The organism is Amycolatopsis sp. NPDC059027 (genome assembly GCF_042739735.1).
Classification (GTDB): Bacteria; Actinomycetota; Actinomycetes; order Mycobacteriales; family Pseudonocardiaceae; genus Amycolatopsis.
Map to the genome: position 1 here is coordinate 7,684 of NZ_JBHYIK010000009.1, position 57,671 is coordinate 65,354.

Annotated in this window: 47 protein-coding genes (1 of these 47 running past the window's edge); 21 read left to right on the forward strand and 26 right to left on the reverse strand. The window is 69.8% G+C overall.

Annotated elements, in window-relative coordinates:
• Window positions 1–575: 575 nt before the first annotated feature.
• From ACFWY9_RS08380 to ACFWY9_RS08395, 4 genes are read right to left on the reverse strand one after another with little or no spacing between them, the layout of a single operon-like run.
• The gene (locus ACFWY9_RS08380; RefSeq protein ID WP_378338508.1) at window positions 576–809 is read right to left on the reverse strand and encodes a hypothetical protein; all 234 of its coding nucleotides are present in this window, start codon (window positions 807–809) and stop codon (window positions 576–578) included.
• 12 nt (window positions 810–821) lie between these two features.
• The gene (locus ACFWY9_RS08385; RefSeq protein WP_378338509.1) at window positions 822–989 is read right to left on the reverse strand and encodes a hypothetical protein; all 168 of its coding nucleotides are present in this window, start codon (window positions 987–989) and stop codon (window positions 822–824) included.
• A 23-nt stretch (window positions 990–1,012) separates the two neighbouring features.
• Window positions 1,013–1,363, reverse strand: a complete 351-nt coding sequence (locus ACFWY9_RS08390) for a hypothetical protein (protein ID WP_378338510.1) — start codon at window positions 1,361–1,363, stop codon at window positions 1,013–1,015.
• A gap of 43 nt (window positions 1,364–1,406) precedes the next feature.
• Window positions 1,407–1,847, reverse strand: a complete 441-nt coding sequence (locus ACFWY9_RS08395) for an Imm1 family immunity protein (protein ID WP_378338511.1) — start codon at window positions 1,845–1,847, stop codon at window positions 1,407–1,409.
• Window positions 1,848–2,126: 279 nt separating this feature from the next.
• Between ACFWY9_RS08395 and ACFWY9_RS08400 the strand changes: the two genes are divergently transcribed.
• From ACFWY9_RS08400 to ACFWY9_RS08420, 5 genes are all read left to right on the forward strand, one after another.
• Window positions 2,127–3,629, forward strand: a complete 1,503-nt coding sequence (locus ACFWY9_RS08400) for an XRE family transcriptional regulator (RefSeq protein WP_378338512.1) — start codon at window positions 2,127–2,129, stop codon at window positions 3,627–3,629.
• A gap of 399 nt (window positions 3,630–4,028) precedes the next feature.
• Window positions 4,029–4,358 (forward strand): WhiB family transcriptional regulator, encoded by a 330-nt coding sequence (locus ACFWY9_RS08405; protein ID WP_378338513.1) that lies wholly within the window; start codon window positions 4,029–4,031, stop codon window positions 4,356–4,358.
• On the forward strand, window positions 4,358–4,687 hold the full coding sequence (locus ACFWY9_RS08410) for a hypothetical protein (protein ID WP_378338578.1): 330 nt from the start codon (window positions 4,358–4,360) through the stop codon (window positions 4,685–4,687). The genes ACFWY9_RS08405 and ACFWY9_RS08410 overlap by 1 nt, the downstream gene beginning before the upstream one ends.
• A complete protein-coding gene (locus tag ACFWY9_RS08415; RefSeq protein WP_378338514.1) occupies window positions 4,684–5,508 on the forward strand; it encodes a hypothetical protein in 825 nt (274 codons plus the stop codon). Before ACFWY9_RS08410 ends, ACFWY9_RS08415 begins: the two co-directional genes overlap by 4 nt.
• Entirely contained in the window at window positions 5,498–7,930 is a 2,433-nt protein-coding gene (locus tag ACFWY9_RS08420) for a hypothetical protein (protein ID WP_378338515.1), read from the forward strand. The genes ACFWY9_RS08415 and ACFWY9_RS08420 overlap by 11 nt, the downstream gene beginning before the upstream one ends.
• Window positions 7,931–8,441: 511 nt before the next feature.
• On the opposite strand, the gene ACFWY9_RS08425 is transcribed toward ACFWY9_RS08420, so the two are convergent.
• Entirely contained in the window at window positions 8,442–9,923 is a 1,482-nt protein-coding gene (locus ACFWY9_RS08425; RefSeq protein ID WP_378338516.1) for a recombinase family protein, read from the reverse strand.
• 92 nt (window positions 9,924–10,015) lie between these two features.
• On the opposite strand from ACFWY9_RS08425, the gene ACFWY9_RS08430 reads away from it, so the two are divergent.
• From ACFWY9_RS08430 to ACFWY9_RS08440, 3 genes are read left to right on the forward strand one after another with little or no spacing between them, the layout of a single operon-like run.
• The gene (locus tag ACFWY9_RS08430; RefSeq protein WP_378338579.1) at window positions 10,016–10,147 is read left to right on the forward strand and encodes a VOC family protein; all 132 of its coding nucleotides are present in this window, start codon (window positions 10,016–10,018) and stop codon (window positions 10,145–10,147) included.
• A 52-nt stretch (window positions 10,148–10,199) separates the two neighbouring features.
• Window positions 10,200–12,008, forward strand: a complete 1,809-nt coding sequence (locus ACFWY9_RS08435) for a thiamine pyrophosphate-requiring protein (RefSeq protein ID WP_378338517.1) — start codon at window positions 10,200–10,202, stop codon at window positions 12,006–12,008.
• On the forward strand, window positions 12,008–12,208 hold the full coding sequence (locus ACFWY9_RS08440) for a hypothetical protein (protein ID WP_378325570.1): 201 nt from the start codon (window positions 12,008–12,010) through the stop codon (window positions 12,206–12,208). The genes ACFWY9_RS08435 and ACFWY9_RS08440 overlap by 1 nt, the downstream gene beginning before the upstream one ends.
• A 25-nt stretch (window positions 12,209–12,233) precedes the next feature.
• On the opposite strand, the gene ACFWY9_RS08445 is transcribed toward ACFWY9_RS08440, so the two are convergent.
• Window positions 12,234–13,595 (reverse strand): cytochrome P450, encoded by a 1,362-nt coding sequence (locus ACFWY9_RS08445; protein WP_378325569.1) that lies wholly within the window; start codon window positions 13,593–13,595, stop codon window positions 12,234–12,236.
• A 120-nt stretch (window positions 13,596–13,715) separates the two neighbouring features.
• Between ACFWY9_RS08445 and ACFWY9_RS08450 the strand changes: the two genes are divergently transcribed.
• The 6 genes from ACFWY9_RS08450 to ACFWY9_RS08475 all read left to right on the forward strand — a co-directional run bounded on the left by ACFWY9_RS08450 (window position 13,716) and on the right by ACFWY9_RS08475 (window position 19,750).
• Window positions 13,716–13,889 (forward strand): hypothetical protein, encoded by a 174-nt coding sequence (locus tag ACFWY9_RS08450; RefSeq protein WP_378338518.1) that lies wholly within the window; start codon window positions 13,716–13,718, stop codon window positions 13,887–13,889.
• On the forward strand, window positions 13,883–16,195 hold the full coding sequence (locus ACFWY9_RS08455) for a phosphoketolase family protein (RefSeq protein ID WP_378338580.1): 2,313 nt from the start codon (window positions 13,883–13,885) through the stop codon (window positions 16,193–16,195). Before ACFWY9_RS08450 ends, ACFWY9_RS08455 begins: the two co-directional genes overlap by 7 nt.
• Window positions 16,192–17,325 (forward strand): acetate/propionate family kinase, encoded by a 1,134-nt coding sequence (locus tag ACFWY9_RS08460; protein ID WP_378338519.1) that lies wholly within the window; start codon window positions 16,192–16,194, stop codon window positions 17,323–17,325. Before ACFWY9_RS08455 ends, ACFWY9_RS08460 begins: the two co-directional genes overlap by 4 nt.
• Window positions 17,322–17,762 carry a hypothetical protein gene (locus ACFWY9_RS08465; RefSeq protein ID WP_378338520.1) on the forward strand — a complete coding sequence of 147 codons (441 nt, stop codon included), beginning with the start codon at window positions 17,322–17,324 and terminating at the stop codon, window positions 17,760–17,762. The genes ACFWY9_RS08460 and ACFWY9_RS08465 overlap by 4 nt, the downstream gene beginning before the upstream one ends.
• Window positions 17,763–17,777: 15 nt before the next feature.
• On the forward strand, window positions 17,778–18,734 hold the full coding sequence (locus ACFWY9_RS08470) for a universal stress protein (RefSeq protein WP_378338521.1): 957 nt from the start codon (window positions 17,778–17,780) through the stop codon (window positions 18,732–18,734).
• A gap of 191 nt (window positions 18,735–18,925) precedes the next feature.
• On the forward strand, window positions 18,926–19,750 hold the full coding sequence (locus ACFWY9_RS08475; protein WP_378338522.1) for a VOC family protein: 825 nt from the start codon (window positions 18,926–18,928) through the stop codon (window positions 19,748–19,750).
• Window positions 19,751–19,874: 124 nt separating this feature from the next.
• Here the strand turns inward: ACFWY9_RS08475 and ACFWY9_RS08480 are convergent, their stop codons facing one another.
• From ACFWY9_RS08480 to ACFWY9_RS08535, 12 genes are all read right to left on the reverse strand, one after another.
• On the reverse strand, window positions 19,875–20,945 hold the full coding sequence (locus ACFWY9_RS08480) for a 3-deoxy-7-phosphoheptulonate synthase (protein ID WP_378338523.1): 1,071 nt from the start codon (window positions 20,943–20,945) through the stop codon (window positions 19,875–19,877).
• Between the two features lies 1 nt (window position 20,946).
• Window positions 20,947–22,416: an MDR family MFS transporter gene (locus ACFWY9_RS08485; protein WP_378338524.1), complete on the reverse strand. Its 1,470-nt coding sequence runs from the start codon at window positions 22,414–22,416 to the stop codon at window positions 20,947–20,949.
• On the reverse strand, window positions 22,383–32,825 hold the full coding sequence (locus ACFWY9_RS08490; RefSeq protein WP_378338525.1) for an amino acid adenylation domain-containing protein: 10,443 nt from the start codon (window positions 32,823–32,825) through the stop codon (window positions 22,383–22,385). Before ACFWY9_RS08490 ends, ACFWY9_RS08485 begins: the two co-directional genes overlap by 34 nt.
• Window positions 32,826–32,851: 26 nt before the next feature.
• Entirely contained in the window at window positions 32,852–33,652 is an 801-nt protein-coding gene (locus ACFWY9_RS08495; RefSeq protein WP_378338526.1) for an ABC transporter ATP-binding protein, read from the reverse strand.
• On the reverse strand, window positions 33,649–34,581 hold the full coding sequence (locus tag ACFWY9_RS08500) for a FecCD family ABC transporter permease (RefSeq protein ID WP_378325583.1): 933 nt from the start codon (window positions 34,579–34,581) through the stop codon (window positions 33,649–33,651). Before ACFWY9_RS08500 ends, ACFWY9_RS08495 begins: the two co-directional genes overlap by 4 nt.
• A 113-nt stretch (window positions 34,582–34,694) precedes the next feature.
• The gene (locus ACFWY9_RS08505; RefSeq protein WP_378338527.1) at window positions 34,695–35,711 is read right to left on the reverse strand and encodes a FecCD family ABC transporter permease; all 1,017 of its coding nucleotides are present in this window, start codon (window positions 35,709–35,711) and stop codon (window positions 34,695–34,697) included.
• A complete protein-coding gene (locus ACFWY9_RS08510; RefSeq protein WP_378338528.1) occupies window positions 35,708–36,700 on the reverse strand; it encodes an ABC transporter substrate-binding protein in 993 nt (330 codons plus the stop codon). Before ACFWY9_RS08510 ends, ACFWY9_RS08505 begins: the two co-directional genes overlap by 4 nt.
• Before the next feature lie 55 nt (window positions 36,701–36,755).
• Window positions 36,756–37,622 (reverse strand): siderophore-interacting protein, encoded by an 867-nt coding sequence (locus ACFWY9_RS08515; RefSeq protein ID WP_378338529.1) that lies wholly within the window; start codon window positions 37,620–37,622, stop codon window positions 36,756–36,758.
• The gene (locus ACFWY9_RS08520) at window positions 37,619–37,864 is read right to left on the reverse strand and encodes a phosphopantetheine-binding protein (protein WP_378338530.1); all 246 of its coding nucleotides are present in this window, start codon (window positions 37,862–37,864) and stop codon (window positions 37,619–37,621) included. The genes ACFWY9_RS08515 and ACFWY9_RS08520 overlap by 4 nt, the downstream gene beginning before the upstream one ends.
• Window positions 37,861–38,535: an isochorismatase family protein gene (locus ACFWY9_RS08525; protein WP_378338531.1), complete on the reverse strand. Its 675-nt coding sequence runs from the start codon at window positions 38,533–38,535 to the stop codon at window positions 37,861–37,863. The genes ACFWY9_RS08520 and ACFWY9_RS08525 overlap by 4 nt, the downstream gene beginning before the upstream one ends.
• Window positions 38,535–40,175: a (2,3-dihydroxybenzoyl)adenylate synthase gene (locus tag ACFWY9_RS08530; RefSeq protein ID WP_378338532.1), complete on the reverse strand. Its 1,641-nt coding sequence runs from the start codon at window positions 40,173–40,175 to the stop codon at window positions 38,535–38,537. Before ACFWY9_RS08530 ends, ACFWY9_RS08525 begins: the two co-directional genes overlap by 1 nt.
• Complete coding sequence (locus ACFWY9_RS08535) at window positions 40,172–41,377, reverse strand: isochorismate synthase (RefSeq protein WP_378338533.1); 1,206 nt, start codon at window positions 41,375–41,377, stop codon at window positions 40,172–40,174. The genes ACFWY9_RS08530 and ACFWY9_RS08535 overlap by 4 nt, the downstream gene beginning before the upstream one ends.
• A 350-nt stretch (window positions 41,378–41,727) precedes the next feature.
• On the opposite strand from ACFWY9_RS08535, the gene ACFWY9_RS08540 reads away from it, so the two are divergent.
• Window positions 41,728–42,519: a 2,3-dihydro-2,3-dihydroxybenzoate dehydrogenase gene (locus tag ACFWY9_RS08540; RefSeq protein WP_378338534.1), complete on the forward strand. Its 792-nt coding sequence runs from the start codon at window positions 41,728–41,730 to the stop codon at window positions 42,517–42,519.
• A gap of 13 nt (window positions 42,520–42,532) precedes the next feature.
• Here the strand turns inward: ACFWY9_RS08540 and ACFWY9_RS08545 are convergent, their stop codons facing one another.
• A complete protein-coding gene (locus ACFWY9_RS08545; RefSeq protein ID WP_378338535.1) occupies window positions 42,533–44,143 on the reverse strand; it encodes a flavin monoamine oxidase family protein in 1,611 nt (536 codons plus the stop codon).
• 158 nt (window positions 44,144–44,301) lie between these two features.
• Here ACFWY9_RS08545 and ACFWY9_RS08550 point away from each other — a divergent pair, with 158 nt between their 5' ends.
• Window positions 44,302–44,733, forward strand: a complete 432-nt coding sequence (locus ACFWY9_RS08550) for a hypothetical protein (protein WP_378325546.1) — start codon at window positions 44,302–44,304, stop codon at window positions 44,731–44,733.
• On the opposite strand, the gene ACFWY9_RS08555 is transcribed toward ACFWY9_RS08550, so the two are convergent.
• On the reverse strand, window positions 44,730–45,692 hold the full coding sequence (locus ACFWY9_RS08555; RefSeq protein ID WP_378338536.1) for an MBL fold metallo-hydrolase: 963 nt from the start codon (window positions 45,690–45,692) through the stop codon (window positions 44,730–44,732). The two genes, ACFWY9_RS08550 and ACFWY9_RS08555, sit on opposite strands and share 4 nt — an antisense overlap.
• A 16-nt stretch (window positions 45,693–45,708) precedes the next feature.
• Window positions 45,709–46,929 (reverse strand): MFS transporter, encoded by a 1,221-nt coding sequence (locus tag ACFWY9_RS08560; protein ID WP_378325582.1) that lies wholly within the window; start codon window positions 46,927–46,929, stop codon window positions 45,709–45,711.
• 163 nt (window positions 46,930–47,092) lie between these two features.
• Between ACFWY9_RS08560 and ACFWY9_RS08565 the strand changes: the two genes are divergently transcribed.
• On the forward strand, window positions 47,093–47,359 hold the full coding sequence (locus ACFWY9_RS08565; protein WP_378325543.1) for a hypothetical protein: 267 nt from the start codon (window positions 47,093–47,095) through the stop codon (window positions 47,357–47,359).
• A gap of 3 nt (window positions 47,360–47,362) precedes the next feature.
• Here ACFWY9_RS08565 and ACFWY9_RS08570 read toward each other — a convergent pair whose 3' ends face one another.
• Complete coding sequence (locus ACFWY9_RS08570) at window positions 47,363–48,250, reverse strand: LysR family transcriptional regulator (RefSeq protein WP_378338537.1); 888 nt, start codon at window positions 48,248–48,250, stop codon at window positions 47,363–47,365.
• A 79-nt stretch (window positions 48,251–48,329) separates the two neighbouring features.
• Between ACFWY9_RS08570 and ACFWY9_RS08575 the strand changes: the two genes are divergently transcribed.
• Together ACFWY9_RS08575 and ACFWY9_RS08580 are read left to right on the forward strand one after the other, a co-directional pair.
• Window positions 48,330–49,262 (forward strand): EamA family transporter, encoded by a 933-nt coding sequence (locus ACFWY9_RS08575; RefSeq protein WP_378325541.1) that lies wholly within the window; start codon window positions 48,330–48,332, stop codon window positions 49,260–49,262.
• On the forward strand, window positions 49,259–49,891 hold the full coding sequence (locus ACFWY9_RS08580; RefSeq protein ID WP_378338538.1) for an NAD(P)-dependent oxidoreductase: 633 nt from the start codon (window positions 49,259–49,261) through the stop codon (window positions 49,889–49,891). The genes ACFWY9_RS08575 and ACFWY9_RS08580 overlap by 4 nt, the downstream gene beginning before the upstream one ends.
• Here ACFWY9_RS08580 and ACFWY9_RS08585 read toward each other — a convergent pair.
• Entirely contained in the window at window positions 49,885–50,784 is a 900-nt protein-coding gene (locus ACFWY9_RS08585; RefSeq protein ID WP_378338539.1) for an alpha/beta fold hydrolase, read from the reverse strand. The genes ACFWY9_RS08580 and ACFWY9_RS08585 overlap by 7 nt on opposite strands.
• 438 nt (window positions 50,785–51,222) lie before the next feature.
• On the opposite strand from ACFWY9_RS08585, the gene ACFWY9_RS08590 reads away from it, so the two are divergent.
• Both ACFWY9_RS08590 and ACFWY9_RS08595 read left to right on the forward strand, forming a co-directional pair.
• Window positions 51,223–52,482 (forward strand): DUF222 domain-containing protein, encoded by a 1,260-nt coding sequence (locus ACFWY9_RS08590; RefSeq protein WP_378338540.1) that lies wholly within the window; start codon window positions 51,223–51,225, stop codon window positions 52,480–52,482.
• Between the two features lie 136 nt (window positions 52,483–52,618).
• On the forward strand, window positions 52,619–53,530 hold the full coding sequence (locus tag ACFWY9_RS08595) for an alpha/beta hydrolase (protein WP_378338541.1): 912 nt from the start codon (window positions 52,619–52,621) through the stop codon (window positions 53,528–53,530).
• Here ACFWY9_RS08595 and ACFWY9_RS08600 read toward each other — a convergent pair.
• The 3 genes in view from ACFWY9_RS08600 to ACFWY9_RS08610 are tightly spaced (at most 11 nt apart) and all read right to left on the reverse strand, a layout consistent with a single transcriptional unit that may run on beyond the window.
• Window positions 53,525–55,384, reverse strand: coding sequence for a dipeptide ABC transporter ATP-binding protein (locus ACFWY9_RS08600; RefSeq protein ID WP_378338542.1), 1,860 nt, complete (start codon window positions 55,382–55,384; stop codon window positions 53,525–53,527). The genes ACFWY9_RS08595 and ACFWY9_RS08600 overlap by 6 nt on opposite strands.
• Window positions 55,381–57,057, reverse strand: a complete 1,677-nt coding sequence (locus ACFWY9_RS08605; RefSeq protein WP_378325533.1) for an ABC transporter substrate-binding protein — start codon at window positions 57,055–57,057, stop codon at window positions 55,381–55,383. Before ACFWY9_RS08605 ends, ACFWY9_RS08600 begins: the two co-directional genes overlap by 4 nt.
• 11 nt (window positions 57,058–57,068) lie before the next feature.
• A protein-coding gene (locus tag ACFWY9_RS08610; protein ID WP_378338543.1) for an ABC transporter permease crosses the window boundary here: on the reverse strand, window positions 57,069–57,671 show its 3' portion. It continues 393 nt past the right edge of the window; 603 of the gene's 996 nt are visible here — the last part of the coding sequence; its start codon lies beyond the right edge, outside the window; its stop codon occupies window positions 57,069–57,071.

Consider the following 57,671-nt stretch of genomic DNA (forward strand, 5'->3'; position numbering starts at 1 on the left):
CACTCTACACCGCTCGGCGCGCGCCCGCGCGCCCGACCGGCGCCCCGCAGCACCGCCCCCCCCCCCCCGCCCCCACCCCACCCGCCCCCCCCCCTCGACTCTGGTTATCATGCTGGCCGCAGGTGGATCGTCGCGGGAGAAAGACAGAACCGCTCCCCACCTTGGATTCCGCTTGTCCCCGAGGGGTTACACGATGGCTCGGGGCGGTGACTTTCACGACCGCACGAGGGAAGCGCGTCACCGGGACGATTCGGGCCGGTTTCTTCGTGGGGCTCGGCTGCAATGGCGCGCGTAGCGCCGTGAACGCTTCGCGAGAGGAAGGTAACCAGAGATTTTGCCGTCTTGGAGCGGGTCGGGCGCTAACGGTCCGCGTTGAATTCTAGGCACGGCGTGTGTGTCGTCGCTCGCAACTTCTCGTTCGATGCGCTTGCGGATAGCAAAGACGGAACGTTCCTCGTAGCGTTGGAGAAACTTTCGCTGTCGACGATCGCTTGCCAGTTCGTTCAGTATCCAGACCGCTACTGCAGTAAGGGGCACTGCCAATACCGCAAGAGAGAATAGCGCCCAGCCGTCCATCAGTCTGGCTGCGCACGAGGCATCTTCTCAGGAAATACCTTCGAAGACTCGGCGCGTTCATCTTGAAGGTCGGCATGTTCACACAGAAGACCCGACAACTCTTTAAGCATGTCGCCGTACTCGCGCTGCTTGTCAGATTTCATCGTGCCCATCATGAGGGCATCTGCGATTGGCCCGGCGTGGCGGCTCACTGCTTTGAGCGATTCGATAAGTAGCTTGGTTTCCTCGTACACGACGCCGCCTCGTCAGTCCTTTTTGTCATTATCCTCTATCGTCATTTCCAGTAACTTGCTGAGAAATTTCGCCTGTTCCATATCTCCTTCATTGAGAGCATGAAGGGAGGCTGCGGCTGCCTGCAACTCTTGCTTGGTGGGCTCTCGCTCGGATCCCATTATCTCGATCCCGCCTTTCATGTTTAGTTAAAGTCGGGAAGTGTTCACTCGATCGCCGTCTTGAGCCGCATGGCCAGCACCTCGGCGCCCGCCATAAAACTCAAGTGTTCCAACATTATGTCCTGCAATAGAGCATTGTGGGCCAGATGACGAAGGCTCGGCACGACGACATGATGCGAATCAGTGCGGACAAGTTCGGCAACTAAGTCGTCGAATGCTTCGCGCGAACCACAGTGAAACTCAAAAAAGAAGTTAATAAACCGAAGTCCGCAAGTCTCGGCGTATGCGATGACTTCGTTTTCAAGTTTTCGAACCTTCTCATCCGGCACATCACAAGGAACTCGCATGTACCCATATGTGCGCGGCGACACTGCCGGATCATCGATGACTGCCATTGTTTCCGTAGACATATCCGCATCCAAAAAGATAAAGGCGTCTCTAGTAGGTGTCGTAAGGGCGCCACTCAATGCATTTTGGCCGCTTCCTCGTATCAAGCCACTCAATAACTGCCGTCCGTGCATCGACTAACGGAATGACCGCCGTGCGCGGGAATACGGCACCGGTTGTGCCGTTGAATATCAAGTCCACTTCCGGCAGTGGTCGCTTCGGATTGAACGAGTTCGCGATTGGCATTTCCGTGTCGTCATGATCCATATAATTCAGGGCAGCGAATCCCGCCGAGGGGCGGACACTGATTCGGAGTTGATGATTTGGAAAAGGGCCTTCTTTACTCCGATGAAACTCAACGTCTCCAACTGTCATGGTGGTTTCCCAGTCAACGTGATTCAGCGTCATTATTTCGTCGATCAGCTCAACTGATGCCAGCCTTCCGGCTGTCACGCGGGCCACGCCGGTAGTGAGCGATGCCGTGAGAAGCATGTGTGCACGTCGCCGTTCGGTCGGGATGAGCGCTGGTCAAGGTGGTCAGTCAGGCCGTCGCGCCCCGGAGAGCGGAGGTGGTCGGGCTTGCCTGTCCAAACCGTCATCCCGCGCAGTAGTGCCCGTCTATATCGTCGTCGTCATGCGACATGCCGAAAGCGGCATAACGCCAGGTGGAGGCCCGATTCTGCCCTAAGGGGTTTCACACGGTGGTGAGAGCCTGTGGCCCTATGTAGGCTGGTCAGAGGGAGATCGGCACCGAGTAAGCAAGGGGATCCGATGAGCTCACCCGGCGGTCCGCAGCATCGCGCGGCAGGCGCCCCCGGCAGTCGTCGCTGTCAGGGGTGCGGGGGCGCGCTTGCCGCAGACAACACGGCGCGCTTGTGCAGCAAGTGCCATCGTGAGCAACGTGACCAACTCCGGACGCCTCCCGCCCAACTGAGGAACGAGTTTTTCGAGACAGACGAGTTTCGCGCAGCTTTTGAAAGCCAGCACATCGGGAAGGTATTTAAGGCTTTTCGGAACCATCCGCGCCATCTTCAATTGTTTGGCAAGGCGCTTAATCAAGAACTACTCGGACGCTGGCTCGGACTCACTCAGGCTCAAGTAAGCAAGCTAGAGAATGGCAAGCCAGAGCAGAATATTGAGACTCTTCGAAACTACGCCAGAATCCTGCACCTGCCGCAACATCTTCTCTGGTTTGATTTCCCCGGGCAAAGTCGACTGAGGCTTCCGCGCACCACCACGGCGAGCGCGGCAAGCGACACTGGCTCGCAAGCGCAAGCGAGTAGCCTGATTACTCCTCAGGCGCGAGACGAACTTCTTGTAGTGAACACGGGCATGGATACGCTCGAACTGCTCCGCCGCGTTCGCGCATCGGCAATCGATACATCAACGATCGACGCGCTCAACATCACTGTTGAGCAACTGTGTTGCGATTACGCACATGCGGACGCTCGCCAGTTGATGACAACGGGCAAGGAATGGCTCGGCAAAGTGACCGAGCTGCTCAATAACCACCTGACGCTTGCTCAGCATAGAGAGATCCTCACTCAGGCTGGAATGTTGGCGTTGCTCGTGGGCTGCCTAGAGTATGACCTCGGAGATGCGCGATCGGCCGAGGCGACTCGGCGTATGGCGCTGGAGCTAGGCAAGGAAGCTGAAGAATCTGGAATTGTTGGGTGGGCAAACGAAATGCTGGCCTGGTTCCATTTGACGGCAGGCAACTATCGCGCAGTAATTCCAGCGGCTGAGTCCGGAGCTTTGGCCGCACCGTCTCATTCAGTGGCAGTGCAACTCTACGGCCAACAGGCAAAAGCCTATGCGCGAATGGGGAACGTCAAGGAAGTTCATAAGGCACTCGACAGCGGCAGTGCCCTCCTTGGCCGGTTGCCGTATCCAGATAGGCCGGAAAATCACTTTGTGGTCGACCCGGATAAGTGGGATTTCTACGCAATGGATACTTACAGGATTGTCGGAGAAGATCAGCTTGCGCAGCGCAACGCCGAAGAAGTCATGCGCCGAAGCGTCAACTCTGAAGGTATTCCGGTAGCACCGATGCGCATTGCTGAGGCTCAGCTCACGCTTGCTGTGATCGCCGCGCGGCGTGGCGACGTCGACGAGGCAGCCCAGCTGGGCATCGAAGCGCTCCAGAACGGCCGCCGGAGCCGTCCGACTCTGCTCATGGTCTCCTCTGAGCTGGAGCACGAGCTGGACACCTACGGTGCAGGTGCAGGCAGGGACTTCCGTGAACTGTTCGCCGAGATCAAGCGCGCCCAGTAGTTCCGTATTCCGGCGAAGAATATTCCGGACGTTCAACATTCTTTTCTAGAATATCCTGACTGCCAAACCTGTCCACGACCTGCGAACATTCTGTTGGGAGATCATTTATTCATGCCTTGACATAGTCGATTCTCCCTGTTGGCGGCCTACTTGACGGCAACGGCTCACGAAAACGTGAGACGAAGCCAAGAGTAAGGAACCAACGCTAATGAAAACCGCGAATCACAGCGCCGGTTCTCCGGTGTTTCTTTCGATCCGCCAAGCCGCGTGGAGTCTTGGCGTTAGCGAGTCTTGTGTCTGCTCGGCAATCCGGGGTGGATCGCTCCGAGCAATGCGGCGTCGTTCCCGGCTAGTCGTTCCGGCTGTCGAGCTGCGGCGTGTGCTCGGTGGTGGTGCGCGATGAGCGAATTCGACCACGCCGAGATGGCTGCGCGGCTTGACCGGTGCGCCGACGTGCCGGACGACGTGCTGAACGAAGTGGTGACCAGGGACGGTCTGTGTTTCTGGGCGTTCGACCGGTCGGAGATACCTGCACTGTCCGGAGAGGACACTCCCGACCGGGAGTTGGCCGCCCGGTTGTGCGCCGGGTGCCCGGTGATCGACGAGTGTCTTGAACTCGACTTGCGCATCGCCGGGCCGGACACGCTCGGGGTGTGGGGTGCGTTGCCGGATGCCGATCGGCGGGCTCTGTTCCCGGTGTGGCTGCGTCGCCGGGGTGGTGAGGCGTGATGACGGTCAACCTCACATCGACACAGATTCTCGCCGGGGTCGGCGTGCTGCTCATCGCGTTGGCGGTATGGCGGTTCGGTGCCCGCAAGGCACGCCGTGCGGCGGACGCGGCACGGGCAAGCGCCCGGGTGGTCTCGTTGGCCGGGCGGGTGCTGTTCACGGGCGCGGCGTTCGTGGGCGTTCAGTGGTTGGTGATCACCCACCCCGGCAACCCGACGCTGCTGTTGGTGGTGCTCGGGGTGCCGGACTTGATCGCTGCGCACGTGCTGACGCGGGCGCTGACGGTCACGTCGCTGGACACCACGCGTCGAGGTGGTGGTCGCCGATGAACGCCACTGATCAGAGGCGGGCACGGCTGGCCACGGTGCGATGGCTGCCCGCCTCGGGTGCGCCGGGCCGGGCGCGGCGGCTGGCCGCCGATGCCGCCGAGGCGGCCGACGTCCGGCGCTGGCACACCCACCCCGACGTGGCCGCCCTGCGGGTCGAACGGGTCCGCGCGCAGGTCGACCGATTGTGCTGGGCCGGAATCGTCCTCGGGCTGGCGTTCACCACGGCCAACGTGCAGTGGTTCGCCGCCGCCGGGGCCGCGTTCGGCTCGCTGCCCTGGCTGACCGCGTGGCTACTCGACCCGACGGTGTGCCTGGTGCTGCTGGCGATCCTGCGGGCGGAGCAGGTGACCGCGCGGTACCAGGTGCGCACGGGACGGTGGGTGCGGGCGGCGAAGTGGCTCACACTGGCCGCCACCTACGTCATGAATACCTGGTCATCCTGGGCGGCCGGGACCGCGTCGGGGGTGGTGCTGCACTCGGTGCCGCCGCTGGTCGTGTTCGTGGCCACCGAGGCGGTCACCGACCTACGCGACAAGCTCACCGACGCCGTGACCGCCGCGTCGGCGTCCACGGGCGCCACGAACGACACGGCGGGCGTTCATGAACCGACCACGCCGACCACGGCAGGTCGTGAACGACCGGCCCGCCGCCGGTTGTTCGCCGACTACCTCACCGACGCCCGGCAAGCGTGGACGCCCGACGTGACCGTGTCCCCGGCGTGGGTGCGGGAGGTCACCGGATGCTCGCGCGGCCTGTCCTCCCGGCTGGCCGCCGCCCTCACCGCCGAGGTCCGGGACGGGGGTGTGCCGGATGAGCACTGACCCGGAGATGAACGCGAACGATGGCACCCTGGCCCCGGCGGGCACGCGGGCGGTGGAGGACGTCGGCCCGGTGCTCGACGGTGAGTTGATCGACGACACGTTGCCCCAGCCGCGTCGCCGGACGCTGCGGCGCCGGTTCGCCCGCTGGCGCTCGTTCCGCCTGCGGTGGCTTGCATGGGCAGCGGGGCGGGTCTGGCGGTCCGGTCCGGTGGTGCGGGCGCGGTCGGTGGCCGCGTACCGGGTGCGGAAGGCCCCGGCGGATGTGGTGCGGCTGGTGTGGTTCGTGCTGCGCGGCAACTGGCGGTGGCTGGTCAAGTTCTGGAGCTGGGCCACCTACGCCGACCTACGCGCGGATGCCCGCCGCGCCCGGCTGGCCGGGGACGCCGAGGCACGCCGGGCCGCACAGGAGTTGATCCGCTCGGACGCCACGGCACGATGGGCGAAGGTCGGGATCTTCCTGCGCCGGGTAGTGATCACGCTGCGGGTGGCCGCTCCGGTCGCGGGGCTTCTGTGGCTGGTGGATTCCGTGATGGACCGGGCGGACATGTGGGTCTGGCTCGCGAACGTCTACACGGGACTCGACACGGCGTGGTCGGTGCTCGCCGCGGTGGTGCCGGTTGTCCTGTGTGGACTGCCGGTGGTGTGGGTGCTGGCGGCGGCGTTCGAGGGACGCGACCGCACCCCGGGCGCCGGATGGCTGGTCCGCCCGGAGCGTGATGACGCTGATTCGTGGATTGACGAACGGATGATCTCGAAAGCGTTGGCGCACCTCGGGATTGGGCCGCTCGATCGGTTCTATAAGGACGGTGGCGAACTCGTCTACACCGTAGCCGCCCGCACCGACGGGGACGGTACGTTCGCGCAGATCAGGTTGCCGCTCGGCGTGACCGCCGACATGGTCGCCGCCCGCAGGTCCAAACTGGCCGCGAACCTCGGGCGGGCGTCGCTGGAAACCTGGCCCACCAAGGGAGATGAGGATGGAATCCTTGACCTGTGGGTCGCCGACAAGGGCGTCCTGCGGGGCGGCGCCGGCGACTGGCCACTGGTCCACGATGGACAGGTCGACGTGTTCGAAGGTGTCCCGTTCGGACTGTCCCAACGCGGGCTGGTCATCAACGCCCCGCTGATCGGGGTCAACTGGCTGATCGGCGGTCGGCCCGGACAAGGCAAGTCCGCCGCGCTACGCACACTGTTGCTCGGCGCGGCACTCGACCCCACGGCGGAACTATGGGTGTTCGTGATGGGCGAATCCCCGGATTTCGACCCGTTCGTGCCCCGCTTGTCTCGCTACCGCATGGGGATGGACGACAGCGTGGCCGAGGCGGCGACGCAGGCACTGGCGGACCTGCTGTCCGAAATGGAGCGACGCGGCAAGGTGCTCGGTGAACAGCCGGGCCGACCACCCAAGGTGTCCCGCAAACTCGCCGACCACCGCGTGCTCGGGCTACATCCGTTGGTGTGCGGGATCGACGAGTGTCACGAGCTGTTCCAGCACCCGAAGTTCGGCAAGAAAGCGGCGGAGCTGGCCATCCGGTTGATCAAGCGAGGACGCAAGTACGGCATCACGTTGTTGCTGGCCACCCAATCGCCCACAAAGGACAGCATTCCGCGTGAGGTCACCCGCAACGTGTCCTGTGGCGCCGCGTTCTCCGTCGCCGACCAGGTCGCCAACGACGGCCTACTCGGGTCCGGCAAGTACGCGGCCGGTATCCGCGCTACCGAACTACGCATCAACACCGACAGGGGAACCTGCGTCGCGGTCGGCATCACCGACGAGACATTCGAGCTGGTGCGCACGTTTTATGTTCCGTTCGAGGACGGGGCCGACGACGTCACCCCGGTCATCGCCCGCGCCATGGCGCTGATCGAAGAAGCGGGCCGCGCGATCGAGTCCAGCGCCAGACCGGAGATCGGGGCAGCCGCGCCCGTCGTGGTCGATCACCTTGCCGATATCGCGCACGTGCTCGGCGGGGAACAGCGGGTGCGGACACAGGTGGTCCTGGCCCGGCTGGTCGGGCACAATCCCGGCGAGTACGAGGCATGGACCGCCCGCGACCTGCGCACCGCCTTGCGCGAACACGGCGTCACCACCCGCAAGTCGGGCGGGGCGATGGTCGTGCGCGCCGACGATATCGCCGCTGCAGTCACCCGCCACGCCCGTGACGGAAGGGGCGACAACGGCAGGGAGGCAGGCAGGGAGGCACCAGGGAGTCAGGGAGTTTTCCCTGCCCCCTCCCTACCCCAAACTCCCTGCTCTGACCAGGGGAAACGTAGCTCAGGGAGTCCAGGGACCCACCAGCCGGACAAGCCCGGAGCAGGCCAAAAACGGGGCGTTCCCCGGGACGTGCCGGGGTCCCTCCCTGGCTCCCCCGACGACCGGTCACGGGGAGGTGATCACCCTGACCGCCCGCACCTCCAGTGATCCACAACTGACCAGCACGCGACTCCCACAGAAAGGCAGCGACTATGACCACAACCAGTCGACAGAGCAGGACGGACACGCCCGCAACGATGACCGCTCCCCGGAAGGCAACCCGAACGGCGCCCAGAGCGGCGGTGCGGATGACAGCGGGACACAGCCGGACACCGACCGGTCCCGGTGCGATCGGCAGAGCACCCCCGCGCGAGGGCCGCAACGGGTCGTAGGCCGCTCGGCACCGCGCACGCCGGGTCATCAGGCCAGCGGAGCATCCGGCCGCGCTGCGGGCACATCAACGGCTCACGCGCTCCGTGCCGTCGATGACCCGCGCACCCTTGGGAGAGCCGCTCTCATCGTGCGAGGCGCTCTCGCTCGCCGATACGCGCGACCCGACCGCCACCAGAAAGGCTGATCTTGAAACGCCGGAACCCCAGCAACCGGGCCACACCCCCGTCAGGGTGCCCACGGTTGCCGGGGTTCCGGCATGTCTCCCGGGCTGGCAGGCCCGGCAGTGTCACACGGATTGCCAGTCGATATCTACCCGCCCTGTGTCGAAACCAGTCGTACCCGGCCGCGCACGCCGCACCGTAACCCGGCGGATGAACAGCCGCAGAAACTCCCGTTCCTCGTCCAACGTCATGTCTGGCCACGCCGCGCGCGCGGCGGCAATGTCGATACCGACCCTCGGGGGCGGAAGTTCATTCAACTCGGTGCGTAGCTTCCGTTCGTTCTCAGCAATCCCGCGCCGCGCACTCCGCCACTCGGTGTCGGTCAACTCTCCGGGAGTGGCCCACAGTGCGGCCAAGTCCACGCGTAGTCGATCCAACTTTTCAAGCGCAGCAGTGATTTCCTCGCGCCGCCCGGCGTGCTCATCAGCGGCGATAGCGTCAAGAAACTCTGGCTTGTCCAACTCGGCCCACAAGCGGTCCACCACGTGCTGTTCCAACTCCAGACCGAGGATGCCGATACACCCGCCAGCGGGCTCGCCGTTCGGCCTGCGTTTGTTCGGATGGCACAAGTAGTAGGGCTTCGGCTCCCGCCCCCTCAACTGCTTCATGGAAGCCACCATCGGCGCCTCGCACACTCCGCACACCGCAAGCCCGCCGGTCAGCAGGTAACGACGCCCTGTCGGGTTACCTCGGTGCGCATCGGAGATCGGATAGCTCCACCCATCCTTACGCACCACGCGGCGCGGCTGGGAGAGTTTCAGTTTGCAGGCTTGCCATGTCTGCTCATCGAGGATCGGTTCCCAGTTGCCGCTACCCACGATGCGTCCCTTATGGACTCGCCGACCAGCCACGGTCGGCATAGTCACCATTTGGCGCACCGACTGCGGCCTGAGTTCCCCGCCATGCGCACCACGCAGCCCCCGCGCGCGTAACTCGGCTGCGATGTTCGCCAGAGACCAGCCAGCCAACACCCACTCTGCCGCTTGCCGAATGGCGGCCGCTTCTTCCTCCACCACCACATACGTCTTGATTTTGGCGCCGTCCTCACCCTCGATCACCGCGTGCCGATACCCGAACGCATGACTTCCCGGTGGCTGACCACTGGCCGCGTTCTCCGCAAGCCGGTCATTCACCCGCTGGGTGAGCTTGCGCACCTCCCCAGCCGCGAGCACCGCCTTGATCCCAGCCACGTCATCACGTACCCGCACAATGCCGTCCCGCTTGGTGTGCACCTCGCTGATCCCGGCCGCGTCCAATTCGGCCGCCAGCCGGAACCACTCCACCTCTCGGCGTTCAAGACGGGTCTGCTCGACCGTCCACACATGCACGATTCGCCCCGCCGCTACCCACTCACGGAACCGCTCAAAGTCGGGGCGGTGATCACCCTTGGCAGCCGAGACGCCCTTGTCCTTGAACACCTCGACCGGGACGCCGGGCCAAACCGACGCGGCGTACTCGCGCCCCCAGTCTTCCTGTAGGTCTACCCCTTCGTATGACCCGTCAGGCCGGGGCGAGAGGCGACAATACACAGCAACGCACCTGGTCATAGGCTGATCGTGCGCTGGTTACGTCTCAATGACAACTCCCCGAGGACAAGACCGTCAAGAACCGGGTCCACCTCGACCTCGCCCCGGCGGAGCTGGACCAGCGAGGCGAGGTCGCCCGTCTGGAGGCGCTGGGGGCCACGGTGGTCGAGGAGGACACCGCGGGCCCGTGGATCGTGCTCGCCGATCCCGAGGGCAACGAGTTCTGCGTGCTCCCGGCCAGGTGATCCCCCGGCATCGGCGATGTTTCGTCCCGCGCGGACCGGCAACCCGGCGGACATGACCACCACCGTTGCGGATCTAGTACTGTCCCGGCTTCGCGAATGGGAGGTCGAACAGGTCTTCGGCTATCCCGGCGACGGCATCAACGGTCTCGTCACGGCGTTCGGCGCGGCGGACGACGAACCGCGGTTCATCCAGGCGAGGCACGAGGAGATGGCGGCCTTCCAGGCGGTCGGCTACGCGAAGTTCAGCGGCAGGGCCGGAGTCTGCGCGGCCACCTCCGGACCCGGCGCCATCCATCTGCTCAACGGGCTCTACGACGCCAAACTGGACCACGTTCCGGTGGTGGCGATCGTCGGCCAGACCGCGCGCAGCGCGATGGGCGGGAGCTACCAGCAGGAGGTCGACCTGCAGGCGCTGTACAAGGACGTCGCGAGCGAGTACCTCGTCGAGGTGAACGTCCCCGAGCAGCTGCCGAACGCGATCGACCGGGCGATGCGGACCGCGCTCGCCCAGCGCGCCCCGACCGCGATCATCATCCCCAACGACGTCCAGGAATCCCCCTACCACGCGCCGGAGCACGTGTTCAAGCACGTGCCGTCGAGCCCGCCGTCGCGGCCGAGGGCCCAGGTCGTCCCGCCCACCGAGGACCTCACCCGTGCCGCCGAAGTACTCAACGCCGGGAGCAAGGTCGCGATCCTGGCAGGCCAGGGCGCCCGCAACGCCGTCACCGAACTGCGCGAACTGGCCGAGCGGACCGGCGCGGGAGTCGCGAAGGCGTTGCTGGGCAAGGATGTGCTGCCCGACGACCTGCCGTACGTCACCGGGGCGGTCGGCCTGCTCGGCACGCGCCCGAGCTACGAGCTGATGCGGGACTGCGACACGCTGCTGATCGTCGGGTCGAGCTTCCCGTACTCCCAGTTCCTGCCGGACTTCGGGCAGGCACGCGCGGTGCAGATCGACCTCGACGCGCGGTTCCTCGGTCTGCGTTATCCCACCGAGGTCCCGTTGCTCGGCGACGCGAAGGCGACGCTGGAACGGTTGCTGCCGTTGATCGAACCCAAGACCGATCGCGAGTGGCGGGAGAAGATCGAGGGCGACGTCGCCGGCTGGTGGGAAACCATGTCGCGGCAGGCGATGCTGGAAGCCGAGCCGGTCAACCCGATGCGGATCGTGCACGAGCTGTCCGAGCGGATCCCGGACGACGCGATCGTCACCGCCGACTCCGGCTCGGCCGCGAACTGGTACGCCCGGAACCTCCGGATACGGGGCCGGATGCGCGGATCGCTGTCCGGCACGCTCGCCACCATGGGGCCCGGCGTGCCCTACGCGATCGGCGCGAAGTTCGCCTACCCGGACCGGCCGGTCATCGCGCTCGTCGGCGACGGCGCGATGCAGATGAACGGGCTCGCCGAACTGCTCACGATCGCCCGCTACCGCGAGCGGTGGCCCGACCAGCGCTGTGTGATCTGCGTCTTCCACAACGGGGACCTCAACCAGGTCACCTGGGAGCTGCGGGCGATGGGTGGCGCGCCGAAGTTCGAGGAATCGCAGTCGCTGCCCGAAGTGTCCTATGCGGACTTCGCTCGCGGCATCGGCCTCGGCGGCATCACCGTCGACTCCCCCGACGACCTGGGTGCCGCCTGGGACCAGGCGCTCGCCGGTGGTGTGCCGACGGTACTCGACGTCCATTGCGATCCCGAGGTCCCGCCGATCCCGCCGCACGCGACCTTCGACCAGCTCAAGTCCATGACCGAAGCGGTGCTCAAGGGCGACCCGCACGCGTGGCACCTGATCGTCCAGGGTGCCAAGACGAAGGCGCAGGAGTTCCTGCCCTCCCGCTCCGGCTCCGAACGGGAGGAATGATGACCACCCGGATCCCCGCCCGCATGCAGATTCCCGACGACGGCACCGCGGTGGCCTGTGAACGCTGTGGCTTCCCGACCCTGCGGGTCGCCGAACTCGTCTCCGTCGACGGCACCGTGGTGGGCCGGACGATGGTGTGCACGTCCTGCCGCCGGCTCCTGCGGCCGGAAGGACCGGGCACGGCGAGCGGGACCGACTGAGAGCCGGTCCCGTCCGCCGGGTGCCTCAGCGGCTCCCGATGCCGAGCCGGATGCCGAAATGGTCCAAAGTGGACGGAAGGCGGCCCGGCACCAGCGCGGCGGCGGTGCCTTCCGGGGTGTACTCGGCCTCCTTGAGCAACACGGCCAGCAGCGTCGACGCGGTGAAGAGCACCACGTCCCGGCCGGGGCAGATCCCCGGACCGCCGCTGAAGGGCACCAGCGCGGGATTCCGTTGCGCCCGGCCGTCGAGCCAGATGTCCGGCGCGAAGTCGTCCGCGTACGGCAGGGTTTCGTCGTCACGGTGGAAGAACGGCGTGTAGACGAGGAACGACGTGCCGCCGGGACCCCACGCCGTCTCCGATCGGCTCTCCCGCAACAAGGCGGGCGTGGTCGGCCACAGCCGCACCGATTCCAGCACGCAGGAACGCAGATAGGGCAGCTGGTGGGGTTCGGTGAGGTCGAGGCCCTCGAGTTCGCCGAGCGCGCGCTCGCGCTGGGCGGGATGGGTGGCGAGCAGGGCCAGTGCCCGCAGCGTCACGATCCCGGCGGCGTCGAACGCGAACATCCAGTGTGGCAGCTGGCCGGCAGGATCTGTCTCGGCGTCGGAGGTCTCGGCGAACTTCGCGAGCTCGCCCGCGAGGCTGCCCGGACGGTCGAGGGCGACCTGATGCCGCACCAAAGCGAGGAACCGGTCGCGAGTGCTCTCCTGTTGCCGCCGCGCGTAGGCCCAGTTCGCGTCGAGCCGCAGGTCGTCCAGCAGCGCGGTGATCTCGCGGTCCACGGCGGTGTCACCGCCGAGCGTGATCCGGCGGACGATCGTCCACCAGTGGCGGGTGAACCGGTCGGCGCCGAGTTCGGCCATGCCCTCGGTGATCCGGCCGCCTTCCTCATGGATTATCTTCGCCCACGGCCCCGCGAGGTGGTGCAGTGGGAGGCCGGGTTCGAGCACGGCCTCGTTCAGTTCGCGGCGCTCCTCCCGGCGGCCGCCCTCGGAGATCAGCACACCGTGCGGCTGGAAGTGCCGCAGCGCGGCGTTCTTCTCCGTGGTGTCCGGGCTGAACGGCACCGGCGCGTCGGCGAGCAGCCCGCCGACCTGCGCCGGATCGAGCACGAGACTCAGCGAGCGGCCGGGCACCCGCAGCCGGAGCGGGCCGGCGCCGTACTTGTGCCGCAGCTTCCGCATGAGCCGGATCGCGGGCCGGTCGACGTGGGTCCGGTGGGCGAGCGCCATCATCGCGGGGCGCCGTTTGACGACCCCGATCGCGACCGTCGGCGCGGCGATCTCCGCCGCGACGCGCAGGGTGTCGCCGACCGAGGCCCACACCGGCCGCACCTGTTCGTCCGGAATCGGGATGGCGGGGTCTCCGGGTTCTCCTGGTGTCACCATGATCGCCGGTTACCCGTCGCGGAGGCCGCGGAAACGCGTTTCGGGCGGCGCCCGGCGGGCTACCCGGACGGGACGGCGTGACCGCTCGGGCACGCCAGCCGCCGATCCGAAGGAGGCCGCATGCACCGCGAAAGCGACCGCCATTCGCCCCGGGATGACGACCGGCTCAAGGCCGAGCTGGCCGGGATGCTGCGCGGCAACGGACCGAGCCGCGCCGAGGAATGGCGCGACCCGGAACCGCCCGCCGACGACGATCCGGAGGTTCCGCCGTTCGGCCGGATGGACGCATCGTGACCACCGCCGCCCCCGTGCGGACCTCGTGCCGATACCGCAGGGCGGGCGACTACCTGAGCGCGGCGATGATCCACCTGCGCGACAACACCCTGCTGACCGAACCGCTGCGGCCGGAGCACGTCAAACCCCGCCCGCTCGGCCACTGGGGCACCTGTCCGGGGCTCAACCTCGTCTACAATGGACTGAACGCGCTGATCAGGCTGACCGGGCAGCGCACGCTGCTGGTCACCGGGCCCGGCCACGGCGCACCCGCCATCCACGCGAACCTGTGGCTCGAAGGCACCCACGCGGAGTACGACCCGGCGCTGAGCCGCGACGGCAACGGGCTCGCCGAACTGGTCCGGCGGTTCTCCTGGCCGGGTGGCTTTCCCAGTCACCTCTCCCCCGGCGTTCCCGGCGTGATCCACGAAGGCGGCGAACTGGGGTACGCGCTGGCGACCGCCTTCGGCGCCGTACTCGACGACCCCGGCCTCCTCGTCGCGTGTGTCGTCGGCGATGGCGAGGCGGAGACCGGCCCGACGGCGGCGTCCTGGCACTCGCCGCGGTTCACCGGCTCGCACGACGGCGCCGTCCTGCCGATTTTGCACCTCAACGGCTACAAGATCTCCTCGCCCACGATCTTCGCGTCGATGAGCGACGAGGATCTGGAGCACTACTTCCGCGGCTGTGGCTGGTCGCCGCGGTTCGCCGACGTGCGGCGGTCGGCCGACCCGGACACGCTCTTGACCCAGTCGCTGACAGCCGCCTACCGCGACCTCGGCGCGGACCGCCCGCCGATGCTGATCCTGCGCAGTGACAAGGGGGAAGGCGCGCCGGTGCGGGACACCGGCGGCCGTCCGCTGGCCGGGACGTTCCGGGCGCACCAGGTCCCGCTCAAGCACGTCACCGAAGACGGCGATGAACTGGCGCTGCTCGAAAACTGGCTTCGGTCGTATCATCCGGAAGAGCTGTTCGCCGAGGACGGCTCCCCCGCACCCGACCTGCTCGACGTCCCGCCCGAGGGCGATCTGCGGCTGGGTAAGGTACCGCAGGCGAACGGCGGGCTGCTGCGCACCCCGCTTCCGTTACCCCGCCTCATCACCCACTCCGTGCGAGTGGAGACACCCGGCGCGAGGGACGCGAGCGCGACCGAGGTCGTCGGCGGCTGGCTGGCCGATCTCGTGCGGGCGACCGAGGAACGCCGGGATTTCCGGATCGTCTGCCCGGACGAGCTCGAATCCAACAAGCTCGGCGCGGTCCTCGACGCGACGCCCCGCGCGTTCAGCGGCGACGTCCCCGGGTACGCCGAACACCTCGGCTCCGGCGGGCGCGTCATGGAGGTGCTGTCCGAGCACCTGTGCCAGGGCTGGCTGCAGGGCTACCTGCTCACCGGGCGGCACGGCCTGTTCCCCTGCTACGAGGCCTTCGTGTCCATTGTGGACGGCATGGTCAACCAGTACGCCAAGTTCCTGAAGATGGCGCGGGAAACGCCATGGCGCGCCCCGGTGTCGAGCCTGAACTACCTGCTCACCAGCGACGGCTGGGAACAGGAGCACAACGGCTACAGTCATCAGGGCCCCGGCTTCATCAACACCATGCTCACGAAACGGTCCACAGTGGCCCGCGTGTACCTCCCGCCGGACGCGAACACCGCGCTGGAGACGATCCGCCACTGCCTGCACACCACCGACCTGATCAACGTCGTCGTCGCCGGGAAACAGCCGACCGCGCAGTGGCTCGGCCCCGCCGAGGCAGCCGCGCACTGCCGCGCGGGCGCCGGGATCTGGGACTGGGCGAGCACCGCAGGCGACGAGGATCCCGACGTCGTGCTCGCCTGCGCGGGCACCACTCCGACGGTGGAAACCGTCGCCGCGGCCTGGCTCATCCGCCGCGCGCTGCCCGAGGTCCGGGTCCGCGTGGTCAACGTCGTCGACCTGCTCAGGCTCTGCCCGCCGGATCGGCACCCGCACGGCATGACCGGCGACGCGTTCCACCGGCTCTTCCCCCGTGAGGTCCCGGTGGTCTTCGGCTTCCACGGCTACCCGTCGGCAGTGCACGAGGTACTGCACGGCCGCCCTGGCACCGAGCGGTTCCATGTGCACGGCTATCTCGAAGAGGGCACCACCACGACGCCGTTCGACCTGCTCGCGGGCAACCGGATGACCCGGCACGACCTGGCCGCCGACGCGCTGACCCGCTCCTCGCGGGTCGGCAGGGCCCCCGATGTCGCGCGGGAACTGCTGCGGGAACGGGACGCGCTGCTGGCACTGTCCTATCGCGACGGCCGGGACCCGGAACCGATCACCGGCTGGCGGTGGACGCCGTGAACGTCCTGACCGTCAACGCCGGTTCGTCCAGCCTCCGCGCGCATCTCGTCGACACCGCCGCGGAGAAAGTGCTCGACTCCGCCGAAACCGGCGAGCCCGCGGACACCCGGGAATCCCGTGACGCGCTGGAGAATCTGCTCGACCGGATTCCTGCCGAGCCCGATGCCGTCGCGCACCGGTTCGTGCACGGCGGTGCCACGGTCACCGGTCCGGCGATCGCCGGACCGCGGGTCCGGGCCGCGCTCAACGCCGCTCGCTCCCTGGCCCCGTTGCACCAGCCGCCCGCACTGGCGTTGCTCGACCTGCTCCGCGACCGGCTGCCGAACATCCCGCACGTCGTCTGCCCGGACACGGCGTTCCACAGTGGACTCCCGGAACGCGCGCGGACGTACGCGCTGCCGGAACGCTGGCGGGCTCGCTGGGACCTGCGCCGCTACGGCTTCCACGGGATCTCCTACGGCTGGGCCGTCCGCCGCGCCGCCGAGCTTCTCGGCCGTCCGCTCGAAGAGCTGGACCTGCTCGTGGCCCATCTCGGGGGCGGCTGTTCGGTGTGTGCCGTGCACGGCGGGCGCAGTATGGACACCTCGATGGGGCTGACCCCGCTCGACGGCCCGGCGATGTCGAAACGGTGTGGCTCGGTCGATCCCGGCCTGCTGCTGTGGTTGCTGCGGGACGGCAAACTCGGGCTCGAAGAGCTCGCGCCCGCCTTGCAGACCGAATCCGGGCTGCTCGGCCTGTCCGGGATCTCCGGCGACACCCGCGACCTCGTCCGCGCGGCGAAGGACGGCGACGTCCGCGCCAGCTTCGCGATGGCCGTGTTCGAGCACCAGGTCTCGCGTGCGCTCGCCGGGGTGGCCGCGAGCCTCGACCGGATCGACGCGCTGGTCTTCACCGGCGACATCGGCTGGGACCAGCCCGAGGTCGCGGAGAGTGACGCGGACGGGCTCGGGGTGCTCGGCATCCGCGGCGGGCTCGACACCCGGCGTGACGCCGACGCGGTGATCAGCGGACCGGGCGCCGGCGTCCCGGTGCTCGTCGTCGAATCACGGGAAGAACGCGAACTCGCGGCCCTCGCCGCGCGGGCGGTCGAGGCCAGGGAACACGACGAGCCAAGGAGGGCGACCGGATGACCACCATCAGGACTCCCCGCCGGATCGGGACCGTGGTGCGATACCGGCTGCGCGCCGGCTTCACCGTCGACCGCGGGCTCTCCTGGGCACGCATGGTGCTCGACGAGGACAGCGGTCTCGAACTCGACGGCGAAAGCCTCCGCGTCCGGGTCGGGCACTGGCACGTGCCGATCTGTCTGTCCAATGTGGCCGGTGCGGAGGTCACCGAGGGATGCCTGCCGTCGGAACGCGGCGTCACGGCGTTCCCGGAGGGCCATGGCCTGATCGCGCGCACGACCACCGGGCCGGGTGTCCGTATCCGGTGCCGCGAGCCGGTCCCCGGCGCCGGGCCGTTCGACGGCCTGTGGCATTCGATGGTCACCGTGACCGTCGGCGAACCCGCGCTCGTCGCGGACCTGCTCACCCGGGTCGCGGGTGGACATCGGGCCCTCGCCTGAGGGAAAGGCGGAATCATGATCACGAACGAATCGGGTGGCGGGCCTGTCGTGGTCGGCACCGACGGCTCGCAGTGCGCGCGGCAGGCGGTGACGTGGGCGGCCGGCGAGGCGGCCGCGATGGGCCGCGGGCTGCTGATCGTGCGGGCGGCGCGGGGCCGGTGGCCGCCGCCGGGGGCCGATCTCCTCGCGGCGCCGCTGGCCGGTGCCCCCACGACCCATGATGTCATCCTCGACACGCGGCAGCGGCTGGCCGGCCTCGCCGCCGAAGTCCGGCAGCAGAATCCCGGCACCGTCGTGGAAACCGCGCTGCGGGACGGTCCGCCGGAGGAGGCACTGGTCGCGGTCGCCGAGGACACCGACGCGGCCATGATCGTGCTCGGCGCGTCCGGCTCCGGCGCGTTCGCCCGGCTCCTGCTCGGCTCGACGGCGGCGGAGGTGGCCCGCACCGCGTTCCGGCCGGTCGTCGTCGTGCGGGGTCCCTCGCCCCATCCGGCCAACGCGGGCCCGGTGATGCTCGGCGTCGACGGCTCCGACCAGGGTTCCGCAGCGGCCCGTTTCGCGTTCGCCTTCGCCGAACGGCATCGGCTGGCCGTCCACGCGGTCCACGCGTGGCTGAGCCCCACACTCGGCCCCGCGTTCGGCCCGGCGGGCGAACTCGGCCTGGCCGGACAGACCCCCGGCCTCGCACGGGACGAGCTGAGCGCGGCGGCGACGAAGGCCGTCCATCAGGCACTGCGGCCGTGTACCGAACGGCATCCCGATGTCGAGGTCACACACGAGGTCGTGGAGGACCTGGCGGCGAAGGCGTTGCTGGACCGCTCGGCCGACGCCACCCTGCTGGTGGTCGGCAGCCACGGCGGCGGCGAACTGCGGCGCGTGCTGCTGGGGTCGGTCGGCCACGCGGTGCTCTACCACGCCGACTGCCCGGTGGCCGTCGTCCGGCCGCCGGAGAAGACCGAACCCCCGGACTGAGCGTAGCTCCGGGTGCTGAAGGACGCTTTCAGTGCGTTGGCCGCGCTGAAGGACGCCTTCAGTGCATTGAGCGCACCGAAGGCGTCCTTCAGCACGCGCCGGGGAGCCGCTACGGTCTGGTCCATGATCGTCTCGACCCTCCCCACCTTCCCCGACCCACCACGTCCGCTCCCGGCGCCGGGGCGGGCGCGATGACGAGCGCCGTGCACGTGACGCCGGGCAGCCCGTGCTGGATGGAGCTGGCCACCAGCGATCCCGAGCGCAGCATGCGGTTCTACCAGGCCTTGTTCGGCTGGGACTACCGGCTGCTCCGCGACGGCGCGGGCCAGGACTACCCGGTCGCCGTGCTCGCGGGCGAACCGGTCGCCGGGATCCGCGTCCAGCGTCAGGTCGTGCGGGACTGGACCCCGTACCTGGCGGCGCCCGATCTGGCCGGCACCGCGTACCAGGTGAGCGAACTCGGCGGCACCCTGCTCGAAACCCACCCGCACGTCGTCCCCGGCGTCGGGGCGAAGGCGCTGGCCGACGACCCCGGCGGCGCCACCGTCGGCCTGGCCAGCCCGGCCGCCGACTGGGCGTTCGTCGCGGGCGAGCCGGGAACGCTGGTGTGGCTGGAGTTCGTCACCCACCGCGCCCATCAGGCCGACCGCTTCTACCAGCGATTGTTCGGCTACGAACAACGTCAGTTCGGCGACGGCCGCGACGTCGATTACATGGTCTACACCGCCAACGGCGACTCCGTGCTCGGCCGCGTCCGGATGGCACCCGGCACCCCCGATGACGTCCCGCCCCGCTGGATCGCCCACTTCGCCGTCGACCCCGACCACGGGTTCGACCACACCCTCCACCAGGCCCGCTCGCTCGGCGCCAAACTCCGCTTCCGCCCCTACACCTCCGCGCTCGGCAAGGTCGCCGTCCTGTCCGATCCGCTCGGCACCCGGTTCGCGATCATCGACCCGGCCCTGGCCTCGGACTGGGACTTCCGCTCCGCCGCCGACGACCCCTACGACGACTGATCACCGGCGGAGATCTCGCGTGATCAAGTGGAGATCTCGCGTGATCAAGTGGAGGTCTCGTGTGATCAGGCGGAGATCTCACGTGTTTGAGCGAGATCTCCGTTCAAGCACGCGAACCCGCCGTTCAAGCACGCGAGTTCGCCGTTCGGGCACGGGTGGCGCGGGCGAGGGTGTCGAGTAGCGGGAGCGTGCGGTCCCAGCCGAGGCAGGCGTCGGTGACGCTGAGATCCGGGCGTGGCACACCGGTTCCCGGGTCCTGACGGCCGTCGGAGAGGTAGGACTCGATCATGACGCCGGTCAGCGCGTCGGCGCCGTCGGCGAGCTGACCCGCGAGATCCGCGACGACCAGCGGCTGACGGTTGTGGTCCTTGCCGCTGTTGCCGTGGGAGGCGTCGACCACCACACGCGGAGGCAGGCCCGCCTCGGTCAGCGCGGCGAGGGCCGCGGCGACGCCTGCGCGGTCGTAGTTCGGGGTGTGCCCGCCGCGCAGCACCAGGTGGGTGTCGGCGTTTCCGGTGCTGCGCAAGGTGGTCGGCCGCCCGTCCGGTCCGAGACCGGGGAACGTGTGGGGCAACGCGGCGGCGCGGATGGCGTCGATGGCGGTGCCGACCCGGCCCGAGACGCCGTTCTTCATCCCGACCGGCATCCGCAGCCACGACGCCAGATGGCGGTGCGGCTGGCTGGTGACGGTCCGCGCGCCGACGGCCGCCCAGGTGACGGTGTCCGCGACGTAAGGGGCCAGCAGCGGGTCGACGAACTCGTAGGCCAGCGGCAGCCCGAGCGACGCGACCTCGGCCAGAAACGCCCGTCCGGTCCGCAAACCGGTCGCGATGTCGCCCTCGCCGTCGAGCGCGGGGTCGAGCAGCAGACCGGTCCAGCCGCCGATGGTGCGCGGCTTTTCCAGATACGCGCGCATGACGACGACGAGGTCGTCGGCGTACCGTTCCGCGGCCGCGGCGAGCAGGCCCGCGTACTCCAGCGCCGCACCCGGATGGTGGACGGAACATGGGCCCACCACGACCATCAGCCGCGGGTCGCGTCTGCCGAGCACAGCGGCGACGGTGTCCCGGTGGCGGGTGCTCGCCGCGGCGGCACTGGCGGGCAGCGGGTGCGCGGCCCGGAGTTCGGCGGGGGTGGGCAGGGTGTCGGTCGCGAGGGGCCCGCTCTCCAGGAGCGCGACACGGTTGTCGGGCATTTCAGGAACCTTTCCTGTGCTCGGAACGCACGGTTGCTTCGGCTTTCGCCCGGTGGCGGCGCGGCAGCCTGATCGCGCCCGCGGCGGCGACGAGGCAGAACCCGAGGACCCACCAGAAGGTGCCGGCGAACGCCGTGGAGATGTCCGTCCCCCGCGTGTCGAGCCGGGCCTGCAGGACGACCGCCAGCGTCGCGGTGCCGACCGAGCCGCCGACCGTGTTCAGCAGGTTCAGCGCGCCGGAGGCACGCGGGAGGAAAGCGGGGTCGATCCCGCTGTAGACGATGTTCATCACCGGCGCGCCGATCATCGCGATCCCCGCGCCGCGGGCCAGCAGGGAAAGCGCTATCAGGGCATCCGGCGGCGTGTGCCCGAGTTGCGTGAACACGACCGTGCCGAGGGTGACCAGCCCGATGCCGGTGAGCACCATCGTCCTCGGCGCGACGGTGTCGATCGCGCGGTTGACGAACACCGAGCCCGCCAGCGCGCCGACGCCCTGCGGCGCGAGCAGCAGCCCGGTCTCCCACGCCGTCAGGCCGCGTCCGGTCTGCAAGTACAGCGGCAGCAGGAACATCGTGCCGAAGACACCGGCGCCGAGCACCGCCAGCGCGAGCGCGGCCACCCCGAACGGCGGCCGGGTGAACAGCCTCGGGTCGATCAACGGCGTCCGGCCGGTCCGCAGCCCGTGGACGACGAACGCGGCGAGCATCGCGAGCCCGGCGACGATCGCCACGACGGCCACCGCGAGCGGGACAGCACGGCCGCGGCCGACCTCGGTGAGACCGAAGACCAGCACGGCAAGACCGGGCGAAAGCAGTGCCGCACCCCGGAAATCGAACGGCGCGCGCGGCTGGGACGGCGAAGACACGGGCAGATAGCGCCGAGCGAGGAGGATCGCGGCGACGCCGATCGGCAGGTTGACGTAGAACAGCCACGGCCAGTCGGCGACCGAGAGCACCGCGCCGCCGATGAGCGGGCCGAGCACCGGCGACAGCAGCGGGACCACCGCGACGATGCTGATGATCCGCCCGGTCCGGCTCGGTCCCGCCGCCCGCGCCAGCAACGCCTGCCCGGTCGGCGGCAGCAGCCCGCCGCCCAGCCCCTGGATCACCCGCGCCACCACCAGAGCGGGCACCGACCACGCGAGCGCGCAGAGCACCGAGCCGAGCAGGAAGACGGCCACCGCGACAAGCCAGGTCCGGCGGCCCCCGAACCGGTCCGCCAGCCAGCCCGACGTCGGCACCACAGCGACCACCGCGAGCAGGTAGGCGGTGCTGACCCACTGGATTTCCGTGACGGAAGCGCCGAAATCGTCCGCGAAGGTGTCGATGCCGACCGTGACGATCGTGGCGTCCATGGTCGCCATGAACGTCCCCAGCACCAGGATGAACGCGCTGCGCAGGAGTGCCGGGTCGATTCTCCCGGCACTCGCGCCGCCGGTCACCGCGCGTCCTTCCCGAACCGGGCCAGCCACTCGGCCGTGTCCTCGCCGAGCCGTTCGTCCCGGACCAGTTCCCCGATCACCGCGCGCAGATCCTCGCCCAGCTCACCGAGTTCCGCCGCGGTGAACATCCCGGGCTTGGCGGCGAGCACACCGGTCCAGCCGTCGCCCACCGGCATGATCGTGCACGTCAGCGGGTAATGGGTCGTCTCGCGGAACCGGGTCCCGGTGATCGTCAGTCCCGGCGCGGGTTCGCGCAGGCGCGCCGGGTCCACCGGGTAGTTCTCGAAGACCAGCAGGGTGTCGAACAGCCTCCGGTGCCCGGTGAGGCGCTCGAGGTCGGCCAGGCCGACATGGTGGTGTTCGACGATCGCCTGCTGCCGCCGCTGGAGATCGGTGAGCGCAGCTTCGAGCGTCCCATCCAGCCGGACACGCACCGGGACCGTGTTCGCCACCAGCCCGAGGATCTCCTCGACGCCTTCGACCTCCGGGGTACGTCCGGAAACCATCGTGCCGAAGCAGACGTCCCGGCGCCCCGACCACGCGGCGAGGACCATTGCCCAGGCACCCTGCACCAGGGTGTTCGGTGTCAGCCCCCGTGCGGCGGCGGCCCGGGTGATCCCCTCGACCGTCCGCGCGTCGAAGCCGAGCAGCACCGGGTCCGGAGGTTGTTCTCCCGCACCGGTTCCGCGATCGGTCAGGTAGTCGCCCTCGGGCAGGCCGTCCAGCTCGGCACGCCAGGCTTCGACATCGGCCGTCTGGTCACGAGCCGCCCGCCAGCTCAGGTAGCGCGTGAACGGGACCGGCGCCGGGAGGTCCGGCGTCGTGCCCCGGACCCGTGCCGTGTAGCAGGCGAAGATCTCGGCCAGCATGCGCGGCGCCGACCAGCCGTCGGAAAGCACGTGATGGCTGGTGAGCACGAACTCGGCCCGCCCGGGCTCGCGGCGGATGGCCGTCAGACGTATCGGCGGACCGGCCGCGAGGTCGAACGGCTCCGCGAGGTCCTCGGCCAGCAGCCGCTCGATTTCTCGTTGCCGTGCCCCGGATTCGAGGACCGAGACGTCGATGAACCGGCACTCCGGCCGCACGCCGGCCCGGATGACCTGCACGTGGTCGAGTGGCGCGGACGGGAACGCGGCACCGAGGTTCGGATGCCGGTCGAGCAGATCGGCACCGGCCGCGTGCAACGCGTCGACGTCGAGTGGTCCGTCGATCGAAAACGCCGCCTGCACGGTATACGGGTCGGGGGCTTCCTCGGCCCGTGCCCGGGAATGCCGCAGCATCAATTCCTGAAGCGGGGTCAGCGGCAGGACGTCTTCGACGGCGTAGTCCTGTTCCAGCGCGACGATCGCCGTCTGGTCCAGTGTGGACAGTGGCAGATCCGACGGGGTGAGCCCGGCTCGGTCCCGCGCCGCGGGGTCCGTCGCGAGCCGGGTCAGCGCGCGCTGGAAGAACTCGGCGAGTTGCTCGATCTCGAGGCTTTCGAAGAGCGCCGACGGCCAAGTGAACCGGAGGCCGAGACGTTCGTCGCGAGCCAGTGCGTCGACCATGAGACCGTACGGCAGCGGCAGGGTGTCGCCACCGCCCGAGCCGAGTGGATCGGCGTCCGCCGGGGCCTGCCAGGCGGTCTCACCGGCCGAGGCGGCCGGAAACTGCCCGAGGTAGTTCCAGCTGATCTCCGGCGCCACGGCCAGATCCGGTTCGGCCCCGGCGAGAATACCGTGGCCGAGCCCGTCACCCTGGGCGTGCAGCTGCTCCTTGACAGCCTTCAACGCTTCCGGGAACTCCTTGCCGGACAAGGCTGTTCCGGACAAGCACAATCGGGCGGGATGGACCGCGGTGAACCAGCCGACGGTCTGCGCCAGATCCACCGGACGCGAGCGGTCCGGAGTGTGCGGCGGACGGCCGTGACTCTCCAGCGCGACGAGGAGTTCCGCCGCGCCGCCACGCCACTCCCACACCGCGGTGACGAGCGCGGTGAGCAGGACGGTGTCCGGGGTCGTGCGGTAGGCCGCGGGCAACGTCGTGAGCAGTGTCCGCGTCGCCTCGGCAGCCAGCCGGATCTCGTGGTGGACGGCGGTGGCCGCGGTGTCCCGCACCGGATCGAGCGCGGTCACCGACAACGGACGCGCGGGTGCTTCCGCTATCCGCCGCCAATGCGGCAGTTCGGCACGCCGGGACTCCACGGCCGCGCGCAGCGACCGCGCCCAGCCGAGGAAAGATTCCCCGTGCCGCGGCAACGCAGCCGCCCGCGACTGACCGTCCACAACAGACATCGAGGCGTACGCGTGCGCGACGTCGTCGAGCAGGATCCGCCACGAAACCCCGTCCACCACAAGATGATGCGCGATCAGCACGAGCCGCCCCAACCGCTCCGGCCCGGCGTCCACCCACACCGCCCGCACCAACGGCCCCGCCCACGGATCCAGCCGTTCCCGGGCCTCCGCGATCGCGGCATCGGCCAAGGCGCGCGGATCCCCGGCGCCTCGCGCCACGGTGAGGACGTCCGCGCCGGTGACCTCGCCGACCGGCGGGATGCGGAGCACCGGTTCGGCACCCTCGCCAGGCGTGACGAGGCGGGCGCGAAGGACGTCGTGCCGGGCGAGGATCGCGTCGAGCACGGCCTGCCAGGTCGCGGTGCTCCCGCCCGCCGGAACGCGGATCTCGGTCCACTGGCAGTACCCGCCGGGGGACGTCCCGGCCGCGTCGCACCGGCGCAGCAGGTCGCGCATGACCGGGGTCAGCGGCGCGTCGCCCACCGCGGGAGCCTCGGGAGCGGTCTCGTCGAGCGAGGTGGCACGAGCGGCGATCCCGGCGACGGTGGCGCCTTCGAAGACGTCCCGCGCGGTCAGGCCCAGTCCTTCGCGCCGGGCCCGGGAAACCACCTGGAGCGACACGATGCTGTCGCCACCGATGTCGAAGAAGGCGTCGTCGAGGTTGACGTCGTCCGTGCCGAGCACCGCACGGAAGACGTCGAGCAGAACCGCCTCCGCGTGGGTGGCCGGTTCGCGCGCCTCGGACGCCGTGGTGCCTGGCGCGGGCAGCGCGGCGCGGTCGAGCTTTCCACTGGGACTCAACGGAAGCCGGTCGAGGACGACCAGCGCGGACGGCACCATGTGATCGGGCAGCTCCCCGGCCAGCCGCTCGCGCACCACCGCCGGATCGAACTCGACGCCGTCGGCCGGGATGACGTAGCCGACGAGCCGCCGGTCACCGGGCCGGTCCTCGCGCACGATCACCACGCACGCGCGAACATCCGGATCCCGGGTGAGCACGGTCTCGATCTCCGCGAGCTCGATGCGGAAGCCGCGGATCTTGACCTGATGGTCGGCCCGGCCGAGGAACACCAGCTGTCCGTCCGGCCGCCAGCGCACCAGGTCACCGGTGCGGTACATCCGCTCCCCCGGCGCGCCGAAGGGATCGGCGACGAACGCCTGCGCGGTCAGCCCGGGACGTCCGACGTAGCCGCGTGCCAGGCCCGGACCGGCCAGGTACAGCTCGCCGGTCATGCCGGCGCCCACGGGCAGCAAACCACTGTCCAGCACGTACGCGCGGATGTTCGGGTCGGGCCGTCCGATCGGCAGCGGGCCGGGGTCGTCGGGGTCGTAGTGCCAGGTCACCGCGTTGATCGTGACCTCGGTCGGGCCGTAGGCGTTGAACAGCGCGCGCCGGTCACCCCAGCGACGGGCCAGTTCGGGGTCGAGCCGCTCGGCGCCGACGACGAAGAAGACGTCCTTGTCCACCGTGCGGTCGTCCGGCATCGCGGCCAGGAACGACGGCAGCAGGTTCACCCCGGTGACCCGGTGCTCGACGATGTAGTCGAGCAGTTCGTCACCGGGCACGCGCACCTCCTCGGGCGCGATCACGGACGTCCCGCCGGACAGCAGCGGCACCATCGTCTGCCAGAACGCGACGTCGAAGCTGGTCGACGCGAAGTGCAGGTACCGTTCGCGTTCGGTGACCCCGACGACCTCCTCCTGCAGGGCGATCAGGTCGGGAATTCCCTTGTGCGGCACGGCGACGCCCTTGGGCCGCCCGGTAGTCCCCGAGGTGTAGATGACATACGCCAGCGCGTCCTCGGTGAGGCCGCGGCGCGCCTCCGCCGGATCCGTGTCCCAAGTGGACGGACCGGCGAGCGTGGCCGGATCGTCCAGCCGCAGCACGGGAACCCCGGCGGGCAGCACCGCGAGCGGATCGCCGGTGGTCACCGCCGCGGCCGGGGCGATGTCGCCGATCATGTAGGCCAGGCGATCCTTCGGGTAGCTCGCGTCCATCGGGACGTACACCGCGCCCGCCTTGAGCACCCCGAACAACGCGACCACCATCTCGACGTCGCGGCCGAGCAGGACCGCCACCGGGTCCTCCCGTCGGACCCCGCTCTCGACGAGCTTGTGCGCCACGCGGTTCGACAGCCGGTCCAGTTCTCCGTAGGTCAGTGTCCTTTCGCGACAGACGACCGCTTCCTTGTCGTGGTGACGACGCACCTGGGCGGCGAACTCCGCCAGACAGCTACCGCGTTCCTTCGACGGCACGATCTCGGTACCGGTCCGAAGCAGACTGTCCTGTTCGGACGCTTCGAGCATTGGAATCCGCGCCACCGGCCGCTCCGGATCGGCCACGATCTCCCGGAGCAGCGTGTGCAGCCACCGGCCGTAGTCCCGCACGGTCGCCTCGTCAAGAGCGTGCGGCTGGTAGCCGAGTCCGATCGTGATCTCGTCCTCGGGGATCACGATCACGGTCAGCGGATAGTGCGTGGCGTCGACGATGTCCACGCCGGTCAGCTCCAGTCCCGGCGCGAGCACGGTGCGATTCCGGCTCGACAGCGGGAAGTTCTCCATCACCAGCATCGTGTCGAACAGCTCGCCGGCGCCCACGGCCCGCTGGATGTCCGGGAGGCCGACCTGGTGGTGCTCGGCCAGCGCGACGCTGTCGGCGTGGACGGCGGCCAGCAGCTCGGCCGCCGTTCCGGACGGGGACTGCCGGACGCGGACCGGGATCGTGGTGCCGAGCTGGCCGATCATCGTCTCGACGCCGTCGACCTCGTCCGGCCGCCCCGAAACGGGACAGCCGAAGACGACGTCGTGCCGTCCGGTGAGCCTGCCGAGCAGCAGGCCCCACGCGGTCTGCAGCACGGTGGTCAGGGTGATCCCACGATCACGGGCGAACGCGCGCAGCCGGTCGCTGAACTGTCCGCCGAGCCCGATCGACACACGCTCGGGCCGGTCCACCTGCGCACTCCCCGTCGTGAGCCGGGTTCCCTCGTCGATCCCGGCCAGCGCGTCACGCCAGGTCTTCAGCGACGCCTCGCGGTCGCGGCCGCTCAACCAGCGGTGGAATTCACCGGTGGAGGTCGCCTCCGGCGCGACCGGGCCGCCGCCGAGTTCGGCGTAGAGGGCCAGCAGCGTCCGGCCGACGAGCGGCATCGACCAGCCGTCGAGCAGCGCGTGATGATTGGTGAGCACCAGCCGGTGTTCGCCCGGTGCGAAGGTGCAGAGCAGGAACCGGATCAGCGGGGGCTCCCCCGGATCGAACGGCCGCTTCAACTCCGCCCGGGTTCGCGCGGCGAACAGACCTTCGCGGTCTTCCGGTGCGGTGGCGGAGAGATCGGCCTCCTGCCAGTCGAGGAGGACGTCCTCGGGGACCACCTGGACGACCTCGCCGGACGTCGTCGTGGCGAGGTGGATCCGCAGCGACGGGACGCGCCGCAGCAGTTCCCGTGCCGCGTCGGCCATCCTCGCCGAATCGACGTCACCGGCCAGGAATGTCACCGCTTGGACCACGTAGACGTCGGTGTCCTCGTCACCGCGTACCAGGCTGTGGAAGGACAAACCGACCTGCAGCGGCGTCGCGGGCCAGACGTCAGCGACGCGGCGAGTGCGTTCGAGGGCATCGATGGTGGCCTGGTCGAGTTCGGCCAGCGGCAGATCCGACGGCGTGAGACCACCGCCGTCCGGCCCGATCCGCGCCGCGTGCGCGGCCAGCGCGTTCAGCGCCGCCTTCCACGCGGCTTGCAGGTCCGTCACGGTCTCGGCGTCCAGCACCTCACCGGCGGCGGTCCATTCGACAGCGAGCCGGGGCGCGCCCTCTTCGTGCACGAAGCAGTTGAGGGCCAGCACTTGTTCGAGAGCCTTACCCGCCGGTTCGAGCACCGCGAAGGCGTTCCGTTCCGGGAGCCGCCAGCCGGTGCCGGGCAGCGGCGTGAACCGGCCGAGGTAGTTCAGCAGGACTTCCGGCGCCGCGAACTCACCCCGCGTCGCCGGGTCCAGATACCGCAGCACGCCGTAACCCATGCCCTCGTCAGGGGTGTTTCGCTTGGCCTCCTTGACCGCGCGCACCAGCCGTCCGGCGGCATCACCGCCAGCGAGCGCGTCATCGAGGTCCATTGTGGACGAAATCGCGTCCGCCGGCGCACGGACCGGGTACTCGCTGGTGAACCAGCCAACGGTGCGGGAGAGATCGGTTCCCGGAGCGATTTGCGTCCTTCCGTGGCTCTCCATGGTGACCGTGACAGCGTCCTCAGTGGACCGTCCCCGGCTGTGCAGCGCCAGGACCAGTGCGGCGAGCAGCACCTCGTCGACACCCGCACGGTACGCCGACGGCAAAGTCGTGAGCAGTGCTTCGGTCACCTCGGGCGTGGCCATGGTCGTCGACCGGCGGGCGGTCGCCACGGTGTCCCTCGCCGGGTCCAGTGCTCGGCTCATCAGGCCAGGCGACGCGCTCGCCGCGTCGCGCCAATGGCGGAGTTCACCCCGCCGCGCGCCGGTTTCCCCTTGCTCGGCGAGCAAAGTGGCGTGCCGGCGCCACGACGTTCCCACCGGGGCGAGTTCCGCTGCCCTACCGCTGCAGGCCGCGTGCAGGTCGGGCAGCAGCACCCGCCACGACACTCCGTCGACGACGAGATGGTGGATGACCACGACCAGGCGATCCGGCTCATCTTCACCGGTCCGGACCAGCGCGACCCGCAGCAACTCCCCGGAGCGCGGGTCCAAAGTGGCCGCCAAGCGCTCGGCCACCGCGTCGACGTCTTCGCCGTGCACCTCGTTGACGACGTCGGCGGCGGACACCATCCCCTGTGGACGGACGACCAGTTCGCCCGTTACTTGTAACCGCAACGCGTCGTGCCGGTCCAGGATCGTTCCTACGCCCGCGACGAGGTCGTCCAACGCCAGGTCGTCCACCCTCAGCGCCGTCCACTGCGCGTACCCTGCCACGACATCGATGTCCGGATGCGGGTCGAGCAGGCCACGGACGATCGGCGGCGCCGGTACCGGGCCGGTGGGATCGTCGGGAAGCACGTCGGGAATGTCCTCGATCTCCTTGCCCGCCGCGGCGAGGGAAGCGAGACTCCGCCGGGCGAGGAGATCCCGCGGCCGCAGTTCGAGACCACGCGCCCGTAGCCTGCTGCTCACGCTGATCGCGGTGATGCTGTCCCCGCCGAGCGCGAAGAAGTCGTCGTCCACGCCGACCCGGTCGAGGCCGAACACCTCGGCGACGGCCTCGCAGAGCATCCGTTCCCGTTCGGTGCTCGCGGTCCGTCCGCCGCTCTCGACGCGCGGGACAGGCAGGGCGGTGCGATCCAGTTTTCCGTTGACCGTCAAGGGAAGTTCGTCGAGCACCAGCACCGCGGCCGGGATCAGGTGTTCGGGGAGCCACTCGGCGAGGGTGTCCCGCACCGCATCCGGGGTGACCGGCGAACCGGCGGACATCGCGGGCACGACGTAGCCGATCAGCCTCGCCCTGCCCGCGCCGGTGCTGACCACAGCCGCGGCCACGGCCACGCCGGGCACCGCGGCCAGCGCCGCTTCGACCTCCCCGATCTCCACGCGGTAGCCGCGGATCTTGACCTGCCCGTCGTCGCGTCCCAGGTATTCGAGGCCCCGCCCCGGCACCCACCGGGCCAGATCGCCCGTGCGGTACATCCGCTCCCCCGGCCCCGCGAACGGGTCGGCGACGAACCGCTCGGCGGTGACGCCCGGCCGGTTCAGGTAGCCACGGGCCAGCTGCGGCCCGGCCAGATACAGCTCACCCCGGGCGCCGTGCGGCACCGGCCGCAGCGCGCTGTCGAGCAGGTAGACGCGGCTCCCCGCGAGCGGCAGTCCGATCGTCGGCTCCCCGCCGTCGATCCGCGCGAACGTGCCATCCACAGTGGACTCTGTTGGCCCGTACAGATTGCGAGCCGGGACGCCGGAGGCGACGACCCGCTGCCACAACGCCCGCGGCGTGGCTTCGCCGCCGAGCACCAGCAACGACGGCCGGTGGGCTGCGGTGAGCAGGCCCGCGTCGACGAGCGGGGCGGCCATCGACGGAGTGGTGTCGACGACGTCGATCCGGTCCCGGGCGAACGCGTCGAGCAGCGCGTCGGCGTCGCGGGTGACTTCGGATCCGTAGAGGTGGAGTTCGTGACCGCAGAGCAGCCACAGCAGTTGGTCGAGCGAGGAGTCGAAGGCGAACGAATAGGTGTGCGCGGCACGAAGCCGCCTCCCCGCGGCGGCTTCCGTTTCGGCGACGAGGGTCGAACGGTGGTGGTGCACCAGGTTCGCCAGCGCGCCGACCCTGCCGAGGACTCCCTTGGGGCGGCCCGTCGAACCCGAGGTGTAGATGACGTAGGCGAGGTGTTCGGGATGACGCGGCGCGGCGAGTTCGGCCACGGCCAGCGGTCTATCGTCCATTGTGGACAGTTCGACGACCGTGCCGGGCGCGTCCAGGCACAGCCTTGGCACGTCGCCGAAGACGTCGTCGGCCGATGGCTCGGTGGCTTCGGTGGTCAGCGCGAGCGCGGGCCGGGCGTCGGCGACCAGCTCCCGTTGCCGGGCGGCCGGATGCGCGGTGTCCAGCGGAAGGTACGCCGCGCCCGCGTCGAGCACCGCGAGCAGCGCCACGACCAGCTCGGCCGACCGGGGCGCCGCGAGCGCCACCACGTCGTCCGGCCCGATCCCGCGCGCCCGCAGCGCGCGGGCCAGCCGGTGCACCCGTCCAGCGAGTTCCTCAGTGGACAGTCGTTCTTCCCTGTGCACCAGGGAGATCGCGTCCGGTTGCACGGCGGCCAGCTCCGCCAGCAATGCCGGGACGTCGCGAGGTGTGCCGGGCAACGCGGGCGGAGACCAGCTCGCCAGCAGTTCGGCGCGTTCCCCTGCTTCGAGCAACTCGACCTGTCCGACGGCGGGAGCGTCCGGCCCGGTCAGCGCCACGAGAAGCCGGCGCAGCACGGCCAGTTTGCGGTCGACCCCGGCCTGATCGTGGGTGCGGGCGTCGACCTCGAACCCGAGCAACAGCCCGCCGTCGCGGGTCGGCAGCACGCTCAGCCCCATGTCCTCCGGCGGCCCGCCCGCGACGTTGCGCATCACGCCGGTCGCCCCGGCGAAGTCGAGGGTGAGGTCGAACGCCTTGAGGTTGACGCCCCGGCCGTGCAGCAACGCGCCCGCGCCGGGTACGGCCAGGTCCTGCGGCAGATTCTCGCCCCGGTAACGCTGATGGGCGCGCATCTCCCGCATCGCCCCAGCGATGCGACGGCTCAGCTCGCCCAGCCGGTCACCACCGCGCACGCCCACCCGCAGCGGCAGCACGTTGACCGCCATCGCGGGCGTCCGCAGTTCGGCCGACCCCGTGCGGCACATCAGCGGCAACGCGCAGATGACGTCCGTGTCGCCCTGGACGCGGTGCAGGAAAGCGACGTAACAGGCGATCAGGGCTTCACCCCAGGTGACGCCCTCCCGTTCGGCAGCGGCGCGCAGCCACGTGACCTCCTCGGGCGGGACGACCGCGCGGGCGGTCAGCGTGTCCTCCGGCGGTCCCGCCGCGGAATCTCCGTCGCCCAGTTCCGGCAGCGGCGTGAGCCGATCACGCCAATACGCGCGATCGCGTTCGCACTGCTCGCTTTCCCGGTAAACGCGATCGGATTCGACGACGTCCGCGAAGCGCCCGAACGGCGACGGCGCCACCTCGGTGCCTCGCACCAGCGCGGTGTAGTGCGCGGCGGTCCGGCGGGCCAGCATCGCGGCCGAGTAGCCGTCGAACACCAGATGGTGGCCGAGCAGGGTGTACCAGACCTCGCGGTCGGACAGCCGGATCACCGTCTGGGAGTACAGTTTCCGGTCGGCCATGTCGCGGCAGGCGTCGGCGAGCCGGAGCCGTTCGGCCGCCACGAACGCCTCCGCGACCTCGCGCGGATCGGTCTCGGCACGCAGATCGACGACGTCCGGCAGTTCCGCCCGCGCGTCGCCGATCACCTGACGTGGGCCTTCCGGCGTGTCGAAAACGCGCAGCCGCAACGACTCCGCCTCGTCCACAGTGGATGCAATTGCCTTGGCCAGCGCCTCGACGTCCACCGGCTCGGCCCCGGACACCTCCACGACGTCGCCGACCACGTAGAACCGCGAGTCCGGCTCCAGCCGCTGCGCGTTCCAGATGCCGAGCTGGGCGCCGGTGAGAGGCAGTGAGGTCAAGGGAGGCTCCTGAAGAGGTCTGCGATTCACGGGCACGCGTCGAGGTCCGGGACCACCATGGGTGTGCCCGTGACCGGATCCGGCACCACCACACACGGCAGGTCGAAGACCTCCTTGAGCAACGCCTCGTCCACAATGGACGAGGCGGCGCCCTCTGCGACGACGCGGCCGTCCTTCATCGCCACCAGGTGATCGGCGTACCGGCAGGCCTGGTTGATGTCGTGCAGGACCGCGACGATGGTGCGGCCTTCGTCACGCAGCCGCGCGAGCAGGGCCAGCAGCTGGTACTGGTGCGTGATGTCGAGGAACGACGTGGGCTCGTCGAGCAGCAGGTACGGCGTCTCCTGGGCCAGCACCATCGCGATCCACACCCGCTGCCGCTGACCGCCGGACAGCTCGTGCACGCCCCGTCCGGCGAGATCGGCGACACCCGCGGCTTCCATAGCCCCGGTCACCGCCCGTTCGTCCACTTCGGACCAGGCGGCAAGCAGCGACTGGTGCGGGAAGCGCCCGCGCGCGACGAGCTGGCGGACCCTGATGTTCTCCGGGGCCACCGGATCCTGCGGCAGGAAGCCGAGTTCGCGTGCCAGCGCCTTGGTCGGGTACGCGCCCACCTCGCGGTCGTCGAACCGCACGGCCCCCTCCGCCGGGCGCAGCAGGCGGACGAACGCCCGCAGCAGTGTCGACTTCCCGCAGGCGTTGGGGCCCACGATCGCGGTGAAGGCGCCATCGGGAATGTCGAGACTCAGCCGGGTCGACACCACTCGCTCGCCGTAGCGCAGTGTCAGCTCCCGCGCCACCAGCCGAGCACTAGTCCCCTCGCTCACGAACGCCTCACTTCCTTGGTCAGCAACCAGATCAGGTAACAGCCGCCGATCGCGGCGCTGACCACGCCGACCGGGAGCGACACCGGCGCCAGCAGCATCTGCGCAATCAGGTCGGCGCCCTGCAACAGCACCGCGCCGGTCAGCGCGGCCGGGAGCAGCGGCACCCCGGGCGCCTTGGCCAGCCTGCGGCCGATCTGCGGCGCGGCCAGCGCGATGAACACGATCGGCCCGGCCACGGCGGTCACCGTCGCCGTGCAGCCGACACCGACGAGCACCATCAGCAGCCGCAGCCCGCCGAGGCCGACGCCGCTGGTCACCGCGAGGTCGTCGCCGAGGGCGGCCTGGTGCATGGCGTGCGACCGGGTCGTGATCACGACCAGCAGCACGGCGATGATCGCGAACGGCAGTACCACCTTCGGCCAGCCGATCCCGTTGAGCGAGCCCGCGTGCCAGCCCACCGCCGCGATCGCGACGTCGAGATCGGCGCGCAGCACGATCCAGGAGTTGAGCGCGGTGATCATCGCGTTCATCGCGACCCCGATCACCACCAGCCGCAGCCCGGACAGCCCGCCCCGCATCGACAGCAGGTAGATCACGGCCGCCACCAGCAGCCCGCCCAGCACCGAGCTCAGCGCCAGCGTTCCGGCCGCCCCGCCCAGTACGGTCAGCGCGACGAGCGCGCCGGTGTAGGCACCGGCGTCGAGGCCGATGACGTCCGGGCTGCCCATCGGATTCCGGGTCAGGTTCTGGAAAATCGCCCCGGCCACGCCCAGCGCCGCACCGAAGACGAGCCCGGCCAGCACGCGCGGCAACCGCCAGTCCCGGATGACGACGACCGAGTCGCCGTACCCGCCGAGCGCGGCGAACACCTCGCCGGGATTCGCCCACGATGCGCCGAAACACAGGCCGAGCAGCCCGAGCCCGAGCATCACCACGACCAGCGACGCCGCCAGTACGAGCGTCCGCCGCTCGGCCCGGATCGCGGCCCCGCGCCACACGACGACGTTCACGGCCGTTTTCCCAGCGGTTTTCACAGCGGTCTTCACAGTGCCGCCACCCCGTACTTCCGCACGGCCCAGATGAGCGCCGGGGCACCGAGGAACGCGGTCACGATCGCGACCGGCACCTCGCCGGTCGGCAGCAGCACCCGCGAACCGACGTCGGCCACGAGCAGCAGGATCGGCGCCAGGACCATCGTGTAGGCCAGCAGCCACGGCACCGAACCCGTGGCGAGACGGCGGGCCAGATGCGGGACGATCAGGCCCACGAACAAAATCGGACCCGCTACCGCCGTCGCCGCGCCGGTGAGCGCGGTGATCAGGACGAGCGTGGTGAGCCGCACCCGCGCGACGTTCGTGCCCAGCGTGTGCGCGACCGTCTCGCCGAGCGCGACGGCGTTGAGCGACCGGCTCAGCAGCAGGGCCCCGATCAGCGCGACGCCGATCACCACCATCGGCAGCAGCACCGGCGCCTGCTCACGCCCCGCCAGCGAACCGACCGACCAGAAGCGGTACTGGTCGAGGACGTCGGGGAACATCAGCCGCATCCCGAGCGTGAGCCCGTTCAGCACCGCCGTGAGCGCCACCCCGGAGAGCACCAGCCGCAGCGGCGACTGGCGGCCGACCGAGTAGACCAGCAACGCGGCCAGCACAGAACCCACCACGGCGAACCCGAGCTGCCCGGCCTGCGACGCCGCCGCGCCGAGCGCGGATCCCAGGGTGACCGCGAACCCCGCGCCCGAGGTCGCCCCGAGGATGCCGGGTTCGGCGAGCGGATTGCGCGACAACGTCTGGATCAGCGCGCCCGCGACGCCCAGCGCGGCGCCGACGGCGATAGCGAGCAACGCGCGCGGCGCGCGGACGTCGCGGACGATCGTCTGGTCACTCGAACCGTCGAAGGCGACGAGCGCGCGCACGACCTCGCCCGGTGCGACGGCGTGGGCGCCGATGCCGATGCTGACCACGGCCACCACCCCGAGCGCCACCAGGGCGACGATCAGGACGGTGGTCCGCTTGACGCCGGGAGCCGCTGTGGTACCCGCCGGCCGCGTGACCGTCACTTCGCCAGCAGCGGCGCGAACGCCTTGTCGACCGCGTCCAGGGTCATCATGGCGCCCTTGTAGGTGGCGGCCTCGGTGTAGCGGAACGGGTAGACCTTCCCGGCCTTCACCGCGGGCAGGTTCTTCCACAGTGGAGAGTCCAGAACGTACTGGACGGCGGGCGGGACAGAGCCGTCGGCCTTGACCGAGTAGGTGATCGCGTCGGCCTCGGCGAACGCGGTCGGCAGTTCCTCGATGGACGGGTACTCGCTGACGTCCTTCGAACCGCCGCCCTTCTTCTTGACCTGGCCGTAGTAGTTCGCGCCGGCGTCCTGGGCGATGTTGGTGCCCCACGAGCCGTTGAACTCGCGCTGGAAGTTGCCCTTCGCGACCTCGCCGTACGCGCCGACGTGGCCGAGCTTCAGCTGCGGCAGCACGGCCTTGTACTTGGCGGCGAGCTGGTCGGCCTTGGCCTTGTACTCGGCCTGGGTGCGGTCGAAGTTCGCCAGCGCGCCGGCGGCGTCGGCCTGGCGGCGGGACAGGTCACGCCAGGCGGACGGGACCGTCGGCCCGATCGCCACCACCGGCGCCACGGCCTTGAGCCGGTTGACGTCGATGTCCTTCAGCACCGGCGCGGGCACGCCGATGACGATGAGGTCGGGTTTGGCGTTCGCGATGGCCTCGTAGTTCGTCTCTGCCGCCTGCTCCCCCGCGACCTTCTTGAGGCCGTCGTAGGTCGCCTTGTCCTGCGGACTCATCAGCGGGATTCCCCGCGCCCACGTCGAAATCCCGACCAGCGGCGCGCCGGCTTCGATCAGCGCGGGCACCGCGTAGCCGGTGGCGACGACGCGCTGCGGCTTGGCCGGGATGGTGATCTGGCCGTTGTCCGCGGCGAAGACCCGCGTCCCGCCCTCGGCCGCGGGGGCACCGTTCGACGCGCAGCCGGTGACGGCCACGGTGAGCGACAGCGCCAAGGCGCCGAGGAGACGGAGTGAACGGCCAGCACGCATAGGTAGTTCCTTTGTAGACACAGTCTTTGTGAATTTGTCCTCAGTGGACGGTTGTTCAGTGGTCATGGTGTTCCTCGTGCTCGTCGTCGAAGTCGGCGACGCCGCGCTTCCAGTAGCCGGTGATGTCGTGATCGTCCTTGGCCAGGCGCAGTTCGTCGCGCACCCAGCGGCGCAACGGCTTGAGCTGCCCTGCCTCGCCGGCGATCCAGACGTAGACCCGCTCGCCCTCGGGCACGGTGACGCCGCGGACGGTGCGTTCCAGCTGATCGCCGGTGCCCGGCGGCCTGCCACCGCTGTGCAGCCAGTGCACTTCGACGTCCTCGGGCGCGGAAAGCTCGATCTCGCAAGAGGAATCGGGGACCTCGACGAACGCCCAGCCCGCCGCGGTGCGCGGCAGTTCCTCGAGCCAGCGCGCGATCGCGGGCAAGGCCGTGATGTCGCCCGCGAGCAGGTAGCGGTCGTAACTGTGCGGGACGATCAGCCCGCCGGGCGGCCCCGCGACATGAACGACCTCTCCCGGCTCGACGGCTCGTGCCCAGTCCGCGCCGAGACCGCCGTCGTGCAGCGCGACGTCGATGTCGAGTTCACCGGACGCCGCGTCGTAACGGCGCACCGTGTACTCCCGTGAAGTCGGCGACGGACGCGGCCAGCGCAGCATCTGCCCGTCCTGCTCCGGAAGCCGGAGCGTCCCGTCGGGTTCGGGGAAGAGCAGTTTGACGTGCTCGTCCGGCGAATGCGCCTCGAACCCCTCGAGGCCGGAACCGCCCAGGGTGACCCGCACGAGCCCCGCGCCCACCATCGTGGTGCGCAGGACCTCGGCCGCGCGGATCCGGATCGGATACCCCACTTTCTCGGCGCTCGTGCCCTCCCGGACCTCCGCGATCCGCTCGTGGTGCCGATGCCGGTGATCGACGCGGCTCACGGCTTCTCCCCCGCCAGCAACGCCGTCCAGTGCCCGAGTTCGGGCCGCTCGGCCAGATCCGGGAACTCCAGCCCGGTCGCCCCCGCCGCGCGCCACCGTTCGATGAGGCTCATGATCCGCACCGAGTCCAGCCCGCGGTCGAGCAGGTTCTCGTCGGCGGAGACCTCGGCGGGATCGCAGCCGAGCAGACCGGCGATGTCGGCGCGGACGCGGTCGGCGGTCAGTGCGGGCGTGTCGCTCATCGGGGTGCTCCTGCGGGGATCGGCGCCGTCAGCGCGGCCAGCGCGACGGCGGTGGTGGTGACGGCACCGCAGCGCTGCGCGACGTACTCGCAGGCCTGGTCGTGCCGCTCCCGGGAAAAATCGGCGACGGCGTCGGCGACCAGGAACGGCCGGACGTCGCGCATGAACGCCTCGACGGCGGTCGCCTGGCAGCCGATGTGCGCGTAGACACCGGTGATCAGCAGCTGGTCGCGCCCCCGCGCGGCGAGCTGTTCGGCGAACGCGCTGCGCTGGAACGCGCTGTAGCGCCACTTGGCCACCACGGTGTCGCCCTCGGCCGGGGCGAGTTCGTCGACGATGTCCGCGGCGCGCGGGTCGGCGTCGATCACCGCGCCGATCCCGTCGCCCCAGAACTCGGTCAGCAGGCCGCGGTCGGGAGCGTCCTGACGGCCCGGCTGCGCGGTGTAGAACACCGGGATCGCCCGCTCGCGGCACGCCGCGATCAGCGCCGCGATGTTCGCCGTCACCTCGGGCACCGGCGCGCCCGCGTACGGGGCGAGGAAATACCGCTGCATGTCGTGGACCAGCAGCGCCGCCCGCGCCGGGTCGGGCGACCAGCCCACCCGACCCGCGGGCAGCTCCGCCGCGTCCGGCAGCGGATACGGCCGGATTTCCGGCAGGGACACGGACATCACCCCTTCTCGGCGAGGGCGGCCAGTGCCGCCCGCAGTTCGCGTTTGCTGGTCTTGCCGACGCCGGTCACCGGGAACACGTCGACGACGAGGACGAGATCGGGCACCTTGAACGCCGCCACGCCCCGTTCCCGGACGAAGCGGCGCAGCTCGGGCGCCGTGGGCGCGGAATCCGCGGTGGGCACCACGTAGGCGCAGGTCCGCTCGCCCAGATACTCGTCGGGCACGCCGACGACGGCCGCGTCGAGCACGCCGGGGTGAGCCATCAGGTGGTTCTCGACCTCTTCGGCCGCCAGCTTCTCGCCGCCCCGGTTGATCTGTTCCTTCGTCCGGCCGACGACCTCGACGTGCCCGGTCGGCCCGCGCCGCACCAGGTCGCCGGTCCGGTAGAACCCGTCCGCGGTGAACGCCGTCGCGTTGTGCGCGGCCGCGCGGTAGTAGCCGCGGATCGTGTAGGGCCCGCGGGTCAGCAACGCGCCGATTTCCCCTGGTGCCACCACGTCGTCGGAGGTCGCCGCCGGGTTGTCCGGGTCGACGACGCGGATTTCGTCGTCGGGCGAGATCGGACGTCCTTGCGTGCCAAGGACGAGTTCGTCGGGATCGTCGAGCCGGGTGTAGCAGACCAGGCCCTCGGCCATCCCGAACACCTGCTGCAGGCGGCAGCCCAGCGCGGGCCCGATCCGCTCGGCCAGCTCCCGGCCGCATTTGGCACCCCCGACGAGCAGAGTGTCCAAACTGGACAGATCGCGCCCGGTGCGCGCGGCGGCCTGGACCCAGGCGGCGGCCAGCGGCGGCACGACACCGGTGATCGTCACCCGCTCGGACTCGATCAGCCGGAACACGGTGTCCGGATCGGGCCGGGGGGCCAGCACACTCGCCGCGCCCGCGTGCAGCGCGCCGAGCACACCCGGCGAGCTGAGCGGGTAGTTGTGCGAGACCGGCAACGCGGCCAGGTACACGCTTTCCGGGCGCAGCGCGCAGATGCGCGCGCTTTCCCGGACGCTGTAGAGGTAATCGTCGTGCGTGCGCGGGATGAGCTTCGGCAGCCCGGTGCTCCCGCCGGACAGCTGCAGGAACGCGACGCCCTCCGGATCGGGGTCGGGCAGCTCGCGGGGCGCGGTCGCGGCGAGGTCGTCGAACTCCGTGGACCCGACGATCAGTACCTGCCGCACCGAATCCACGTCAGCCGCGACAGCACGCGCGGTCGCCGCGTGGTCGTGCCGTTCGTGCTCCGCGACGGTGATGATCGCGGCCGCCTCGGTCTGTGTGGCGAAATGCCGGAGTTCGCTGTCCCGGTGCGCGGGCAGGGCGAACACCGGCCACGCGCCCGCACGCCACAACCCGAACACGACCGGCATGAAGTCCGGGATGGTCGGCAACTGCAGAACCACGCGATCACCCGGCACGATCCCCGACTCGGCGAGGCCTGCCGCGATCCGGTGCGCGCGCTCGTCCAGTTCGGCGAAGGTCCAGCGTTCGAGCCGCCCGGCGCGCTCCCCCACGACCGCGGTGCGTTCGGCGTAGGCGGCCGTCACCGAAGTCAGCAGCGCGCCGAAGGTCTGTCCCCGCCAATACCCGGACGCGCGATACCGAGCGGCGATCTCGGGCGGCCAGGCCACGTGATCCGGACCCGAGTTCACGCCACACCCTCCAGCCCGAGAGCACGCAGGAGCGTACGGAATTTCGCGCTTGTTTCGGCGAGTTCGGCCTCCGGGTCCGAGCCGGCGACGATCCCGGCGCCGGCGAAAAGCCGGACCGTGCGGTCGCACACCTCGGCGCTGCGGATGGTCACCGCCCATTCGCCATCACCGTCCACATCGGACCAGCCGACCAACCCCGCGTAGTACCCGCGGTCCTCCGGTTCCAGTTCCGCGATCGCGGCGTAGGCGGGCGCGGCAGGCACGCCGCACACGGCGGGCGTCGGATGCAGGGCTTCGGCCAGCGCCAAGGAAGACGACCCGGGATCGGCGGGGTTCTTGAGCCGTCCGGTGATCCGGCTCGACAGGTGCCACATCGTCGGGGTGCCGATCACCTCGGGTTCGGCGGGAACGTCGAGGTCCGCGCAGAACCGGCTCAGCACGTCACCGACCTGTGCCGACACGTGGGCGTGCTCGCGGCGGTCCTTCGCCGACGCCAGCAGCGTCGCGATACGCCGCCGATTCTCGGCATCGTCGGCCGAACGCGGCAGCGATCCCGCCAGCGGATTGGCCACCACCGTGTCGCCGCGCCGGGAGACCAGCAACTCCGGGCTCGCCCCGGTGAGCGTGCGCGTGGCCGGGTCTCCCGCCGCCGTGACGTCGACCGCGAACGCGTACGCGGCCGGGTTCGCCCGCACCAGCCGAGCGAGCAACGACGGTACCGAGACCGGGGCATCGGCCGTCAGCTCCAGGCTGCGGGCGAGCACCACCTTGTCCAGTCCGCCCGCACCGATCAGGTCGAGAGCGCCGCGGACGCCGTCCGCGTACGCCCGTGGCTCGGGCCGCGGCGTCACCGACCACGTCGTCGCCCCGAATCCCTCCGGCGTCTCGCCGGCCGCGGAGCGTTCCGGCGCTCCCGCGCGCCGCACCACGGCCGGGATCACGAGGCCGGCTTCCGCCTCCGGCCGGAACCCGATCGCGCCGGCCACCACCGGTTCGGTGACGCCGAGTGCCGCCGCCTTCCCGAGCGCTTCGGCCGCCGCGCCGGACCAGGACCCCGTCCCCCGCCGGACGGACGCGCGCACGCCGTCGGCCAGCAGCGATCCCCTCGGCGAGGAGAAGTAGAACGAGCCCGGCAGGTAGGCGGCGAGCAGATCGGCCGCCCGGTGTACGGGTCTCGGCCGGACCAACGCGGGTGAAGACACGTCGAGATTCCTTTCGGGCATCGCGAAATCGGGGGACCGGAACGGAAATCACACGTTCAACGACCGAGCGTGACGACTTCCGGCGCGCACGACCGCTCGCGACCGGGGCGCGAAAACCGTTGCCGGACAAGCCTTTCGGACACCGCCACGAAGGTTCGCCCGCCGGGATTCCGCCCCATCGTCCGCTCCCAAGATCGTCAATTGGTTAGGCTAACCTAATTCACAAACGGGACAGAAGTCCACCGTGTCGCGTGCGTGCCAGGTCACAACAGCTACCCGGACAGGCCCCAGGCTCCTGTCTCCGATTAGGTTAACCTAACCAAAGTTCCCAGGGTAGAGAGGTGTTCGAGATGGTGCCGCCGACGCACGAAGACACGGGAATCACGGGCAAGGTCGCCGTGGTGACCGGGGCCGCCCGCGGGATCGGCGCCGCGGTCGTGGCGGGCCTCGTCCGCGAAGGCGCGACTGTCGCCGCGGTGGACATCGACGCCGGCGGCCTCGCGGAATCCGCCGCGCGAATGGGCGAGCGAGTACACCCGTTTCCCGCCGATGTGGGCGATTCCGCGGCCTTCGCGCGGGTCGTCGACGCGGTGGAACGGGATCTCGGGCCGATCGACATCGGCGTCTCGGTGGCCGGGGTGCTGCTGCCGGGTTCGGTCTGCGAAACCACCGACGAGGACTGGGCGAGGACGTTCGCGGTCAACACCACCGGCGTTTTCGTGGTACTGCGCGAGATCGCGCGCCGGATGGTCCCCCGCCGGGCCGGGACACTGGTCACCGTCGCGTCGAACGCCGCCGGGGTGCCCCGGATGGGCATGGGCGCCTACGCCGCGTCCAAGGCCGCCGCGACCATGCTGACCCGCTGCCTCGGGCTCGAGGTCGCCGGACACGGGATCCGCTGCAACGTGGTCGCACCCGGCTCGACCGACACGCCCATGCAGCGTCTACTGTGGACGGACGAGAGCGACGCCGCGCGGGTGATCGCCGGTTCCCCCGACCAGTTCCGTGTCGGCATCCCCCTCGGCCGGATCGCCGATCCCGCCGACATCGCCGACGCCGTGCTCTTCCTGGCCTCCCCTCGCGCGCGGCACATCACGATGCAGGAGCTGTACGTCGACGGCGGCGCGACGCTGCGCGCGTGACCGCGCCGTCCCGTCAGGGCGCGGACAGCACACGCTTGTGCAGGGCGGTGACCACCTGGCGTGCGGATTCGAACGCGCCGGCCTGCCATGAGAAGAGGTAGGAGAGCCAATCACCGGAGAAGTAGACCCTGCCCGCGGGCTGGTTGAGCAGCTGGTAGGCCGGGGTACGGAAGGGCGGCATCGTCCACGCGGCCTCGATGTGCGGCACGCGGCGCCAAGCGATCGAGAACGAGCTGGCGAGTTCGGTCCGGAACTTCGCGCCATGGATCTTCGCACCTTGCTCGAGAGCCAGGAGTTCGCGCTCCTTCGGGGAGAGTTTCTCGTACCTCTGGGCGGGGCCTTCGTCGGACTGGTAGCCGACGAGGACGCCGGTACGACCGTGGTGACCGTGGGACGGGTACCAGATCTCGCTGATGTCCAGATCGGTCCAGGTGATACCGCCGTAGATCCGGTGGTCGGTCTCCCACCAGCGGCCCGTGTACTCCAGGCCGATCTTCCCCGCTGCCACCCGGCTGTCGTGGTAGGTGGCGAGCGCCGCCTGTACCTCGGGACCGAGGTTGTGCGGGATCCTGGCCAGCAGATGCGGTGGCAAGGCCGCGATGCAGTAGTCGGCAGTCAGTTCCCGATCGCGGCCGTCCGCCGTGCGGTAGGCGACCGCCACCCCTCGGTCACCGCCGGAGATCCGGCGGACCCGGCTGCCGGTACGGATCCGTTCCCGGCCGATCGCCGCGGCCAGCGCGCACGGGATCCGGTCCATACCGCCGATCGGCTGGAACATGAGCATCGCCTGGTCGTAATCGAGTTCCTCGAAAAAGTAGCGGCCCACCCCGCTGGCGAAGACCTCGGACAGCGACGGCACCGGGCCGAGTACCGTCCCCTCGTTCGCTCCGGCACCGGGATTCACCGAATAACCCCGTCTGCTGCTTCCGGTGTACTGCCGTCCCGTGCCCTTGTCGCCGATCACGCCCCACTCGTGCAGGAAATCGAGCAACCGCTCCTTGTCGGCCGCGGTCAGTTCGGCGTCCAGCGCGCCACGATCGGTCGCCTTGGCGAGCAGCTCGCTGACGTAGCCGTACACATCCGCCTGCGCGGTCCGATGCCGCTGCGGGGCCTTCATCCCGGCGGATTCGTTGTAGCTGTAGGCGTTCGCGTTGGTATTCGTGAAGACCTCGACCGGCACACCCAGCTCGCGGCAGTAGTCGAGGGTGACCATCCACTGCGCGATCCGCGCCGGGCCCGCGTTCAGGTAACCGTCACCGGCGAACTCCGCCACCTGGGTGACACCGCCGAGTTCGGTGTGTTCGGTACCGTTCCGGACCGTGAAGTTCCGTCCGCCGATCCTGTTCCGCGCCTCCAGTACCGTACAGTCGTACCCCGCCTTTCCGAGTTCGTAGGCGCAGGCCAGTCCCGTGATCCCGCCGCCGAGGATCGCGACCTTCGCCGCGGCTCTGCCGGACAGCGTGAAATCCGCTTTTCGTGGTTCCCGATAGGAATCGGCGCGCGCGGTCGGGGCCAGCCCCAGCGCTCCCATCGTCGCGAACATCGTGCCCGCCCCGCCCGCCGCGCCCACCGCGGACAGGAACCGTCTTCTGCTGATCCCGTCGCGCCCCGCACCATCCGTCATCGACGATTCCCCCTTTTACGAATTGCCACGTCGATCGGAGGAGAACATACCGCCGACGCCGAATATCGGTCCAGCGAAAGCAATTTCCGTCGAAAAGTGGGCCGATTGCCGCATCCGGTTCACCGGGAATTGTCGGTGCCGTGTGGTTCCCTTGGCCCATGACGACTTCCGTACTGCACGCCCCGCCCGCCCGCATCCAGCGCCAGGACGTCACGGTGGTGGAGCAGACCACCGCCGACGAACTGCCCCGGATCCGGGAAATCTGGCCGTCGTTCGAGCGGCTGGTCGGGCTGCGTGGGCGCAAGATGTATGCCCGGATCGACGAACGCGCGGGCACCTACACCGTGTGCACGCCGGTCAAGGCGGAGGACCGGCCGGAAAGTCTCGGCCTGCGGACCGGCGTCCTGCCCGGCGGCTGGTACCTGCGCGGCAGGCTCGTCGGCGAACCGGCCACGATCCACGGGCGGATCGGTGCCGGGATGGCCGAACTCCAGGCGGCCGCGGAAGCCGACGAGACGCGGCCGCTCGTCGAGTTCTACCGCAGGCACGACCACATCGAGCTGTGGTTGCCGATCCGGTCAGGACACTAGAACACCTGCCGCAGATCGGCCGCCACCACCAGCGGACCGCGCCACGCGCCCCGGCAGGACCGTTCCCACTCCGCGTCGGTGACCGGTCCGAACGACACGAGATGGGTCAGCACCAGATTGCGCACCTTCGCCTCCAGTGCCACGTTCGCGACCTGTTCGTTCGTGGTGTGCGAGGCCAGGAGGTGCTCCTTCAGCCGCGTCTCGGTCGGCTGCGCGGCGAGCAGTTTGTCCAGCGACGGCAGGTGAAGCACCTCGTGCACCAGCCAGTCCGCGCCCTGTGCCAGGCGGACGACGGCGTCGAACGGGGTGGTGTCGCCGGAAAACACGACCGAGCCGTACCGGGTGTCGAAGCGGAGCGCGTAGGACTCGGTGACCGGCGGGTGGTTGTTCCGCGCGGCCGTGACCCGCACCAGGTCGTCGCGGTAGACCTCGCCGTCGCCGGTGAACTCCCGTGCCTCGGCGAGCCCGCGCGGATCCGGCAGGCCCTGGTCCGCGATCCGGAGATCGATGTCGAAACGGTTCATCGCCAGATAGCCCGCCAGCATGTCCTTCATGCCCGGCGGCGCGTGGAACCCGATGCGATGGGTGAGATTCGCGTTCCACGCGGCGTTCAGCAGGTTCCCGAACTCCAGGTTGTGGTCGGAATGGTGATGCGTGATGAACACCGCCCGCACGGCGGACAGTTCGAGCCCGGCGAGCACGAGCTGACGGCTCACGCCCATCCCGCAGTCCACCACGTACACGACGCCGTCGACGATCAGCGCGTTGGCCGGATTGCTCCGGTCGGACCGCAGTGTCGGACCGCCCTTCGTGCCCAGCGGCACCAGGTGCATACCGGTCTTCGGTACCGGCGGAGTGCCCGGCGGCTGCGGCTCGGCAGCCGAGCACGCGCCGAGCGCGAGCAGCCCGGAGGCGACACCGCCGCTCAGCATTCCCCTTCGTGACAAGACTTTCCCCATACGCGCTCCTCGACGTTCACCGACTGGCCGTCTCCGCCACCGCGAGCTCGGTTTCCCGGAACGAAGCGGGCGAGACCGCCCGCCACACCACCGCTGTCGCGGCGAGCTGCACGACCGCCGCCATCACCCATACGCCCCGCAGATTCCAGTGCGCGGCGACGAATCCCCCGGCCAGCGCGCCCAGCGGGGTCAGGCCCCAGGCCAGCGCGCGATGACTCGTCAGCACGCGGCCGAGCAGGGCGGGCGGGGTGAACCGCTGCCGGATCGACTGCGAACACACGTTCCACACCAGCACCGTGGCGGTGAGGAACACCAGGACGAGCCCGATGGCCACCGGCCACGGCGGCAGGACGGCGATCAGCACCATCACCACCATGTTGGCGGCCTGGCCGAACCGCATCGACCACGAATACCCCAGGCGCGCGACGACACGCTGGACCACGAACGACGACACGACCCAGCCGACCGCCATACAGGCGAGCAGGATTCCGTACCCGATGGCGCCGACGTGCAGCACCTGCGTCGCGTAGAGCACGAACATCGCGTTGGACGCGCTCGCCGCGAACGAGCCGAGCGCCACGCTGAGCGTCACCGACCGCAGCAGCGGTGTGCCGACCAGGTACCGCAGCCCCGCCCCGATGCCCCGCAGCGGATGCACCCCGGACACCGGCGCGGGAGCCGAACGAATTCCCCTCGCCAGCACGAACGCCGCCACCGCGAACGCCCCGGCCAGCCACGCGGGCAAGCCGGCGCCGAGCGACAACAGCAGCCCGGTCACCGGTGGGACGATGAACTGGACCACGCCGCGATCGATCACCTGCAGCCGCGCGTTGGCCGAAGCGAGCCGATCCGGCGCCACGATCTCCGGTACCAGCGCCCCGCTGGCGCCGTCGCCGAGCACCTGCGCCGAGGTGATCACGAACGCGACCACCATCAGCACCGGCAGGCTCAGCAGGCCCGCCGAGCCGGACACGGCCAGCGCCAGCGCCGCGGCGACCTGGACCGCGTAGGCCCACGCGAGCACCGTGGTCCGGCGGAACCGGTCGATCACCACACCGGCGAGCAGCGAGAACAGCAGCCACGGCGCCTGGCCGACGACGTTGACCAGCGACACCTCGCGCGGATCCGTCGTGATCGACACCGCCAGCAGCGGCAACGCCGCCAGCAGCAACCCTTCGCACGCCGAACCGGACACCGCCACCGCCTGCAGGCGCACCCACCTGCCCGTCCCCGCCATGATCGACAGTCTGCCGAATCGCGGTGCCCCGGCGAACAGTTTTTCGCGTACTCCCCCGGATGGCTCAGCCACATCGGAGGGTCCACAGTGGACGACGGACACCCCGCGGGTCGATCCGGGCTATCGTCGAGGTGGACGGACCGGACCGGAAACGGAGCAGACGATGAGCGAGAACGACGCCGGGCCGGCGCTGCCCGCACCCGGCACGCCGGAGGTCCCCGAACCGGACTACACCGAAGCGGGGGTGCCCGGCTTCGACTACGTGCGGGACCGGATCGAGAAGCGGTACACCACCGCGATCGGCTCGACCGAACTCGCCGGGATCGGCGGCGAGGAAACCGCCGAAACGCTGGACAAGAAGATCGCCGACCGGGACGAGGCCGCCAAGGACAAGCTGGCCGAGATCCGCAGGCAGCTGCGCGGCGAGTAGCCCTCAGCCGCCGAGCAGCTCGGCCCGCACCCCCAGCCCGGTGAGGAACGCGGTCGCGGCGGGCGTGCGGCTGAACCTGCTCCACACCAGGTATTCGACGCGGCCCGGCGCGTCGGTCACCGGGACGGTGACGACACCGCTGAGCTGGGGCGCGTAGGTCGACGGGAGCATGGCGACACCGAGTCCCTGCTGGATCAGCCGGGCCATGAGATCCGCGGCGGTCACCTCGAGGGCGACGTCGCGGGTCAGGCCGGCGGCGGCGAAGGCCTGATCGGACTGGGCCCGGCCCGCCGTCCCCGCCGGGAAGTCCACGAACACCTCGGCGGACAGCCGGCGCAGGTCGACGTCCGCTTCCCCGGCGAGCGCGTGCCCCGGCGGGACCACGGCGACAAGGCGATCGCGGGCCAGTTCGTGCGTGTGGACGCCTTCAGGTCGCGCGGTGGTGGGCAGGCCGAGAAGGGCGGCGTCGAGCGTGCCCTGTTTGACCTGCTCGACGAGTTCTTCACTGGCGCCCACCCGCAGGCCGATGCGTACCCGCGGATAGCTTCCGTGGAACTCGCGCAGCACGGCCGGGATGTCCACGGCCGCGACGGTGGGGATCACGCCGACGGTGAGCCGTCCCCGCACCTCGCCGACGGCGGCGGCCACCTCGGCGGCGGCGCGTTCGGCGGCGTCGAGGCACTGGCGGGCCGCGGGCAGGAAGGCAGCCCCCGCCGCGGTCAGCCGCACGCGGCGGCTGGTGCGGTCGAAGAGCCGGGCCCCGAGTTCCCGTTCCAGGCGCGCGATCTGGTGGCTGAGCGCCGACTGGACGACGAGGCAGCGCTCGGCGGCGCGGGTGAAGCTGTTCGTCTCGGCGACGGCGACGACGTACCGCAGCTGCTGGAGTTCCACGGATCTATCTTGTATCACGATAGATTCGGTGACAAACATGTGTTGGACTCATCACCGCTGGTCGGCCAAGACTGGACCCATGCGAAACCAGACGATTTCCCCAGCCTCGGGCGGCACGCTCGCCCGTACCGCGATGACCGCGCTCGCCCCGATGGTGTGGGGCACGACCTACGTGGTGACCACCGAATTCCTCCCGCCGGGACATCCGCTGTTCGCCGGGCTGCTGCGCGCACTGCCCGCCGGGCTGATCACGCTGGCGCTCACCAGGACCCTGCCGCACGGCGCCTGGTGGTGGAAGGCTGCCGCGCTCGGCGTGCTGAACATCGGGCTGTTCTTCCCGCTGCTGTTCACCGCGGCCGAACGCCTGCCGGGCGGTGTCGCCGCCACGCTGGGCGCGTCCCAGCCGATGATCGTCGCCGTGCTGGCCGTGCTCATCCTGCGCGAGCGCCCGTCCGGTAGACGGTTCGTCTGGGGCATCGCCGGCGTCGTCGGTGTCGGTCTCGTGGTGATCGGCCCGAACGCGGCGTTCGACGTCGCCGGGATCGTGGCGGGCCTCGGCGGCGCGGCCTCGATGGCGCTCGGGATCACCCTCACCAAACGCTGGGGACGGCCCGACGGTGTCGGTCCGACCGCCTTCGCCGGCTGGCAGCTCACCGCGGGCGGCCTGTTCCTGCTGCCCGTCACGTTCCTCGTCGAGGGCGCGCCACCCGCGATCGACGCGAAGGCCGCCCTCGGCTACCTGTGGCTCGGCCTGATCGGCGGGCTGCTGTCCTACGTGCTGTGGTTCCGGGGCATCACCACGCTGCCGGTCAACTCCGTCGCCGTCCTCGGCCTACTCTCGCCGATGGTCGCCGCGCTGCTCGGCGTGCTCGTGCTCGGCCAGACACTCGGCCCGATCCAGCTCGTGGGCTTCGCGCTCGCCCTCGCCGCGGTCGTCGCGGCGCAGCTCTCCCCACGCACCCGCCCGGACGCGCCGGTGCGCGACCTCGTCACGGAAGGGACTGTCCGATGAGGATCGTCGTCATCGGCGCGAGCGGAATGGTCGGTTCGCGCGTCGCCGGGGAAGCCACCCGCCGGGGACACCGGACCACCGTGGTCTTCCGCGGCGAACCACCCGCTTCGCTGCCCGCCGAGGTCACCACCGCGCGAGGCGACGCGACCGACCGCGAGCGCATGCGCGGCCTGTTCACCGGCGCCGACGCGGTCGTCGCGGCGACCCGTCCCGCACCGGGGCACGAAAACCTGGCCGCCCCGACCACGACGGCACTGCTGGACGCGGCCGCGGCGGCAGGCACCCGGCTCCTCGTCGTCGGGGGCGCCGGTCCACTGTGGACACCAGGGCGGCCGGACCTCGCGGTGCTCGACAACCCGGACTACGTGCCCACCGCGTGGCGGGACATCGCGGCGGCCAGCGTCGCGCAGCTGGACGCCTGCCGGGCACATTCCGCGGACTGGGTCTACCTCAGCCCGGCCGCGCTCCTCGAACCCGGGCCGCGCACCGGAACCTACCGGCGCGGCGGCACCACGCTCGTCACGACCGCGGACGGCACGTCCCGGATCTCCGCGGAGGATCTCGCCGTCGCCGTGCTCGACGAACTCGAAAACCCCGGCGAGGACAGGCATTTCACCGTCGGCTACTGAGTTCCGTGCCCCGGAGCCTCTTCGAACGGCACGACCAGGCGGCGGACCTCGGCGGCGATGAGGCCGGGTTCGGTCGCCGGCACCATATGCCCCGATTTCCGGGCGAGGACGTGCCTGCCGCCGGCCGACCGCGTCGCGCGATACTCGTGGGACGCGGTCGCCGCGTCGCGAACCCGCCTGCCCATCCCCGGCGCCGTCAGCGCGCCGGAGATCACCGTGACCGGGATGCCGGGCAGCTCCGGCGGGTTCCCGCGCATCGCCAGCAGATCCGGGACCACCGAGGCCAGTTCGGCGGCACGGGTGCGCATGGTGCCGACGGTGAAACCCTCCGCGCGCATGTCGCGGCGCGCGTCCTCCGGCAGCGCCGCGAGCAGCCCGCGGTAGGCGAACCCGAGCAGCCCGGCACGAGCCAGCGTCGCGCTGACCACCTGTCCGATCTTTTCCGCCCGGCGCATGGCAGGCTGGAAAATGAGGTCACAGGACTCGTCGCTCGGATCGACGAGCACCAGCCCCGAGATCCGGCCGGGCCGCGCCGCCGCGGCGAGCCGCACGATCGGCCCGCCCCAGCTGTGCCCGACAAGGATGAACGGCCCCGTCCCGAGATGATCGAGCACCGCGCCCAGGTCCGCGGCGAGCCTGTCGAGCGATCGCGGTCCCGGATCGGGCGCGCTGCGGCCGAGCCCGCTGCGGTCGTAGACCACCGCGGGGGCCCACTCGGCCACAGCCGCCTGAACCGGCGCCCAGTACGACCGGTTCGCGGCGAGGCCACCTTCGAAGACCACCGTCGGCGCATCGGCGTCCACCGGTCCCGGAAGGCGCATGAAGAACAACTCGCGCCCGTCACGGGTCGGCGCGGTTTCGGCGGTTCCCTGGCTGTGCCCCACCTGCTTCACTCCCCCAGCTCCGTCCTCCACTTGCCAGGAGAGGCTAACCTAACCTCCGAAGTCTTGGCGAGTCAGCTCAACGAGGGACGCCGTGGAGGCTTTGAGAGGCGACGAGGGCGTCCCCGGGGGGATCCATACTTGTCTTGAACGCTCCTCCGCTGGGGACGTTGATCGTCCTGAACGGAGCGTTCACGACGTACCTCACTGCGCCGCTCAGACCCCTGTGCACAGGAAGGCACGGCACACAGGGAGTTCATGGTGGCCGAGCAGCCTTCTCAGCTTCGGCAGCTTGCCGTTCGTGCCGCGGCCAGGTCGTCATCGACAGTCGAAATCCTTACACCCCAACAGGATCACTCCACGCAGCCACCGAGTCCCCACCTGGACCAGGAGCAGATTTCACCTGATCGTGTCGAACATATGTTCTAGCTCCTACGGTAGGATGGTGATGTGTCCGAGAACCTGTCCACTCTGGAACCGCCGCAGGAGCTGTGGCGGCGATCCGGTCGTGCACTCGCCGACGAAGTGCGTACCCGACTGGAGTCCTTGTGGCGCTTGGACGCTGAACTCGGCCAGTTCCTCGCGGAGATCGAGTCGCGTGGCGTCTCCGAGTTGTACGGGTATGGGTCGACAGCGGCTTGGTTCGCGCACATGGCACGAATGTCGCGCGGTGAAGCCAAAAAGTACCTCGATCGCGCCCACGGGTTGAACCCCGGTCGCAATATCGACGGTAGCGAACTCCCCGCCACCGCGCCAGCAACCAGAGCCGCCGCCCTCGACGGCGAGATCGGCCCGCACCACAGCGACCGGATCCTCCAGTTCCTCAAGAAGGTTCCTTCCTTTGTGTCCGAAGAGGACAGAAGCAGCGCCGAGAAGATCCTGGTGGAGCTGGCCCGGCACGCCACACCGCAGGAAGTGGTCAAGGCCGCCGACGAGATCCTCGCCCGCATGGACCAGGACGGGAAGCCCCCGAAGGACCCGGATCCGCCGGAGCGCAAGCCCGAGTTGCGGTTGCGGCAACGGAAAGACGGCTGGTTCGACATCGACGGACAGCTCGACCCCATCACCGGAACCCGCCTCAGCACGATCCTCGACCCGCTGGCCACACCCCGGCCCGCCGGGGAAGACAAATGGCCCGACCTGCGGTCGCCGTCCCAGCGGTACGGGGAAGCCTTCGGCGAGACGATCGCCATGCTCGCCAACGTTCCCGACGTGCCTGGTGGCGACCGCGCCCAACTCCTGGTCACGGTCACGCTGGACGACTTGAAATCGAAGCTGGGTACGGCGTGCCTGGACATGGTCAGCACCATCACCGCAACCGAGGCCCGTATGCTGGCATGCGACTGCCAGGTCATCCCGGCAGTGCTGGGCACCAAGGGCGAACCGCTCGACCTCGGCCGCGCCAAACGACTCGTCACCCCCGCGCTACGCAAAGCGCTGGTCATCCGGGACGGCGGCTGCGCTTTCCCAGGGTGTCATCGCAAACCCCGACATTGCGACGCCCACCACGTGGTCGCGTGGATGAACGGCGGACACACCGTCCTCCGGAATCTCGTGCTGCTCTGCGGCACGCACCACCGGCTGCTACACAAAGCCGACTGGAAAGTCCGCATCGCCGAAGACGGACTACCCGAATTCATCCCGCCAGATTACGTGGATCCGCTACGCACACCCCGAAGAAACAACCTCCACCAACCCATCTCCAGCTAAGTCCCGTAGCCGTTCCAGACTGGAGAGTCTGGCTCCGGGGCCTGTAAAAGTTCGTTTCACGACCCCAGGACGGGGCCTGCCGGAGAAACGGCAGGCCCCTCCGGCTGCTTCGTCAGCAAAGAAGAACAGAAACAAGGTGAGCAAGGAACAACGCGCGAAGATCGACGCGATGCTGCGGCAGCCCCGGCCCGAGGGACCTCGATCGGTCGAGGAGATCCGTGCCGGATTCAGAGCACTGATGGCCGGGATGCTCGTCCCGGCCGGGATCCGTACCCGGACCGAGACACTCGGTGACCGGCCCGCGGTGCTCGTCGAACCGGCCGACGACGCGAAGGCCAGGACAACCGCGAAGGCCGGGACGATTCTGTACTTCCACGGCGGCGGTTTCGTGTACGGATCACCCGAGACGGCGATGTCGCTGACGGGGAACCTGGTGGCCAAGACCGGATTCAGGGCCTTCTCACTGGACTACCGGCTCGCTCCCGAACATCCGTTCCCGGCCGCGATCGAGGACACGCTGAGCGCCTACCGCGCACTGCTCGACAGCGGCGAAGATCCTTCGGCCATCGCGTTCGCCGGTGATTCCGCAGGCGGCGGTCTCACCGTCACGACATGCCTCGCCGCCCGTGACGCGGGTTTGCCGCTGCCTGCCGCGATCGTGGCGTTCTCCCCCGGGCTCGACGCCACCAGGACCGGGGAAAGCATGGACACCAAGGCGGATCTCGATCCGCTCCTCACCCGCGAGGGAATGGCCCACACGGGAGCCATGTACCTCGCCGGGGCCGACCCGCACCAGCCACTGCTCAGCCCCGCGATCCTCGCCGACCTGACGGGCTTCCCGCCGATGCTCCTGCAGGCGGGCACGAACGAACTGATCCTGGACGACTCCACCCGCCTGGCCGCGCGCGCCCTCGATGCCGGGGTGGACGTCATCCTCGACATCACCGCCGACGTGCCCCACGTGTTCCAGTCGTTCACCGGCATCCTGGACGAGGCCGATCAGGCACTGGACCGCGCCGCCCTCTTCCTCACCCAGCACCTGTCATAGGGAGCGCTGTCCGAGTTCGCGCCAGGCCTCGCGGCGGCGGCGCTGCGCGGCGGGGTCGGCGACCGGCGCGGCCGCCAGCAGCCGCTGGGTGTAGGGGTGGACCGGCGCGCTGAGCACCGCCTTCGTCGGGCCCTGTTCGACGACGTGACCGCGGTGCATCACGGCGACCCGCGTGGCGAGTTGCTCGATCACCGCGAGGTCGTGGCTGATGAACAGGCAGGCGAACCCGAATTCGTCCTGCAGCGAGCGCAGCAGTTCGAGGACGCGGGCCTGGATGGTGACGTCGAGGGCGCTGGTCGGTTCGTCGGCCACCAGCAGGTCCGGCCGCAGGGCCAGCGCCCTGGCGATGCAGACCCGCTGACGCTGCCCGCCGGACAGCTCGTGCGGGTACCGGGTGTGCAGCGCGGGCGAGAGCTGGACGGCGTCGAACAGTTCCGCGACGCGTTTGTCCACATCGGACCCTCGCAGCAGGCGGTGCAGCCGGATCGGGGTCGCCACGCTCTCGCCGACCGGCATCCGGGGATTGAGCGCCGACAACGGATCCTGGAAGACCACGCCGATCCGCCGCCGCAGTGCCTTGGCCGCCCGCCCCCGGACGCGGGCGATGTCGGCACCGCCGATCCGGACCGTTCCCGCGGTGGGCGGGATCAGGCCGGTGACGGCGCCGGCGACGGTGCTCTTCCCCGAGCCGGATTCGCCGACCAGCCCGAGGATCTCCCCCGGCTCCACGTGCAGGCTGACGCCGTCGGCGGCGCGGACGGCCAGCGACCGGAAGCGGCCCCGGTAGGTGACGGACAGGTCTTCGACCGTCAGCAGGGGCGAGTCCGCCGGCACGTCGGGGACCGATTGCGTGGCCGGGTGTTCCGCGGCGACGTTACTAATCCGATCAAAAGTAGGCGGATACGGGCCGCAGCCGACCTGCTCGTAGGTACCCGTTTCCGCCGTGACTGTGGTCGAATTAGTAACGAACGGCGCAGTATGTCCCGGCGCGAGCACCGGTTCGGCCGCCAGCGCGCGTTCCACCCCTTCGGTGGCGACCGCGCCGAGGGAGACGACCGAGCCGAGGAGCTGCCGCGTGTAGTCCTCGCGCGGCTCGGTGAAGATCGAGGTGACGTCGTTCTGCTCGACGACCTGGCCGCCGTACATCACCACGACGCGGTCGGCGAGATCCGCGACCACGCCCATGTCGTGGGTGATCAGCAGGATCGCCGTGCCGAGGCGCTGCCCCAGATCCCGCAGCAGTTCGAGGATTTCGGCCTGCACGGTGACGTCCAGTGCCGTGGTCGGCTCGTCGGCGATGAGCAGGCTCGGCTCGTTCGCGACCGCCATCGCGATCACGACCCGCTGCAACTGCCCGCCGGACAACTCGTGCGGGTACGACCGGAATCGTTGCTCCGGCGAGGGAAGCCCGACGAGCCCGAGCAGGTCGATCGCCTTGCGCCTGGCCTCGGCTGGCGAGACCGGCTGGTGCACCCGGATGGCCTCGGCCAGCTGGTCGCCGATCGAGAACACCGGGTTCAGCGCGCTCATGGGTTCCTGGAACACCATGCCGACGTCGTTGCCGCGCACCGCCCGCAGTTCGGCGGGGCTCATCGCGAACAGGTCCCGCCCCGCCAGCAACGCCCGGCCGCTCACCTCCGCGTTCGCCGGGAGCAGGCCCAGCAACGACATCGCGGTGACGGTTTTGCCCGAGCCGGACTCCCCGACCACGGCGACGACTTCACCGGCGCCCACCGTGTAACGGACCGAGCGCACCGCGCGCGTCGCACCGAACGAGACCGAAACGTCGTGCAGCTCCAGCAAAGCGGCCTCGCCGACCGGCCGGGCCGACTCGGTCGGCGAGGCCCCGGTCACTGGATCAGCCCGAACTGCCGGTGATCCGCGTAGGCCGGGAACCGGCCGATCACGACGTTGCCGAACTTCGACCCGTGCAGGAACGAGTTGCGGGTGTAGATGAGCGGCACGACCGCCGAATCGGCGAGGATCTTCTTGTCCAGCTCGACCCATTTCTTCGCGGCCGCCGCCGGGTCGATCGTGGCCTGCGCCTCGGTGATCAGCCGATCCACCTCGGGGTTGTTGTACCGCGACTCGTTGTACCCGCCGTTGCCGATTTCGGTCGACTGGAACAGTGGCTGGATGTTGGCGTTGGCGCTCGGGATGTCCGGCTGCCACGAGGTCAGCGTCAGGTCGAAGTCCGAGAGGCCCTTGGTGTCCACTTCGGACGTATAGGTGTCCTCGTCCAGCGCCTTGATGGTGATCTTGATACCCGCCCTGGCGAGCGAGGCCTGGATCGCGGCCGCCTTCTCCGGGAAGCTGTTCTCGTTCTTGGTCGCCAGCACCAGTCCGTCGAGGCCGTTCGGCAGACCCGCCTCCGCCAGCAGCTGCTTGGCCTTCTCCGGATCGCCTTCCGGTTTCGCCGGATACAGGTCGAACTGCTCGCGGCCCGCGATGCCCGGCGTGATCAGCGTGGTCGCGATGTCCCCGGCCAGCCGCGCGCTGCCCGCACTCGCGACCTGGTAGGCGGCCTTGTCCACGGCGTACTGGAAAGCCTTGCGTACCTTGGGATCGGTGAGCTTGCCGCGCTGGGTGTTCAGCGAAAGATAGGCCAGCGCTCCGGATTCCGAGGTGACCAGCCGGGACTTCGCCGAGGCGCTGGCCTGGATCTGCGCCAGCTGGGCGGGCGAGGCGAAGGAGAGACCGAACGCGGCCTGGTCGTTGCCGCTGTCGTCGATCAGCCGCTTGGAGATCACCGTGGTGTCCTGGCCGAGCTGGGTCACGATGGTGTCCGGGTTCGCCTGGCGCGTGTCGTCGGACTTGCGATCCCAGTTCGGGTTGCGGACCAGCCGCGCTTCCTTGCCCCGCTCGTACTTCTCCACCTGGTAGGGCCCGGACGTGATCGGGTGATCGCCGTAGTTCGGCTCGGCGCCCTTGCCCTTCGGCACCGGCGCGAACGCGGGGGTGCTGGCGACCCAGTTCCAGTCACCGTAAGGACGCGAGAGGTGGAAGACGATGGTCTTGTCGTTCGGGGTCTGGATCGTGTCCAGTTCCTTGCCGCCGTCGAAGGGACCCTTGTACGCCAGACCCGGCGAGAGCAGATCCTTGTGGTAGCTGAGACCGCCCGAGAACGGGGCGGCGAACGACCGCTCGAGTCCCCATTTGACGTCCTCGGCCCTGATCGGCGTGCCGTCGCTGTATTTCAGGTTGTCCTTCAGGGTGAACGTCCAGGTCTTGCCACCCTCGCTCGGCGTGCCGGTGTCGGTGGCCAGATCGGGGACGATCGTGGTGTCCTGCCCCGGCGCGACCTTCCACGAGGTCAGCCTGCGGTGCACGAAACTGAGTGCCGAGACCACCAGGTTCGAGCTCTTCGCCGGGTCGTACTGCTGCGAAGGCGCGTCGGACAGCAGATAGATCGTGCCGCCCTGCTTCACGCTCCCGGCCTGGCCCGACGGCTGGTCGTTCGCGCCGCAGGCGGTGAGCGCCGTGGCGGCGACCACCGCCCCGGCGACGACCTTCAGCACGCGTTTCATGGGTTCCCCTCTCAGGTCAGCCGCGCTCGCGGATCGAGCGCGCCGTAGCACAGGTCGACAAGGAAGTTCACGACCGTCACGAGCACGGCGGAGAACAACGTCACGCCGAGCAGGACGGGCAGGTTCATCGAAGCGATGCCGTCGACGAGCAGCCTGCCGACGCCCGCCATGCCGAAGATCCGTTCGGTGATCACGGTTCCGGCGAGCAGCGCGCCGAGGTCCACGCCGAACACGGTGATCACCGGCAGCAGGACGTTGCGCAGCGCGTGCCTGCCGATCACCTTCCGCTCGGTGAGGCCCTTGGCCCGCGCGGTGCGGATGAAGTCCTCGCCCAGCGTCTCCAGCATCTGGCCGCGGGTCAGCCGCGCGTAGATCGCGGCGTGCAGGAACGCCAGCACCAGCCACGGCAGCACGAGATGCCAGGCCCATTGCACGGGGTTTTCGGCGATCGGGACGTAGCCGGACTTCGGCATCATGTCCAAAGCGAACGCGAAGATCGTGATACCGATCATCCCCGCGAGATAGGCGGGCATCGACACACCGGCCATCGCGATCCCCATCGTGATCCGGTCCCAGGCCGTGCCACGGCGCAGCGCGGAAAGCACGCCGAGGCC

Coding starts and splice junctions, on each gene's coding strand:
- ACFWY9_RS08385 (WP_378338509.1), bottom strand. CDS start 989: ATGAAAGGCGGGATCGAGATAATGGGATCCGAGCGAGAGCCCACCAAG.
- ACFWY9_RS08390 (WP_378338510.1), bottom strand. CDS start 1,363: ATGGCAGTCATCGATGATCCGGCAGTGTCGCCGCGCACATATGGGTAC.
- ACFWY9_RS08395 (WP_378338511.1), bottom strand. CDS start 1,847: ATGCTTCTCACGGCATCGCTCACTACCGGCGTGGCCCGCGTGACAGCC.
- ACFWY9_RS08400 (WP_378338512.1), top strand. CDS start 2,127: ATGAGCTCACCCGGCGGTCCGCAGCATCGCGCGGCAGGCGCCCCCGGC.
- ACFWY9_RS08405 (WP_378338513.1), top strand. CDS start 4,029: ATGAGCGAATTCGACCACGCCGAGATGGCTGCGCGGCTTGACCGGTGC.
- ACFWY9_RS08410 (WP_378338578.1), top strand. CDS start 4,358: ATGACGGTCAACCTCACATCGACACAGATTCTCGCCGGGGTCGGCGTG.
- ACFWY9_RS08415 (WP_378338514.1), top strand. CDS start 4,684: ATGAACGCCACTGATCAGAGGCGGGCACGGCTGGCCACGGTGCGATGG.
- ACFWY9_RS08420 (WP_378338515.1), top strand. CDS start 5,498: ATGAGCACTGACCCGGAGATGAACGCGAACGATGGCACCCTGGCCCCG.
- ACFWY9_RS08425 (WP_378338516.1), bottom strand. CDS start 9,923: ATGACCAGGTGCGTTGCTGTGTATTGTCGCCTCTCGCCCCGGCCTGAC.
- ACFWY9_RS08435 (WP_378338517.1), top strand. CDS start 10,200: ATGACCACCACCGTTGCGGATCTAGTACTGTCCCGGCTTCGCGAATGG.
- ACFWY9_RS08440 (WP_378325570.1), top strand. CDS start 12,008: ATGACCACCCGGATCCCCGCCCGCATGCAGATTCCCGACGACGGCACC.
- ACFWY9_RS08445 (WP_378325569.1), bottom strand. CDS start 13,595: ATGGTGACACCAGGAGAACCCGGAGACCCCGCCATCCCGATTCCGGAC.
- ACFWY9_RS08450 (WP_378338518.1), top strand. CDS start 13,716: ATGCACCGCGAAAGCGACCGCCATTCGCCCCGGGATGACGACCGGCTC.
- ACFWY9_RS08465 (WP_378338520.1), top strand. CDS start 17,322: ATGACCACCATCAGGACTCCCCGCCGGATCGGGACCGTGGTGCGATAC.
- ACFWY9_RS08470 (WP_378338521.1), top strand. CDS start 17,778: ATGATCACGAACGAATCGGGTGGCGGGCCTGTCGTGGTCGGCACCGAC.
- ACFWY9_RS08475 (WP_378338522.1), top strand. CDS start 18,926: ATGACGAGCGCCGTGCACGTGACGCCGGGCAGCCCGTGCTGGATGGAG.
- ACFWY9_RS08480 (WP_378338523.1), bottom strand. CDS start 20,945: ATGCCCGACAACCGTGTCGCGCTCCTGGAGAGCGGGCCCCTCGCGACC.
- ACFWY9_RS08500 (WP_378325583.1), bottom strand. CDS start 34,581: ATGCTCGGGCTCGGGCTGCTCGGCCTGTGTTTCGGCGCATCGTGGGCG.
- ACFWY9_RS08510 (WP_378338528.1), bottom strand. CDS start 36,700: ATGCGTGCTGGCCGTTCACTCCGTCTCCTCGGCGCCTTGGCGCTGTCG.
- ACFWY9_RS08520 (WP_378338530.1), bottom strand. CDS start 37,864: ATGAGCGACACGCCCGCACTGACCGCCGACCGCGTCCGCGCCGACATC.
- ACFWY9_RS08525 (WP_378338531.1), bottom strand. CDS start 38,535: ATGTCCGTGTCCCTGCCGGAAATCCGGCCGTATCCGCTGCCGGACGCG.
- ACFWY9_RS08540 (WP_378338534.1), top strand. CDS start 41,728: ATGGTGCCGCCGACGCACGAAGACACGGGAATCACGGGCAAGGTCGCC.
- ACFWY9_RS08545 (WP_378338535.1), bottom strand. CDS start 44,143: ATGACGGATGGTGCGGGGCGCGACGGGATCAGCAGAAGACGGTTCCTG.
- ACFWY9_RS08550 (WP_378325546.1), top strand. CDS start 44,302: ATGACGACTTCCGTACTGCACGCCCCGCCCGCCCGCATCCAGCGCCAG.
- ACFWY9_RS08555 (WP_378338536.1), bottom strand. CDS start 45,692: ATGGGGAAAGTCTTGTCACGAAGGGGAATGCTGAGCGGCGGTGTCGCC.
- ACFWY9_RS08560 (WP_378325582.1), bottom strand. CDS start 46,929: ATGGCGGGGACGGGCAGGTGGGTGCGCCTGCAGGCGGTGGCGGTGTCC.
- ACFWY9_RS08565 (WP_378325543.1), top strand. CDS start 47,093: ATGAGCGAGAACGACGCCGGGCCGGCGCTGCCCGCACCCGGCACGCCG.
- ACFWY9_RS08575 (WP_378325541.1), top strand. CDS start 48,330: ATGCGAAACCAGACGATTTCCCCAGCCTCGGGCGGCACGCTCGCCCGT.
- ACFWY9_RS08580 (WP_378338538.1), top strand. CDS start 49,259: ATGAGGATCGTCGTCATCGGCGCGAGCGGAATGGTCGGTTCGCGCGTC.
- ACFWY9_RS08605 (WP_378325533.1), bottom strand. CDS start 57,057: ATGAAACGCGTGCTGAAGGTCGTCGCCGGGGCGGTGGTCGCCGCCACG.